At 40.8% G+C, this 57,671-nt stretch carries 54 protein-coding genes (1 of these 54 running past the window's edge); 20 read left to right on the forward strand and 34 right to left on the reverse strand.

Annotation, left to right across the window (positions count from 1 at the left end):
* Positions 1 to 184 precede the first annotated feature (184 nt).
* The gene (locus CWC02_RS06580; RefSeq protein WP_063528517.1) at positions 185 to 562 is read right to left on the reverse strand and encodes a VOC family protein; all 378 of its coding nucleotides are present in this window, start codon (positions 560 to 562) and stop codon (positions 185 to 187) included.
* Between the two features lie 162 nt (positions 563 to 724).
* Between CWC02_RS06580 and CWC02_RS06585 the strand changes: the two genes are divergently transcribed.
* Positions 725 to 2,746, forward strand: coding sequence for a S9 family peptidase (locus CWC02_RS06585; RefSeq protein ID WP_138617159.1), 2,022 nt, complete (start codon positions 725 to 727; stop codon positions 2,744 to 2,746).
* 755 nt (positions 2,747 to 3,501) lie between these two features.
* On the opposite strand, the gene CWC02_RS06590 is transcribed toward CWC02_RS06585, so the two are convergent.
* Entirely contained in the window at positions 3,502 to 5,103 is a 1,602-nt protein-coding gene (locus CWC02_RS06590) for an isocitrate lyase (protein WP_138617161.1), read from the reverse strand.
* A 230-nt stretch (positions 5,104 to 5,333) separates the two neighbouring features.
* Here CWC02_RS06590 and CWC02_RS06595 point away from each other — a divergent pair, with 230 nt between their 5' ends.
* A complete protein-coding gene (locus CWC02_RS06595) occupies positions 5,334 to 7,508 on the forward strand; it encodes a malate synthase G (RefSeq protein WP_502705398.1) in 2,175 nt (724 codons plus the stop codon).
* A 197-nt stretch (positions 7,509 to 7,705) separates the two neighbouring features.
* Here the strand turns inward: CWC02_RS06595 and CWC02_RS06600 are convergent, their stop codons facing one another.
* The 4 genes from CWC02_RS06600 to CWC02_RS06615 all read right to left on the reverse strand — a co-directional run bounded on the left by CWC02_RS06600 (position 7,706) and on the right by CWC02_RS06615 (position 12,247).
* The gene (locus tag CWC02_RS06600) at positions 7,706 to 8,431 is read right to left on the reverse strand and encodes a YebC/PmpR family DNA-binding transcriptional regulator (RefSeq protein ID WP_054553380.1); all 726 of its coding nucleotides are present in this window, start codon (positions 8,429 to 8,431) and stop codon (positions 7,706 to 7,708) included.
* Between the two features lie 132 nt (positions 8,432 to 8,563).
* Positions 8,564 to 9,181 carry an HAD family hydrolase gene (locus CWC02_RS06605; RefSeq protein ID WP_054553379.1) on the reverse strand — a complete coding sequence of 206 codons (618 nt, stop codon included), beginning with the start codon at positions 9,179 to 9,181 and terminating at the stop codon, positions 8,564 to 8,566.
* A 124-nt stretch (positions 9,182 to 9,305) separates the two neighbouring features.
* Positions 9,306 to 9,809, reverse strand: coding sequence for a DUF6702 family protein (locus CWC02_RS06610; RefSeq protein ID WP_054553378.1), 504 nt, complete (start codon positions 9,807 to 9,809; stop codon positions 9,306 to 9,308).
* On the reverse strand, positions 9,809 to 12,247 hold the full coding sequence (locus CWC02_RS06615; protein WP_054553377.1) for a M1 family metallopeptidase: 2,439 nt from the start codon (positions 12,245 to 12,247) through the stop codon (positions 9,809 to 9,811). The genes CWC02_RS06610 and CWC02_RS06615 overlap by 1 nt, the downstream gene beginning before the upstream one ends.
* Before the next feature lie 267 nt (positions 12,248 to 12,514).
* On the opposite strand from CWC02_RS06615, the gene CWC02_RS06620 reads away from it, so the two are divergent.
* The 5 genes from CWC02_RS06620 (at position 12,515) to CWC02_RS06640 (ending at position 18,747) form a co-directional block, all read left to right on the forward strand.
* Positions 12,515 to 12,748 carry a hypothetical protein gene (locus CWC02_RS06620; RefSeq protein ID WP_054553376.1) on the forward strand — a complete coding sequence of 78 codons (234 nt, stop codon included), beginning with the start codon at positions 12,515 to 12,517 and terminating at the stop codon, positions 12,746 to 12,748.
* Between the two features lie 138 nt (positions 12,749 to 12,886).
* Complete coding sequence (locus CWC02_RS06625) at positions 12,887 to 13,123, forward strand: hypothetical protein (RefSeq protein ID WP_062567824.1); 237 nt, start codon at positions 12,887 to 12,889, stop codon at positions 13,121 to 13,123.
* A 69-nt stretch (positions 13,124 to 13,192) separates the two neighbouring features.
* The gene (locus CWC02_RS06630) at positions 13,193 to 14,425 is read left to right on the forward strand and encodes an exonuclease SbcCD subunit D C-terminal domain-containing protein (protein ID WP_138617165.1); all 1,233 of its coding nucleotides are present in this window, start codon (positions 13,193 to 13,195) and stop codon (positions 14,423 to 14,425) included.
* Positions 14,422 to 18,075, forward strand: a complete 3,654-nt coding sequence (locus tag CWC02_RS06635) for an SbcC/MukB-like Walker B domain-containing protein (protein ID WP_138617167.1) — start codon at positions 14,422 to 14,424, stop codon at positions 18,073 to 18,075. The genes CWC02_RS06630 and CWC02_RS06635 overlap by 4 nt, the downstream gene beginning before the upstream one ends.
* A gap of 9 nt (positions 18,076 to 18,084) precedes the next feature.
* Entirely contained in the window at positions 18,085 to 18,747 is a 663-nt protein-coding gene (locus CWC02_RS06640; protein ID WP_138617169.1) for a class I SAM-dependent methyltransferase, read from the forward strand.
* A 337-nt stretch (positions 18,748 to 19,084) separates the two neighbouring features.
* Here the strand turns inward: CWC02_RS06640 and CWC02_RS06645 are convergent, their stop codons facing one another.
* The 6 genes from CWC02_RS06645 to CWC02_RS06670 form a co-directional block, all read right to left on the reverse strand.
* Positions 19,085 to 19,840, reverse strand: coding sequence for an NYN domain-containing protein (locus CWC02_RS06645; RefSeq protein ID WP_138617172.1), 756 nt, complete (start codon positions 19,838 to 19,840; stop codon positions 19,085 to 19,087).
* A gap of 268 nt (positions 19,841 to 20,108) precedes the next feature.
* A complete protein-coding gene (locus CWC02_RS06650; RefSeq protein ID WP_105173343.1) occupies positions 20,109 to 20,453 on the reverse strand; it encodes a hypothetical protein in 345 nt (114 codons plus the stop codon).
* 397 nt (positions 20,454 to 20,850) lie between these two features.
* The gene (gene ggt / locus CWC02_RS06655; RefSeq protein WP_138617174.1) at positions 20,851 to 22,548 is read right to left on the reverse strand and encodes a gamma-glutamyltransferase; all 1,698 of its coding nucleotides are present in this window, start codon (positions 22,546 to 22,548) and stop codon (positions 20,851 to 20,853) included.
* A gap of 137 nt (positions 22,549 to 22,685) precedes the next feature.
* Positions 22,686 to 23,498: a substrate-binding periplasmic protein gene (locus tag CWC02_RS06660; RefSeq protein ID WP_138617176.1), complete on the reverse strand. Its 813-nt coding sequence runs from the start codon at positions 23,496 to 23,498 to the stop codon at positions 22,686 to 22,688.
* A gap of 119 nt (positions 23,499 to 23,617) precedes the next feature.
* The gene (locus CWC02_RS06665) at positions 23,618 to 24,160 is read right to left on the reverse strand and encodes a DUF6942 family protein (protein ID WP_138617178.1); all 543 of its coding nucleotides are present in this window, start codon (positions 24,158 to 24,160) and stop codon (positions 23,618 to 23,620) included.
* Positions 24,157 to 24,606, reverse strand: a complete 450-nt coding sequence (locus CWC02_RS06670) for a YaiI/YqxD family protein (protein WP_054553368.1) — start codon at positions 24,604 to 24,606, stop codon at positions 24,157 to 24,159. Before CWC02_RS06670 ends, CWC02_RS06665 begins: the two co-directional genes overlap by 4 nt.
* A 104-nt stretch (positions 24,607 to 24,710) precedes the next feature.
* Between CWC02_RS06670 and CWC02_RS06675 the strand changes: the two genes are divergently transcribed.
* Positions 24,711 to 25,244, forward strand: a complete 534-nt coding sequence (locus tag CWC02_RS06675) for a lipocalin family protein (protein ID WP_055198908.1) — start codon at positions 24,711 to 24,713, stop codon at positions 25,242 to 25,244.
* Between the two features lie 205 nt (positions 25,245 to 25,449).
* Here CWC02_RS06675 and CWC02_RS06680 read toward each other — a convergent pair whose 3' ends face one another.
* Genes CWC02_RS06680 through CWC02_RS06690 form a run of 3 tightly spaced genes read right to left on the reverse strand, consistent with a single transcriptional unit; the run spans position 25,450 to position 27,724 of the window.
* Positions 25,450 to 25,785 (reverse strand): DUF3325 domain-containing protein, encoded by a 336-nt coding sequence (locus tag CWC02_RS06680; protein WP_138617180.1) that lies wholly within the window; start codon positions 25,783 to 25,785, stop codon positions 25,450 to 25,452.
* Positions 25,782 to 27,383, reverse strand: a complete 1,602-nt coding sequence (locus CWC02_RS06685; protein WP_138617182.1) for a PepSY-associated TM helix domain-containing protein — start codon at positions 27,381 to 27,383, stop codon at positions 25,782 to 25,784. Before CWC02_RS06685 ends, CWC02_RS06680 begins: the two co-directional genes overlap by 4 nt.
* Positions 27,380 to 27,724, reverse strand: coding sequence for a hypothetical protein (locus CWC02_RS06690; RefSeq protein ID WP_249364081.1), 345 nt, complete (start codon positions 27,722 to 27,724; stop codon positions 27,380 to 27,382). Before CWC02_RS06690 ends, CWC02_RS06685 begins: the two co-directional genes overlap by 4 nt.
* Positions 27,725 to 27,924: 200 nt before the next feature.
* Between CWC02_RS06690 and CWC02_RS06695 the strand changes: the two genes are divergently transcribed.
* The 4 genes from CWC02_RS06695 to CWC02_RS06710 are packed head-to-tail and all read left to right on the forward strand — an operon-like array spanning position 27,925 to position 30,328.
* A complete protein-coding gene (locus tag CWC02_RS06695; RefSeq protein WP_138617184.1) occupies positions 27,925 to 28,617 on the forward strand; it encodes an aspartate/glutamate racemase family protein in 693 nt (230 codons plus the stop codon).
* 9 nt (positions 28,618 to 28,626) lie between these two features.
* Entirely contained in the window at positions 28,627 to 28,989 is a 363-nt protein-coding gene (locus CWC02_RS06700) for a VOC family protein (RefSeq protein WP_138617186.1), read from the forward strand.
* A 19-nt stretch (positions 28,990 to 29,008) separates the two neighbouring features.
* Positions 29,009 to 29,590 carry a uracil-DNA glycosylase family protein gene (locus tag CWC02_RS06705; RefSeq protein ID WP_138617188.1) on the forward strand — a complete coding sequence of 194 codons (582 nt, stop codon included), beginning with the start codon at positions 29,009 to 29,011 and terminating at the stop codon, positions 29,588 to 29,590.
* A gap of 3 nt (positions 29,591 to 29,593) precedes the next feature.
* The gene (locus CWC02_RS06710; RefSeq protein WP_138617190.1) at positions 29,594 to 30,328 is read left to right on the forward strand and encodes a phytanoyl-CoA dioxygenase family protein; all 735 of its coding nucleotides are present in this window, start codon (positions 29,594 to 29,596) and stop codon (positions 30,326 to 30,328) included.
* A gap of 45 nt (positions 30,329 to 30,373) precedes the next feature.
* On the opposite strand, the gene CWC02_RS06715 is transcribed toward CWC02_RS06710, so the two are convergent.
* Positions 30,374 to 30,931, reverse strand: coding sequence for a short-chain dehydrogenase (locus CWC02_RS06715; RefSeq protein ID WP_138617192.1), 558 nt, complete (start codon positions 30,929 to 30,931; stop codon positions 30,374 to 30,376).
* A gap of 112 nt (positions 30,932 to 31,043) precedes the next feature.
* On the opposite strand from CWC02_RS06715, the gene arfB reads away from it, so the two are divergent.
* Together arfB and CWC02_RS06725 are read left to right on the forward strand one after the other, a co-directional pair.
* Positions 31,044 to 31,457, forward strand: a complete 414-nt coding sequence (gene arfB / locus CWC02_RS06720) for an alternative ribosome rescue aminoacyl-tRNA hydrolase ArfB (protein WP_138617194.1) — start codon at positions 31,044 to 31,046, stop codon at positions 31,455 to 31,457.
* A gap of 135 nt (positions 31,458 to 31,592) precedes the next feature.
* The gene (locus CWC02_RS06725) at positions 31,593 to 31,913 is read left to right on the forward strand and encodes a hypothetical protein (protein ID WP_138617196.1); all 321 of its coding nucleotides are present in this window, start codon (positions 31,593 to 31,595) and stop codon (positions 31,911 to 31,913) included.
* Between the two features lie 16 nt (positions 31,914 to 31,929).
* Here the strand turns inward: CWC02_RS06725 and CWC02_RS06730 are convergent, their stop codons facing one another.
* From CWC02_RS06730 to CWC02_RS06755, 6 genes are all read right to left on the reverse strand, one after another.
* On the reverse strand, positions 31,930 to 32,964 hold the full coding sequence (locus tag CWC02_RS06730) for a DUF2955 domain-containing protein (RefSeq protein WP_138617198.1): 1,035 nt from the start codon (positions 32,962 to 32,964) through the stop codon (positions 31,930 to 31,932).
* A 13-nt stretch (positions 32,965 to 32,977) separates the two neighbouring features.
* Entirely contained in the window at positions 32,978 to 34,039 is a 1,062-nt protein-coding gene (locus CWC02_RS06735) for an HlyD family secretion protein (protein WP_138617200.1), read from the reverse strand.
* 4 nt (positions 34,040 to 34,043) lie between these two features.
* Positions 34,044 to 34,520 (reverse strand): MarR family winged helix-turn-helix transcriptional regulator, encoded by a 477-nt coding sequence (locus tag CWC02_RS06740; RefSeq protein ID WP_054553355.1) that lies wholly within the window; start codon positions 34,518 to 34,520, stop codon positions 34,044 to 34,046.
* Positions 34,521 to 34,655: 135 nt separating this feature from the next.
* Positions 34,656 to 35,132, reverse strand: a complete 477-nt coding sequence (locus CWC02_RS06745; protein ID WP_082389267.1) for a TlpA disulfide reductase family protein — start codon at positions 35,130 to 35,132, stop codon at positions 34,656 to 34,658.
* A complete protein-coding gene (locus tag CWC02_RS06750; RefSeq protein ID WP_138617202.1) occupies positions 35,129 to 36,019 on the reverse strand; it encodes a spermidine synthase in 891 nt (296 codons plus the stop codon). Before CWC02_RS06750 ends, CWC02_RS06745 begins: the two co-directional genes overlap by 4 nt.
* Positions 36,004 to 36,630: a fused MFS/spermidine synthase gene (locus CWC02_RS06755; protein WP_138617204.1), complete on the reverse strand. Its 627-nt coding sequence runs from the start codon at positions 36,628 to 36,630 to the stop codon at positions 36,004 to 36,006. Before CWC02_RS06755 ends, CWC02_RS06750 begins: the two co-directional genes overlap by 16 nt.
* A 191-nt stretch (positions 36,631 to 36,821) precedes the next feature.
* Here CWC02_RS06755 and CWC02_RS06760 point away from each other — a divergent pair, with 191 nt between their 5' ends.
* The gene (locus CWC02_RS06760; RefSeq protein ID WP_138617206.1) at positions 36,822 to 37,280 is read left to right on the forward strand and encodes a GyrI-like domain-containing protein; all 459 of its coding nucleotides are present in this window, start codon (positions 36,822 to 36,824) and stop codon (positions 37,278 to 37,280) included.
* Between the two features lie 70 nt (positions 37,281 to 37,350).
* Here CWC02_RS06760 and CWC02_RS06765 read toward each other — a convergent pair whose 3' ends face one another.
* Complete coding sequence (locus CWC02_RS06765; protein WP_138617209.1) at positions 37,351 to 38,013, reverse strand: FMN-dependent NADH-azoreductase; 663 nt, start codon at positions 38,011 to 38,013, stop codon at positions 37,351 to 37,353.
* A gap of 120 nt (positions 38,014 to 38,133) precedes the next feature.
* Here CWC02_RS06765 and CWC02_RS06770 point away from each other — a divergent pair, with 120 nt between their 5' ends.
* Both CWC02_RS06770 and CWC02_RS06775 read left to right on the forward strand, forming a co-directional pair.
* A complete protein-coding gene (locus CWC02_RS06770) occupies positions 38,134 to 38,982 on the forward strand; it encodes a LysR family transcriptional regulator (protein WP_138617211.1) in 849 nt (282 codons plus the stop codon).
* Between the two features lie 312 nt (positions 38,983 to 39,294).
* The gene (locus tag CWC02_RS06775; protein ID WP_138617213.1) at positions 39,295 to 40,029 is read left to right on the forward strand and encodes a hypothetical protein; all 735 of its coding nucleotides are present in this window, start codon (positions 39,295 to 39,297) and stop codon (positions 40,027 to 40,029) included.
* An 89-nt stretch (positions 40,030 to 40,118) separates the two neighbouring features.
* Here CWC02_RS06775 and CWC02_RS06780 read toward each other — a convergent pair whose 3' ends face one another.
* The 4 genes from CWC02_RS06780 to CWC02_RS06795 all read right to left on the reverse strand — a co-directional run bounded on the left by CWC02_RS06780 (position 40,119) and on the right by CWC02_RS06795 (position 44,587).
* Positions 40,119 to 42,449, reverse strand: coding sequence for a S9 family peptidase (locus tag CWC02_RS06780; RefSeq protein ID WP_138617215.1), 2,331 nt, complete (start codon positions 42,447 to 42,449; stop codon positions 40,119 to 40,121).
* 94 nt (positions 42,450 to 42,543) lie between these two features.
* Positions 42,544 to 43,344 (reverse strand): DODA-type extradiol aromatic ring-opening family dioxygenase, encoded by an 801-nt coding sequence (locus CWC02_RS06785; RefSeq protein WP_138599766.1) that lies wholly within the window; start codon positions 43,342 to 43,344, stop codon positions 42,544 to 42,546.
* 112 nt (positions 43,345 to 43,456) lie between these two features.
* Positions 43,457 to 44,089 (reverse strand): thiopurine S-methyltransferase, encoded by a 633-nt coding sequence (tmpT, locus tag CWC02_RS06790; RefSeq protein WP_138617217.1) that lies wholly within the window; start codon positions 44,087 to 44,089, stop codon positions 43,457 to 43,459.
* A gap of 9 nt (positions 44,090 to 44,098) precedes the next feature.
* A complete protein-coding gene (locus CWC02_RS06795) occupies positions 44,099 to 44,587 on the reverse strand; it encodes a DUF2938 domain-containing protein (protein ID WP_138617219.1) in 489 nt (162 codons plus the stop codon).
* Positions 44,588 to 44,687: 100 nt separating this feature from the next.
* On the opposite strand from CWC02_RS06795, the gene CWC02_RS06800 reads away from it, so the two are divergent.
* A complete protein-coding gene (locus CWC02_RS06800) occupies positions 44,688 to 45,569 on the forward strand; it encodes a LysR family transcriptional regulator (RefSeq protein ID WP_138617221.1) in 882 nt (293 codons plus the stop codon).
* On the opposite strand, the gene CWC02_RS06805 is transcribed toward CWC02_RS06800, so the two are convergent.
* On the reverse strand, positions 45,564 to 46,139 hold the full coding sequence (locus CWC02_RS06805; RefSeq protein ID WP_138617223.1) for a DJ-1/PfpI family protein: 576 nt from the start codon (positions 46,137 to 46,139) through the stop codon (positions 45,564 to 45,566). The genes CWC02_RS06800 and CWC02_RS06805 overlap by 6 nt on opposite strands.
* A gap of 126 nt (positions 46,140 to 46,265) precedes the next feature.
* Here CWC02_RS06805 and CWC02_RS06810 point away from each other — a divergent pair, with 126 nt between their 5' ends.
* On the forward strand, positions 46,266 to 46,970 hold the full coding sequence (locus tag CWC02_RS06810; RefSeq protein WP_138617225.1) for a hypothetical protein: 705 nt from the start codon (positions 46,266 to 46,268) through the stop codon (positions 46,968 to 46,970).
* Between the two features lie 71 nt (positions 46,971 to 47,041).
* On the opposite strand, the gene CWC02_RS06815 is transcribed toward CWC02_RS06810, so the two are convergent.
* The 5 genes from CWC02_RS06815 to CWC02_RS06835 form a co-directional block, all read right to left on the reverse strand.
* On the reverse strand, positions 47,042 to 48,019 hold the full coding sequence (locus CWC02_RS06815) for a hypothetical protein (RefSeq protein WP_138617227.1): 978 nt from the start codon (positions 48,017 to 48,019) through the stop codon (positions 47,042 to 47,044).
* A 1-nt stretch (position 48,020) separates the two neighbouring features.
* Positions 48,021 to 49,487 (reverse strand): DNA recombination protein RmuC, encoded by a 1,467-nt coding sequence (locus CWC02_RS06820; RefSeq protein ID WP_138617229.1) that lies wholly within the window; start codon positions 49,485 to 49,487, stop codon positions 48,021 to 48,023.
* Positions 49,488 to 49,716: 229 nt separating this feature from the next.
* The gene (locus CWC02_RS06825) at positions 49,717 to 52,860 is read right to left on the reverse strand and encodes a DEAD/DEAH box helicase (RefSeq protein ID WP_054553339.1); all 3,144 of its coding nucleotides are present in this window, start codon (positions 52,858 to 52,860) and stop codon (positions 49,717 to 49,719) included.
* Positions 52,861 to 53,275: 415 nt separating this feature from the next.
* Entirely contained in the window at positions 53,276 to 54,238 is a 963-nt protein-coding gene (locus CWC02_RS06830; RefSeq protein WP_138617231.1) for a transcriptional regulator, read from the reverse strand.
* Positions 54,239 to 54,252: 14 nt separating this feature from the next.
* Entirely contained in the window at positions 54,253 to 55,491 is a 1,239-nt protein-coding gene (locus CWC02_RS06835) for an AAA family ATPase (protein ID WP_138599774.1), read from the reverse strand.
* Between the two features lie 769 nt (positions 55,492 to 56,260).
* Here CWC02_RS06835 and CWC02_RS06840 point away from each other — a divergent pair.
* Positions 56,261 to 57,475: a hypothetical protein gene (locus CWC02_RS06840; protein WP_054553336.1), complete on the forward strand. Its 1,215-nt coding sequence runs from the start codon at positions 56,261 to 56,263 to the stop codon at positions 57,473 to 57,475.
* Positions 57,476 to 57,534: 59 nt separating this feature from the next.
* On the opposite strand, the gene CWC02_RS06845 is transcribed toward CWC02_RS06840, so the two are convergent.
* Positions 57,535 to 57,671, reverse strand: partial view of a DNA replication terminus site-binding protein gene (locus CWC02_RS06845; protein ID WP_054553335.1) — the 3' end only. 739 nt of this gene lie beyond the right edge of the window; the window shows 137 of its 876 coding nt (coding positions 740–876); the start codon falls outside the window, past its right edge — the gene reads right to left on this strand; it ends in the stop codon at positions 57,535 to 57,537.

Below are 57,671 nucleotides of genomic sequence, written 5' to 3' on the forward strand. Positions count from 1 at the left end.
CAAACGTATTTTTATATTGAAAAATACTACAACTCAGTAAGAAGGCATGGCACCCTAGGGTATAAAAGTCCCGTGCAGTACGAACAAATTAATTAAACCCTGTGTCTACTTTATCGGGGTCAGATCATCAATCTGATAGCTGACGGCTGAAAGCTTACAGCTCACTTTCCCTCGCTCACTCCCCTCACCCATGCGTAAAACAAAACACATTAAGTTTGTTACCGTCTAAGTCTCTAAAGTATCCCGCATAAAAGCCGGGCATTTCGCGTGGGCCGGGGGCACCTTCATCTGTGCCACCTAGTTCTATGGCTTTTTTATAAAAGGCATCTACTTGGGCTGGGGTGTCGACTGCCAGAGCAATCATAGTGCCGTTACCTACTGTGGCTTTTTCATCGTTATAAGGTTTGGTAACCGCAAAACCGGGCTTATCTTGGCCTGTGCTCCATGCCACAAAGCGGTCAGTTTCTAAAAAGCGCTCGGCGTTTAGAGTGGCGAACAATTCATCGTAATACTTTACTGCTTTAGCTAGGTTGTTAGTGCCTAACATGATGTAACCTATCATTGTGTGCTCCTTACGTTTAAAAGTGTCTGTACTCAACATAAAAGGGAAATGACCATCTGTCTATTGATTTCTCCATTCATCGCAATGGACTATATTTCTGATGGTTGTTACTTTATAACAGGTTAACACGCCCTAATTTCTGCTCACTAACAAGGAAATAAAATGAAGTTTAAAACGTCTTTAGCACTGCTTGCAGCAGCCAGCTTTTACAGCCATGCAGGAGCTAGCAATACCTTTCAACTTGAAAATGTTTTTGATCTTGAATACGCCAACCAAATAGAAATGACAAAAAATGGCGATACAATTTACTTTGTGCGTAATCGCATGGATATCAAAAGCGACCGTAAAGTCAGTAATATTTGGTCAGTAAACCCAGATGGTAAAACCATGCTACCGCTAACATCTGGCGTGCATATGGATTACTCTCCGGTATTGTCACCAGATGAAACTCGTTTAGCGCTTATTTCTACCCGAGATGGTAGCAGCCAAATCTATGTAAAATGGTTAAAAACCGGTAACGTAGCAAAAATTAGTAACTTAACGCAAAGCCCTGGCGGATTAACTTGGACGCCAGATGGTAAACAATTAGTGTTTAGTCAGTTTGTGCCAGCAAAATCAGCAAGCCCAGTGTCTTTACCGGGCAAGCCAGAAGGCGCTAAGTGGGCAGAGCCAGCTAAATATATTGACGATACCTATTACCGTGCCGATGGCGGTGGCTACTCTGAAAAAGGTTATCGTCACTTTTTTATCATCAGTGCAACGGGCGGCAATGCACGTCAATTGAGTTCTGGTGATTTTGATCATGGTGGTGCTATTAGCTTTAACGAACAAGGCGATGCGTTTTATTTTTCGGCTAATCGCTATGAAGACAATGAATTACACCCAACTGAATCTGAAATCTATAAACTTAGCTTAGCGGATCGTTCAATTACCCAAATAACAGACCGTAAAGGCCCAGATTCACGCCCTAAAGTCTCGCCAAATGGTCGTTACCTTGCATACACAGGCTACGACGACAAAAAAACTAACTATGAAAATAACGACATTTATTTACTTGATTTAAAATCAGGTAAAACCTCAGTACTCACTGCTGATTTAGACCGTAGTGTCGAAAGCATTAAATGGGATGATAGCGGCAGAGGTCTTTATTTTAGCTACGATAGTGAAGGTAAAACTCATCTAGCTTACCAGCCGCGTAGTGGTAAACATAAGGTGATTACCTCAGAGATTGGGAGTGTCGCCTTTGGTCGCCCATATTCAGGTGGTGACTTTGATGTGAGCGAAGATGGTGAAGTTGCATTCACACTTGCAGATACCCAACGTCCAGCAGATGTAGCATTAATTAAGCGTGGTAAAACGGCGCGTTTAACACAATTAAACGAAGATGCGCTGGGCGACAAAGAGCTGGCTAAGGTTGAAGAAATTTGGGTTAAATCAAGCCACGATGGCTTGGCTATTCAAGGTTGGATTGCTTACCCGCCGGGCTTTGATAAAAACAAAAAGTATCCACTTGTTTTAGAGATCCACGGCGGTCCTGTTGCAAACTACGGCCCTCACTTTAGCCCTGAAGTACAATTATACGCAGCCAAAGGGAATGTTGTGCTGTATATGAACCCACGCGGCAGTGACTCATACGGTAAAGAATTCGCGCAAACAATTCATCATAACTACCCAAGTAATGACTTTGATGACTTAATGACAGGTGTTGATGCTGTCATCAATAAGGGCTTTATTGATGAGAGTAAGTTGTTTGTCACCGGCGGTTCAGGTGGCGGTGTTTTAACTGCATGGATTGTGGGTCATACAGACCGCTTTGCAGCCGCTGTTGTTGCTAAACCTGTTATCAATTGGATCAGCTTTGTACTAACTGCTGATTTCTACCCTTTCTTTGCTGACTATTGGTTCCCAGGTAAACCATGGGACAACATTGAGCATTATATGAAGCGCTCTCCAATTAGCTATGTGGGCAATGTAAAAACACCCACTATGCTGTTAACTGGTGAATCAGACTATCGCACGCCGATTTCTGAAACCGAGCAATTTTACCAAGCGTTAAAGCTTCAAGGCGTTGATACAGCGATGGTGCGTATTCCTAATGCCTCACATGGTATTACCGCGCGCCCATCAAACCTGATGACCAAAGTCGCCTATATTCAATGGTGGTTTGATAAACATAGTAAGTAGTTGCGGGTTGCGAGCAATGGTTTAGGCGCGGCTTTATGCCGCGCCATATATAAACCCGCTGCTACTTTCTAAATTTTGAATTTCAAGCTGAAAGCTGACAGCTCTCTTTTCTGTAAACCCCCTTTACAGTCAAAATGTGAGTAACTCCTTACATACATCTCTCAAATATCGGACATTAATCCAAAAGCAGTTAGTAAAAAATCGGTTTATAGCCAAAACCAGTAACTTGAGTTAGTAAAAAACCGGTTTGCGCCGCTAAAAACCTAGCTTCAGTTAGTAAAATTTTGGTTTGTAAGGGTGTTGAGTTGGTAAAAAATCGGTTTATGGCTTGAGTGAGTTAATAAAAAATCGGTTTGTAAATCACAAGATTCTACAAAACAACATTAAATTGCCATTTATATGAGCCAATTTTAACCATTCTATAGGCTGTAATAAGGCAATAGGCCCTAAATTAAGGCTTATACGGCGGAGGTAGTTAAATACTGATCTAAAATTCTAACGCTGGTAAATGCGTGATCTGTATTTTTATAAAGCTAGTAAATGGCTGATCCAAGACTTGGTTAAAGAGTGATCCGAACTACGAGATAAGAGGTGAGAGGTGCGAGGTTCGAGATGCGAGATACGGGTTGCGAGATGCGAGGTGAGAAATGCGAGTCTGATGGCTGACGGCTGAAAGCTGATAGCTAAAAAGCGAAAAAGGGCCCGAAGGCCCCTAACAACATTATTGAATAGCTATAAAGGAAATTACAACTTGGTTAGAACTGGTTCATGGTATTTGCTTCACCACCGGCTTTAAGCGCATTATCACCAGAAAAGTACTCTTTATGAGTATCACCAATGTTTGAACCTGCTAGGTCTTGGTGTTTCACTGATGCTTGCTCACGGCGGATTTCTTGACGTTGTACGTCGCGAACATACGCCAGCATTCCTAGGTCGCCGAAATAGCCTTCTGATAGAATATCAGTGCTTAGCGCCGCTGTATGGTAAGTTGGTAGCGTGATTAGGTGATGGAAGATACCCGCTTCACGTGCACCATCTTTTTGGAAGTTTTGTACAAGTACGTCTGCTGCCGCAGCAAGCTCTGTGTCATCCATTTCTGGCGCCATTAATGCCTTATTGTCATCGATGCTTGGGTAAGCTGATAAGTCTTTACCTTGCTCTTGCCACTCAGCATATACTTGCTCACGGAATTTAAGTGTCCAGTTGAACGACGGTGAGTTGTTGTATACCAGCTTAGCATTGGGTACTTGCTCTTTAACGCGGTTTACAAGCTCAGCGATTTGTTTAACGTTTGGCTTTTCTGTTTCAATCCACAGTAAGTCTGCCCCTGATTGTAAGCTAGTTACACAGTCTAGAACTACGCGGTCTTTCTCTGTGCCTTCACGGAACTGGTATAAACCATTATCTAAACGTGTTGGTTTGCAAAGCTGACCATTCAGCTTCATTGCAGTGTCGCCTTCGTTTAAGTCATCCACACTGTTTACTGGTGTTGTTTCAAGGAACGACGTGTATTGGCTAGCAAGGTCGCCAGGAGTTTTAGATACTGGCACTTTTTGAGTAAGGCTTGCACCTAATGAGTCAGTACGAGCAACGATAATACCGTTATCAATGCCAAGCTCTAAGAATGCGTAACGAACCGCGTTAATTTTTGCTAGGAAATCTTCATGCGGTACAGTTACTTTACCCGCTTGGTGACCACATTGTTTTGCGTCAGATACTTGGTTCTCGATTTGGATAGCACATGCACCCGCTTCAATCATCTTTTTAGCAAGTAGGTAAGTTGCTTCTTCGTTACCGAACCCCGCATCGATATCAGCAATAATTGGCACAACATGGCTTTCGAAGTTATCGATTTTATTTAGTACTGCTTGAACGTCACCGCCGTTTGCTTTCGCTTCGTCTAGGTCTTTGTAAAGGTGGTCAAGTTCACGTGCATCAGCTTGCTTTAAGAAAGTGTAGATTTCTTCGATAAGCGCTGGAACAGATGTTTTTTCATGCATACTTTGGTCAGGTAATGGACCAAACTCAGAGCGAAGTGCCGCTACCATCCAGCCACTTAGGTATACATAGCTGCGTTTAGTTGTTTTGTTATGACGTTTAATTGCCATCATCATTTGCTGTGCAGTAAAACCATGCCAACAACCTAATGATTGTGTGTATTGGCTGTGGTCAGCATCATAAGCTGCCATGTCTGCACGCATAATGTCTGCAGTGTATTGAGCAATGTCTAGACCCGTACGAAAACGGTTTTGTAAGCGCATACGGCTAGCGTATTCTGGGTTGATTGACTGCCACGTTTTGCCTTGTGTTTGACATAAGGTAGCTAAGTTATCGGTTTCGCGTTGATATGTTGTCATAATAAAAATCCTTCGAACGGGTTATCTATTTTTTGTTAGTGAGAGTGGCTACTTGGCGTTTGCTTCGTAGCGCTTAATTCAACATTAGGCGGATTTTTGGGATTTAGTAAATTTATAGTTGTTATTGCCACTATATTTTTAGTGAATGACAAATAACCTGCTTATTAGCCTTTTTTACGATATGGTTGAGCCATGAATGATCAATTTAAGCTCGTTTAAAGGACATTATTATGACCACTCTCTCACTTAACGGTTTAAGCGTTGATCAACAACTTGCACAGTTTGTTGAACAGCAACTTTTACCAGGAACAGGCATTAGCACAGACACTTTTTGGCAAGGTTTTGCTGATATCGTCAACGAACTAACACCTATCAATCGTGCGCTTTTAGAAAAACGCGAACAACTACAAGCAAAGATTGATGACTACCATAAGCAGCAACCGGTATGGGATGCAGCTAACTATCAAGCATTTCTTGAAGACATTGGCTACCTTGTTCCTGAGCCAGCTAGTTTCAGCATAGAAACAGAGCAAGTAGAGCCTGAAATCGCAAACACAGCTGGGCCACAGCTTGTTGTGCCAGTGAGTAATGCACGCTTTGCCTTAAACGCCGCAAATGCGCGCTGGGGCTCACTGTATGATGCGCTATACGGCACAGATGTATTAAGTGAAGACGACGGCGCTGAGAAAGGCTCTACATACAACCCTGTGCGTGGCTTTAAAGTCATGGCTTATGCCCGCCAGTTCCTTGATAAAGCACTGCCTTTAGCAAACGGCTCACACATCGAAAGCACCAGCTATGCAGTGGTTAATAATGAGCTTTTAATCACATTACGTGATAGTAGTCAGGTTCGCCTAGCAAACCCTGTACAACTTATTGGTTACCAAGGTGAAGCGCAAAATCCAAGCGCTATCTTATTGAAAAATAATGGCTTACATATTGAGCTGCAAATAGACCATCATCACCCAATAGGCCAAGCAGATAAAGCAGGCCTTAAAGATGTACTACTAGAAGCAGCCCTTACAACGATTATGGACTGTGAAGATTCCGTTGCTGCCGTTGATGCCGAAGACAAAGTAAACGTCTATCAAAACTGGCTTGGTTTAATGCAAGGAAACCTTGTAGAAGCATTTAACAAAGAAGGTAAAACTATTGAGCGTCGTTTAGCACAAGATCGCCAATATCAAGGTGTCAATGGCGAAACAATCACACTAAAAGGTCGTAGCATGATGTTTGTGCGTAATGTTGGCCACTTAATGACTAATCCAGCTATCCAAGATAGTGAAGGCAATGACGTGTTTGAAGGCATTATGGATGCCATTATCACTAGCACCGCTGCACTTCATGACTTAAAAGCTACAGGTAGCCTTAAAAATTCAACGGCTAAGAGTATTAATATTGTTAAGCCAAAAATGCATGGTCCAGAAGAAGTTGCCTTCACTAATACCCTGTTTACCCGCGTTGAGCAGCTGTTAGGCTTGCCTGCAAACACCATTAAAATGGGTATTATGGATGAAGAGCGTCGTACTTCAGCTAACTTAAAAGCCTGTATTTTCGAAGCTAAAAAGCGTGTTGTATTCATCAATACCGGCTTCTTAGACCGCACTGGTGACGAAATTCATACTTCAATGCAAGCAGGTGTAGTACTGCCAAAAGGCGCTATTAAGCTTGAACCTTGGATCAGCGCATACGAAGATCGCAACGTAGATATTGGTCTTGCAACAGGCCTTAGTGGTAAAGCACAAATTGGTAAAGGTATGTGGCCAATGCCAGATAAAATGGCGTTAATGATGGAACAAAAAAGTGGTCATCCGAAAAGTGGGGCAAATACCGCGTGGGTGCCCTCACCTACCGCTGCAACCCTACATGCAATGCATTATCACGATATTGATGTATTTGCCTGCCAAAAAGCGCTTATGGACCGCAAAGAAGCAAGCCTTACTAGCTTACTCACTCCACCGCTTATGAAAGATGCCAGCAGCTTAAGCAAAGAAGATATTCAAGCCGAACTTGATAACAACGCTCAGGGTATTTTAGGTTATGTTGTGCGTTGGATTGACCAAGGTATTGGTTGCTCAAAAGTACCAGACATCAACCATGTCGGTTTAATGGAAGACCGTGCCACACTGCGTATTTCAAGCCAGCACATGGCCAACTGGCTGTATCATGGCGTTTGTTCTGAAGAGCAAATTAGAAAAACCATGGCACGTATGGCGAAAGTTGTTGATGGTCAAAATGAAGGTGATCCGGCCTACAATAATATGGCTGATTCAGCCGAAACTTTAGCACAAAGTGTTGCTTATCAAGCAGCTTTAGCCCTTGTATTAGAGGGAGTTAAACAACCTAGTGGCTATACTGAACCATTATTGCATGCGTTCCGTATAAAGTATAAATCGTTAAATTAGCCACTACACAACTCCCCTTCGAGTTTCATGTGTCGTTCATAGCAGCCCAAGGGCTGCTTTTTTTTGACTAATATCAATTGAACTCATAACGACAGTGAATAGCCACCATTCACGGTATAATGAAAATCTATTAAAAAAGGGGCATTTGTTACCAAATGCCCCTTTTTACGTACTAATACGTACTAATTTTTTAAAAATTAGTTTTTGACAATCGCATTGTGATAAACGTTTTGCACGTCATCACAGTCATCAAGCATAGAAATAAACTTTTCAAAGTTTGCGATATCATCTGGATCAGTGATGTCAGTATGAACTTGTGGAACAAACGTAATTTCGTCTACTTCAAAGTTAATACCTTCAAATGCTTCTTCAAGGGCTGTTTTTGCTTTGTAGTACTCTGTATGTGGAGCGAAAACTGACACTTTGCCATCTTCTACTTCTACATCCGTTACGTCTACATCAGCCATCATTAGCGCTTCAAGTACAACTTCGTCGTCATCACCTTCAAAGCCTAAAACAGCTAAGTGATCGAACATATGCGCTACACAGCCCGGTGTACCAATTTTAGAATCTGTTTTAGTGAACGGTAAACGTACATCTTTAATAGTACGGTTAGGGTTATCAGTTAAACAGTCCACAATAACCATACAGTTACCCGGGCCATAGCCTTCGTAACGTGCTGGAGAGTAGTCTTCCCCTGCTCCACCGGCTGCTTTTTTAATCGCATTGTCGATTACGTGTGCTGGAACTTGGTCTTTTTTTGCACGCTCAATAATACGTTTTAGCGCTTGGTTTACTTCTGGATCTGGTTCGCCATTTTTAGCAACAACGTAGATTTCTTTACCGTACTTAGAATTTACTTTAGTTTTTGCATTGGCTGTTTTAGCCATGGCGTTTTTGCGGACTTCAAATGCTCTGCCCATCTTATGCCTCTATGAATACATTTGATAATTGCCGATATTTTAGCAACTCATGACCGCTTGGGCTAGTACTAGGGCATTTTGAAAAATAAAAAACTAACAATAAATCTCAGGAAAAATAAAAAACAAAGCTATTTAACATAACACTTTATTTTCTTGGAATGAGTCAACCAAAGTAGGTAGTTCTGAAAAATGATGCATTACATAATCGGCCTGATTTGCATACTCAGGAATTTCATCTGGCGCGTACAAGCAAGCACGCATGTTGGCATTGTGAGCTGCTTGTATATCAAATAAATAATCGCCGACATAAAGTAACTCAGACTGATCAAGCTCCCATAATGTCGCAATCGCATTTAAAGCACTTGGATCAGGCTTAGCAGGCGCATCAGAGCGAGTCAACACGGTTTCTATGGGTAAGGGGTTATTCTTTAATTTAATGGCAGCTGCACGGTCGTAGTTGCGAGTCACAATCGCCATCGGGATGTTATTTTCTTTCAGCCTCGTAATTGCCTCAGCAACGCCTGGCAATAAATGCGCATGCTGCGCATCAATAAGTTCATGCTGATGAACAATATTCATCGCTTCTTCACGCATGTAAGGCGAAGGTAACGAAGCAATGTAAGCAAGTAAGTCATTATCAAGCGGACAGCCTACCTGTGCTTTGATCAGTGAAAAATCCAACTCCGATGAAACCAAAGTACCATCTAAGTCAAAAATTACGCCACGGATATTGTTGTCATGGATAGTCATATAAATCCCTGTATATGAGAAGTGGGAAAATGTTGATGCCCATTAATAAGATAGTTTACGAAATGGGTTTATTAAAGGATCAAAGGATTAAAAAAGTAACTTTTTTAATCCTTTAGGACTGCTATTACTCTGGATTGACCGGTTCAAATCTAGCTTCAAGCCAAGTATCATCTTGGCTAAAGGTCAGCGTTTTTACCTTACCTTTACCCTCAATATTTACCATATTCACTTGTGTTGGCCATAGGTCGCGAAGTGCTCCGTTGCTCATTCGAATACCATGAATTCCCTCAGGGATCATGACTTCTTGATAAACCCAAAAGAATTTACCATCAACTTGCGCACCCACATCTTTAAGCTCAAGCGGCTTGCCATCTAAAGTTTGTAGAGCAATATGTGACTCAACATAATCTGCAAAACGCTTCTGATCTTCTTTATTTGATAAAATATCAGCATTGCCGTCAAACAAATATTCAACGGCGTGCTCTGTATCATGTAAATAAAAACGATGCATCAGCTCAATATTGTTGGTGCGTTTGTTAAATAACACGGTAGTCACAGACGCTTTTAACTGGTGCGCCATGGTTGGCGCACTCAGTAATAAAGCAAAAATAATGGCTATAAAGCGCATTATTGTTGCTCCTGGGCATCATTTTCGTCGTCTTTTTTCAGCTCAGTTTTAATATCTTGCATGATATCGCGGCTGACTTTCGCTTTACTCTTCTCACGTTTGTACACTTCAATACGTGATGGAATAATACGACGAGGGTAGTTATTGTTTTCTACATCAACATCCGCTGTTTCCCAGCGAGGGTCCACTGTAACAGACACTAGGTTTTTACCTTTTTCTGTAACAATTAGCTTTTGTACATGCTTGTGGTTACGACGCCAGATTTCAGCCGGAATGTACTGCTCTTCTTTCGTACCATCTTCATAAGTAAGCTCTAATAAGATAGGCATGACTAAACCACCTAAGTTTGAGAACTCAAGTACGTAGTAGTTTTTATCTTCTTTGATTGCACGCTCAAACGTTTTACGCTCCCAAGGCTCTAATCCTTTAAGGAATTTGTTATACGCGTTACGCTCTTTGTTAGTTACTGTGAAACGGTCGTTTTCGTCGTAGAAGTCAGTTACATCTGGGTTTTCTTCAACCCACAGTTTTTTACCTTCTTCTTTATTACGTTTTACGAATAACGGCATTGGCTTGTCAGCTTCGATATCACGTAAACGATTAAAGTCGATATCAGGATTTTTGGTATCTAAACGAAGTTGGTAAACCTTGTCTAGCGAGATATCAACGTGATCTGTGGTGTAGAACCAACCACGCCAGAACCAATCAAGGTCAACACCTGACGCTTCTTCCATAGTGCGGAAGAAATCAGCAGGAGTAGGGCGCTTGTATTTCCAACGCTGTGCATATTCTTTGAATGCAAAGTCGAATAGCTCACGGCCAAGGATCACTTCACGTAAAATGTTAAGTGCAGCAGCAGGCTTAGTATAAGCATTAGGGCCTAAACGTAATACGCTGTCTGACTGTGTCATAACAGGCACTTGGTTTTCAGACTTCATGTACTCAACGATGTCGCGAGGCTCAACACCCCAAGGAATAGTGTGGTCCCATTCGCGACCAGCAACACCATCTAAGAAGCTGTTAAGGCCTTCATCCATCCACGTCCATTGACGTTCATCAGAATTGACGATCATAGGAAAGTAAATGTGGCCAATTTCATGGATAACCACACCGATCAAGAAGCGTTTTTCTGCTTGCGAGTAGGTACGAGTTCCATCTTCTTGTAGATCTGTACGCGGGCCATTGAAGGTGATCATAGGGTATTCCATACCGCCTACAGGGCCATTTACAGATTGAGCAACTGGGTAAGGGTAGTCAAACGAGAAGCGTGAATACACTTCCATTGTATGAACTACTGACTCAGTAGAGTACTTCTTCCAAAGGTCACCACCTTCTTTAGGGTAAAAAGACATCGCCATTACTAACGGCTGATCTTTACCGCCTTGATGGTAGCCTTTTGCATCCCACATAAACTTACGTGAAGAAGCCCACGCAAAGTCACGTACATTTTCAGCTTTAAAATGCCATGTTTTCGTTTTGTTTGTGCCTTCTTTTTCGTTTTCTAACGCTTCTTCTTCAGTCACGATGAAAACAGGGCGCTTAGCATCTTCAGCTTGTTCAAGACGCTTACGCTGTGTGCTAGTCAGAACGCTGCTTGGGTTATCAAGTTGACCCGTTGCCGATACGATATGGTCAGCAGGTACTGTAATTTCTACATCGTAATCACCAAACTCAAGTGTGAACTCACCGCTGCCTAAGAAAGCTTTGTTAGTCCACGCTTCATAATCAGTGTATGCAGCAAGACGAGGGAACCATTGCGCTAATAAGAAGATATCGTTACCATCTTCTTCAAAGTGTTCATAACCTGAACGTGCACCAACGGCGTCTTCTTCAACAATGTTAAAGGCGAAGTCCATGCTGAACTCAACGTCTTTTCCCGGTTTAAGCGGCTCGTTTAAGTCGATACGCATTAAGGTATCTACTACAGTAACTTTAAGCTCTTTTCCGTCTTCGTCTTTAACATTGGCGATTTGATAACCCAGCTCGTTGTCGGCCATAAATTGCTGACGACGTAACTGACCTAAGCTCAATTTAGTTGATTTTGGCTGAGGATCACCTTGCAATGTTTTACCATTGAAAGTAGATGTCATTTCAGCAATTGAGTCAGATTTAAAGATATTTTGGTCTAGCTGTAACCAAAGATACTTTAAGGTGTGCGGCGAGTTATTTTTGTATTCGATAGTTTGGCTTGCTGTTAAGCGACGTTTCTTTTCATCTAGCTTTACATCGATGTCGTAGTTTACTTGCTGTTGCCAGTAATTTTCAGCAGGCTCACCGGCCGCACTACGGTATACGTTTGGAGTTGGAAGTGCTTCATCTAGCTGACGGAACTTGTCAACGAATGAGCCTTTAGTTTGCTCAACAGATGACGCCATAACAGCTGAAGATACTGCTAAAGGCAATACCAAAGCACTCAATTTAAGAACTGCTTTTTTCATTGTTTATCCTGTAATTAGTTTGCAACCGTAACATCGCAAACTAAAAACAAAGTTGCAACATTATCACGATAAATTGCGGTATTTTTCCGGTAGTATTCATCGGTTATTACTAATCAAGATTAATTGTTGCTTTTTTTAATTAATATCTTGTAAAGGGGGTTTACAAAAACTGATTAATTTTAATTCAGCACTAATTCATTCCAAAGCATTACAGTTAAAGAGAAGGTAATCGACTTAAATTCTAGTTAATGATGAAAGGGTGATTAGATGAAGTTTTATATTGTAAAAAAAGACTCTCGTTTAGCAGCCATTCCTGCGCAAGAATCAATCTTAAACGAGTACCAAGAACGTGGTTTTAAGTTTGTTGAGGTCATCAATGCATGTGATGAATCAGACGCCCTATCACGAACAAAACCAGAGATTAAAAGAGCTAACAAATGGCTAATTTGGTCATCTTCTTTGGTTATTTTGACCCTATCCATAATTATTTTTTGCAATTAAGTAATTTTTGTAGCATTTACTATTGAAATTTACTGCCATTTATATTTAAAATCGCCCACTTTTTTGATTTTGGGGTCTACGAAGCATGCATTTTAACCCCCAAAATGTTTGGTAATCAGCATAGAATTCGGTGAGCGTATGGATTTCTATATCCTAAAAAAACAACAAGAACTAATTGCAATTCCAGCGGACGAACAAAATTGTAAACAGTACCTAGATTCAGGGTATTTTTATATCGACAAAGTAGCGGCATGTAATGAAACAAATGCCCTTAAGATTTTACAAGCTAAGCAAACTAAAGCGCTTAAAGTACCTCTGATCATGGCATTGTTAGCTTTGCCAATGGTGGTTTTTGCTTGGTATAGCTTAAGTTAACAAACCAGGCTGGGCATCTTGGCTCAGCTTAGGTATATTGACGCTCTTAATAAATAATAAGAGCGTTTAATGAAAGTCCTTCATACATCTGATTGGCATTTAGGCCAACAATTCTACGAGCACTCCCGATTCGATGAGCATCAAGCATTTCTAGCTTGGTTAACCGATACGCTTGTGTCAGAACAGATCGACTTACTACTGGTTGCGGGTGACATTTATCATACGGCGACACCTCCTGCCAGCGCAGAAAACCAACTCTACCAATTTATTAAAACCACTAAGCAGCATTGCCCTGACTTACACATAGTGATTATTGCTGGTAACCATGATTCAGCAAATCGCATTATGGCGGCAAAACCTTTATTGGCTCAGTTTGATACCCATGTTGTTGGCCGCTTTGATAGTAATGCTCCTCATGAAGTAGTACTGCCAATCAGCACAAAAAACGGCGATGCGAATGTTGTTGCTATGCCGTTTTTACGAAGTAGTGATTTAAGCAGTTATAACCGTCAACAAGAGCAACCGTTAAGTTACAACCAAGCCGTTGCCTTTGCTTACAAAGATGCATTACAAGCGGCAAGCGAATTACCAAGCGCGCCATTAATTGCCATGGGCCACCTGCATGCAAAAGGCGGAGACATCTCATCTGATTCTGAGCGTAACTTAGTGATTGGTGGTGAAGATGCGATATCGGCAAGCATATTTACTGATCAGCCTGATTATGTTGCACTAGGGCATCTTCATAAGGCTCAAACCGTCGCGAAGAAAGAGACCATTCGCTACAGTGGCACGCCAATGCCGATGTCATTTTCTGAAAGGCGTTACCAACATCAAGTTGTAATAGTCGAGCTTACTGACTCAGGTACTTCTGTAAACCCCCTTTACATTCCTAGCTTCTGTAAAGTCATGTTACTACCAGAAAAAGACTGTGTGCCACTGAACGAACTCTGTGAGCTTATAAAGCAGCTCGATTTAACAGATGAAGATTTAGCGCCATATCTGCGGGTTAAATTGAGCGCCCATGACACTGACACCACTTTCAGAGAACAAATAGAACAAGCCCTTGAAGGTAAGCAGGTTAAGTTTTGTGGCATTGAAAGAGTACGTCAGCAAAGCAACCAGCAAGACGATGAACAAACCCTATTTGAAGATGTCTCGCAAATTGAAGCGCTAAATCCACATTCACTTTTAGAGCAAGCATTTGCAAACAATAAAGATATGGCAGGGCAGGCGGTGCCAAAAGAATTAGAAAGCTTACTAAGCCAAGTGATCGATGAATTGAATGCAGAGGACCTACTATGAAAATTTTAGCGATTCGTGTTCACCAACTAGCCTCTATCTTAGACGCCGAAGTCGACTTTAGCGCTTCGCCTTTAAAAGAAGCAGGGTTGTTTGCCATCACCGGTGATACCGGCGCCGGTAAAAGCACATTACTCGATGCCATTTGCTTAGCACTTTATAACAAAACAGCAAGGTTACGCGGCGATACAGGCAATAAAATTGACTTTAACGGCGACAATATCAAACTCAATGACTCGCGAAACTTATTACGCCGCGGGGCAGGGCAGGGCTATGCCGAAGTCGACTTTATTGGCCAAGATAAACAACAGTACCGAGCAAGGTTAAGCTTTAGCCGAGCGCGTAATAAAGCCAATGGCAAGTTACAACCTGCACAACATAGCCTGCACTCTTTACCTGATGAAACCCTAATCGCCGATCGAAGCGCGGCAGGTAAAGAAATCGAGCGTATTATTGGTTTGAGCTTTGAGCAATTCTCAAGAGCAGTACTTCTTGCGCAACATGAATTTGCGGCATTTTTAAAAGCAACCGGGGATGAGCGTGCGCAACTACTTGAATGCTTAACAGGCACCGATAAATTTAGCCGTATTGGTCAGCGAATTTTTGAACGCCATCGTGAGCAGCTGCAAGCATTAGAGCAGTTAAAGTTAAGTTTAAGTAACTATCAGGTTTTAAGCCCTGAACAGGTCGAAACGAAACAAGCAGAACAAAAAGCGCTTGAAGCTAAACTTGCTGAGTTGCAAAAGCAAATAAAACAATTTGAACAGTACCAAGGGTGGTACAAGCAAGCATCTCAGCAGCAACAACAGCTAAACCGGGCAGAGCAAGCAAAGCAAGAGTTACAGCAGAAAATGCACGCGCTTGCTGAAAAAGCCACTGAAGCGAAACAAGCTCAGCAATGCTTAGAAATAAAAGATAACCGTGAACGCGTCACTTCGATTACTGCTCAACATGGGCAACTTATTAAAAACCGTGATCAGCTTTTAAACGTTGATCATAAAACACTGCTCAAAGACGCTGAGCAAACGCTTGAAAAGCAAACCGCGCAACTAAACCAAGCAAAGCAAGCACAAAAAGACGCACAACCTATTATTAGCCAGGCCCGTGAGTTAGATAAGCAGCTTGCCGTATTAAACCAGCAAGCAGCGGCGCAAAAAGTACAAGCAGAAAAAGCAAAGCACCATCATCAAGAGCTGACTAATACACTAAACAGCCATAAAGCAGAGCAGCAAAAACAGCTCGATCAACAAGCGCAAATAAATAGCTATTTAGAAACACATGCACAATGGCAACCATTAGCAAAAGACTGGTCATTCTTTAAAAGTGAGTTAAGCCGCTTTAGCCAGCAACTGCACACAATTAGCCAATCACAGCAAAACGTAAAAGCTCTTCAACCTAAAATTGATGAGCAGCAAGCAGCTGCGCAGCAGTGTAAAACTCAATATCAAGCCCTTGAGCAAGAAATTAAGCGCCTAAATGAGCAAGATACCGCCTTTAAATCGAGTTTAAACACCCAATCAATGGCAGATATCGACGCTAGGCTTGATGCGATTAAACACCTGATTGAAAAGCGCCAAGTATGGCAAACTAATCATCAGCAGTTAAAAAATTGGCAAACCCAGCTAAACACTTTAAGCCAAACGGAGCAGCAACTACAAACAGCATTAAAAGATGCGCAGCAAGGGGCAGAGCAAGCACAGCAGCAGGTTTCGTTTTGTGAGCAAAACTTACAGCAAGTGCAGTTAAGAGCCAGTGAAGGGGTTAGCCAGTTACGCGCCACTTTAAAGGCAGGGGAACCGTGTGCAGTATGTGGCTCAAAAGAGCACCCTTTTATGCATGAAGAAATGGTTAACGAGCAATTTAGTCAACTTATTAACGACTTTACCAACCAACTAACTAACGCCAAACAGCACTTAAAAGCTCAGCAAGCATTACAGCAAGCTAAAAGTAATGAGCTGGCGGCATGCAGCCAACAGATAAGCTCGTTAAGCGGGCAAATCTCGGAACTGAGCGCTCAACAACAGAACCTCAAAGAAACCATGGCGGCTAATCGTACTGAGCTAAATGATTTAACCGAAGATCAGTTAAACGAGCGTCAACAACAGCTCAGCTTGCAAAAACAGCAATACTACAAAACCCTTGAACAGCAACAACAGCTGCAAAACACGCTTGCGGCTAAGCAAGCTGAGTATAATCAGCAAGGGCAAGCGCTACATGGCAAAGAGCAGCAATTAAACGAATTACAGCAACAGCTGAATAATCAGCAAACACGTTTAAACGAGCTCAATGATGAGCATCAGCAGCTTTACACGACACTGAATCAACAGTTCGCCAGTGCACCTTGGTGGCAGGCACTCAATACACAAAGCATCTCTTTAGAGAACATTGCAGAGCACGTTGAGGCTTATCAAGCTTCGCAGCTAACAGCGGATGAACTTAAAACTAGCTTAAAAGCCATTGAGCAGCACCTTGCACATGTAACGCCGCAGCTTAACGAAGCACATACCTCCTTATCTCAGTGCAACGAGCAACTAAGCCAAACTGAAAACGAACTCACGCAGATACAATCAAAGCGCGAGGGCTTATTTAGTAACGCGGCGATATCGGTAGATGAGTTTATAGCAGAGCTTGAAAAGGCGATAGATTCAGCGCAGCAGGCACTGCAACTTGCCCAGACAAACCATAGTAATGCGGTGAAGGCGCGTGACGAACAAGCCATTCAAATCGCCAATATTGACGAGCGTGAAAAAGAGCTCACCGCAGAGCAAGCGGCGCTTAATGAGCGATTTAGCCTTTGGTTTAATGATTTTAAAGCGCAGCACCCAAGTTTGGATGAGCAAGCAGTTAGTCAGCTATTAACGATAAGTCCCGCTGAAATTAAACAAACTCTGGCAGATTACCACACCGCCGAGAGCAGCTTAAAAGACGCTGAGGCTCTTTTAAAACAGCGACAGCAGGCGCTGGCTCAGCACCAAAAAGACAAGCCAGCTCTCGGTGAAGATGAGCTGCAATTACAGCTTAATCAAGCCACAGAGCAACAAGTACAAGAAAATAACGCATTATTGCAAGTTGCGACTGAGCTTAAAACCCATCAACAAAATAGCGAAGCGCTGGCTGATAAACAAAAGCAATTGGTTGAGCAGCAAAAAAGCTATGAGCACTGGCATTTACTCAATAAGGTCTTAGGGGATGCCAGCGGCAAAACCATGCGTAATTTAGCGCAAACGCAAACCTTAAAAATACTGCTGCACTACGCGAATAGTCACTTACAGACACTAAATAAACGCTACAAATTAACAGCCATAGGGCAAACGCTCGATATCGCAATTATCGATAAAGACATGGCCGATGAGCAGCGCTCTGTTAATACATTATCGGGCGGTGAGTCATTTTTGGTATCGTTAGCACTGGCGCTAGGGCTTGCCTCGTTGTCGTCGAATAAAGTGCAAATAAACTCTTTGTTTATCGATGAAGGGTTTGGTACGTTGGACAGTGAAACGTTAAGCATCGCGATGGATGCTCTTGATTCACTACAAGCACAAGGCCGCAAAGTAGGGGTTATTTCGCACGTATCAGAAATGACCGAACGCGTTGCCACGCAAGTGCATGTGGCGAAAAAACCAGGTGGTTATTCGACCATCTCAGTTATTTAAAGGATTAGCATGCCAACTTTTAACCACGAAGAAGCAAATCATTACGACGAACGCATTTTGCGCCTAGTTCCAGGTTATGAGCTATTACATCAAGCAACCGCGGCACAACTTGCAGCCACGCTGAGCGATGAAGCGTGCATTTTAGTGATTGGTGCCGGAACAGGTAAAGAAATCATTGAATTAGCGGCGCTAAAACCAAGCTGGCAATTTATTGCTCAAGACATTTCACAAGACATGCTCGATATTGCCGAGCAACAGTTTGGCCAGCATAACATTAGCGATCGCGTAACAGTACACTGCGGTGATATCAACGACATCGACACTCAATGTGACGCCGCACTGTGTTTACTGGTAATGCACTTTGTTGAAGATAACGGTGATAAAAAAGCGCTATTAAAAGCGATTCACAGCAAACTTAAAAAATCGAGCAACTTATACATTGCCGATTTAATGCGCCCAGAAACCGCTTTTGAGCGCGAATCTCAACTACAGCTCTGTACGCAGTTAGGTTTAACCGAAGTCGGCGTAGAACGCATGCGCCACAACCTAGAGCACGAGTTTTACCCATTAGACCGAATTCGTTTTTCAGAGTTAATGAATGAAACCCGCTTCAGCACCCCTAAACAGTACTTTAAAGTGCTTGGTTTTGCTGGGTATGTGGTTGGGAGTTAGCTACGTTCTAGAGCTGTCAACTCGTAGGTTGGGTAGAGCGGAGCGAAACCCAACAAACTTAGGTAAAGTTAGCGAGTTACAAGAGGAAAGAGTAAGGCGCTTTAAGCTGTAAGTCGTTGATGCCTACTCGCTGCTGAGATGGATTAGTTACCGTAGGCGTGAAATTTATTTCGCGCGATGGTTCTAACTTTACTCTTTGAACTTGGTAACTTCACTTAATAGTTGAGCTTATTCTTGCTTTGAATATCAGCTTTGTGCCTTGAGTCAACAACATATCTGAACTTTAGGTCGTCGGCTGTAATAGTTGAATTTCAATAAATTCCTATTAGCTAAAACCTCAAGCCTGGACGCAACTTTGCTGCCCCCCTTGCCTTGACTTGTTAAGTTGCTTTGCTTTCTTTTTATCTCGAATCCATAAAACAGAGCCATTAGTTTTCTTCATTTCGAAGAGGTCTATAGCTTGAAACAAATCGCTTAACTTCTTATATCCATAATTTCGTTGATCAAAAGAAGCATGATTAGAAATGTGGGTACCAATTGGTCCCAGCATAGCCCAACCGTCGTCTTCTTCTACAGCCTCAATTGCCTGTCTAAGTAAATTGATTAGCTTGGTGTCACTTTTTATGTTCTTCCCTTGCTTTTGGATAAGCAACTCTTTGCCTGTGTCTTCGTCTAAGTATAAGAAGCGAGAGCAACTATTAACGAAAGCTAATGGTGCTTTACGTTCACCAAATCCAATCACGAACTTGCCATCTGCTAATGAACGAGTTACCAGCGGAGTAAAGTCACAATCAGATGATACTAGACAAATAATATCAATATCTTTTGTGTATAAAACATCCATGACGTCAATGACTAATGCCATATCAGTAGCATTCTTGCCCTTAGTAAGGTCAAACTGTTGAATGGGTTGGATTGCGAACTCGTGGAGTACATCCTCCCACGGTTTCAGATTCTGATTTTTCCAGTTTCCATACGCCTTTCGAATATTAACTACACCATAACGAGCCAACTCGGAAAGTACCTTTTCTATCTTCTGGGCAGGCGCATTATCAGCATCAATGAATACTGCAATTTTTTCTTTATCCTTCATGGTGCCTCCTTGCAACTTAACAGCGTATTACCGAGAATTCCCGTTAACACTCAATGTGTCAATTTCCAAAATTATCAATATACGGTTATTAATAATCTAATTTTTAATAACTTACACATAGCCAAAAGGAATTACAATTGTTTAGGCTACTCTATACCCGTAAATTTACTTACTCAAGAATGGGTAGGTGCTGCGCAATAATTGCGAAGCAGCGCCGTGTTTTTTGTCCGAGTGACCGAAGGTAACGAATTCAAACGTTTGTTATAAGTCACTTAATCCTGATCAGATTTCCATCATCAAACCCGACAGTAACAACAGGAACATGATTAAGAATGTTATCAGCGTTGTCAGCAATAATTTCAGAAATGGACTTTGAAACTAAATCTAATAAAGTTTCCCAACCAAGTTCGCTTGTACCGGGTAGCTCAAGATACCTATATTCTGGTACATAATCTTCACTACATGCCCAATCATCATCTTCTGGATCGTATTCAAAAGAACCGATCAAATATGCTTGATAAACACTTCCAGCTTGAAACAATCCTATGTTTATTGCCTTAACCTCGGGACGATCACTTATCTGCTTAATCCATGCTTCAATTTCAGACTTCACTGCGATTCCTATGTGACTTTAGTAGCGCGCATCGCAAATCTTTCTTCCGATATCACGCTCACATATTTAATAAACTTATTTTTAACAAATAACGTAATGCATTGCTAACTATAAATTTTTTATCAGTACTAAAGATATTCAGAAAAACGGCTTAACGCTGATTTTGATCTTATTTGCAGGGTAGGTGGTTGGGAGTTACCGAACCATGAACCATCGCGCGAAATAAATTTCACGCCTACGCGATGTAAAACCGCAGCCACATCAAAGCTCATTAGCTGATGGTTTTGAATCTGAGAGCTGACGGCTGATAGCTGATAGCTCTTTTAACTCGCTAACTTTACTCTTGAAACTCGCTTGCTTGTTGGGTTTCGCTCCGCTCTACCCAACCTACAATAGCCTAATACCCCGCGGCCTGTCCGTCTTTACGGGTTTCAGATGCGCCGTAATAAACGCCGGTTTTTGGGTCTTTCAATATTGCTTGATAACCACCGTATGGGCCAACCGCGTCTTGTAAGGTGTGGCCTTTTTTCATTAACTCACGGCGGGTTTCCATCGAAAAACCTGACTCTAAGCTAACAAAACCACCGTCTTCCATGATCTCGCCGGTTGGCTGCGATGAACCTGTGTGCAGAATACGTGGTGCATCACCGGCTTCCTGTAGGTTCATGCCAAAATCAATCATGTTGATAAGTATTTGAGCATGCATTTGTGGCTGTGTTGCGCCGCCCATTACGCCATAACTCATATATGGCTTGCCATCTTTGGTGACAAACGCTGGAATGATTGTATGAAATGGTCGTTTGCCTGGCTCATATTGGTTCATGTGGCCTTTTTTAAGGGCGAACATTTCGCCACGGTTTTGCAATACAAAGCCTAATTTTGCAGGTGTCATACCTGAGCCCATGCCACGGTAATTACTTTGAATAAGCGAAACCATGTTGCCGTCTTTGTCGGCGGTCGTCATATAAATGGTATCGCCTTCTACTGGGCCTGCGTGGTCACGTTTTGCAGCTTTATTAGGGTCTATCAGTTTGCGTCTTTGGTCAGCATATTGCTGCGAAATAAGTGTTTGTACGGGAATGGTGTTAAATGCTGGATCGGCGTAATACTTTGCACGATCTGCAAACGCGAGTTTTTTCGCTTCAACAAAGGTGTGTACGTATTCAGGGCTATCAAAGCCCATAGCTTTGATATCGTAACCTTCAAGAATATTCAGAATTTGCTGTGCGGCAATTCCTTGGCCATTTGGTGGCAATTCCCAAAGCGTATACCCTCTATAATCGGCGCTCACAGGCTTAACCCATTCACTATGGTGGGCAGCTAAATCGTCATACGATAAGTAGCCGCCGTTTTCTTTCATGTAGCGACCAATTTCTTTAGCAATATCGCCTTTGTAAAAAGCATCGCGGCCGCCTTTGGCAATTTTACGATAGGTGTTTGCAAGGGCAGGGTTCTTAAAGATCTCTCCTTTTTCTGGCATTGCCCCATCAGGCATATATACATCTTTAAAGCCTGGGTATTTACCACGCGCAGCCACACTTTTTTGCATGTAATAGGCAATCAGTTCAGACACAGGGAAGCCATTTTCAGCGTAGTCGATAGCAGGCTGCAGTAAGGCTTTCATTGGTGTTTTGCCAAACTTTTTATGTAACTCAAACCAACCATCTACAGCACCAGGTACCGAGACAGGCAATGGCCCATAAGCAGGAATGTAGTCACCTTGTGCTTTTAAAGTTTCAAAAGACAAGCTTTGTGGTGAACGACCAGAGGCATTTAAACCGTAAAGTTGCTTGCTTTTGTTATCCCAAATAATGGCAAATAAATCGCCACCAATTCCACATCCTGTTGGTTCAACTAGGCCTAGCACTGCATTTGCCGCAATAGCCGCATCAATAGCATTACCGCCGTCTTTTAAAACTTGTAAGCCTACTTGCGTAGCTAACGGCTGTGATGTAGCAACCATCCCTGATTGTGCGATGACTTCAGAACGACTAGCAAAGTTATGGCCTGTGATACGATCGTAAGCTTGAGCAGCGCCTGCTGTGCCTAAGCATACAGCTAGCACTAAGCTTTTAAATAGTGGAGTTGGTTTCATAATTTTTTGCCCTTTTTATTTATCACTATAAAAAGCAATTAAAGATCAGGCAATGGCTTTGCGTTCGAGCGCGAAAAATCACGATTGACTTCAAAAATAAGAAAAATAGCGGCTAATTTACCTAAAATCACTCCAATTTAATAAATGGCAGAGCCATTTAAGCACTGCTCTGATACTTTGGATGCTTCGCCGTGAGAGTGCCTATCCTCTTCGACAAACTGATCAACAAAAGGGTCAATCAGGTTTTCTTGCTTCATGGTATCGAGGGCGTGTTGCAGCTTAGTAACTACCTCCGGCGATGTGTTTTTGTTAAGTGCTAAATAATTACCCACTAAAGCAGGGTGCTTTAACTCAAATACCGGTGTGACTTGGTCTGGGCTCATACCTACATTCATCAACTGTGATGAAAGAGTGAGAGAGGAGCCAATCAGTAAATCATGCTTACCTTGCTTAAACATTTTTAGCTCTTCAAACTTTTTTGAGTAAGTTAAAAATTGCTGGCCTTCAGTCAGGTTAAAATCAGCAAGAACGGTTTGATATACATCACCACGAGATACGCCAATGGTGTAGTTTTGCAACGACTGTGTACTCGTTACTTTAATGTCGTTTCGATCATTTAAGCGATAGAAACATGAATGCCCAGATACCAAAGGGCCAACCCAGTAAAATTGAGTTTCTCGCTTTGCGGTACGTGAAGTAGAATAAATTCCTGCATTCGGTTGGGCAAGGGTTAGTGACATTGCGCGCTTCCAAGGCAATACACTAAACGTACAGCTCAACTTGGCTCTTTCGCACAAAGATTCCATGATTTTGGTGTTAATACCAGTGAGCTGATTGTGCTCCACAAAATTATAGGGTGGGAACACTTCAGTATATAAAGTCAATTGTTCAGCACTTGCCATAACAGAGCTAGCTGTAAACAAACTCACTATTGGTAAATGCTTAAACATCGGTTTAGCTCCATTTTTCACACTTTAACAATTCGATCAGAGTTTTCATCTAAACTCCTATTAAGCTCTACAGTATTTAAAGCTTAGTTTGCTAACTCAATAACGCAATAAACCAGAAACTAAGAAAAAATATCTGCAACTAGCTGGCTAAGTCGTGCAATTTTAATGTTGCTCAACTGGCGGTAATCAAAATAGGGGCAAACAATCACTTTATCTGATTTACTAATAGCAAATTCATCATCAAGCCAAGTTAATTGGCAATGCAAAAGCCCGTCATTTATAAGCTGCTTAGCATGGGTTCGCCCTGCAATTATATGTAATTGCTCTGGTTTGCCTAATATCGGTGGGCTAAACAGTAATGCAGTTTGGCTATGTGCTTGCAGTAGTTGTTCATCGCGAAAGCTCTGCCAATCAGCTGCTTTTTTAGCGAAATCATAATATTCACTTGGTAGTGCAAAAAGTACTTTGCCATACACATTAAAAACTTTGCGCCAACCATTGCCACATGCTTGGTTTATTTCGTTTATTTGGCCGGGTTGTATTGCATGCAAATGCTTAAGCTGTTGCCAAGCAGGCATCGGCGGGCGCTTTTCTAAATAAACAGCGACTTTAAAGGCTTCATCACCAAAACCTTGCAGTGGCGCACTATTATCGATACTCATGACTTTTTAGCGAGGATTCTGTCTAAGTTATTTGCAAAGTTTTGGCGGTCTGTTTGGCTTAAAGGCGGTGGGCCACCGGCCATTTCAACGCCACTTGAGCGCATAGTTTCCATAAAATCACGAACGTTTAAACGTGAGCGAATATTTTCGGTCGTATATAATTCACCGCGCGGATTAAGCGCTTGGGCACCTTTTTCGATAACTTCAGCAGCCAAAGGAATATCACCGGTGATCACCAAATCATTCGGCTCAATACGTTTAACGATTTCGTTATCGGCAATATCAAACCCCGAAGATACCTGCAAACGGCTAATAAACTTTGAGGGTGGCACTCGCATCGCATGGTTCGCCACTAATGTGGTAAAGGTCTGCGTGCGCTCTGCGGCACGAAACAATATTTCTTTAATAACGACGGGGCAGGCGTCTGCATCAACCCAAATCTTCATGCTGTTCTCAATCTTTAATTTTAGACATTAATAGTTTACCGTAATTGAACTAAATTAGTGCTATTAACGTATTAATTTGTTTAATTTTTAAAGGGAGTAAAAACGTGCAAACATCATTAAAGTTAATCGGGGTTTTATGTATCACAGCCATTTTATCTGCGTGTACAGGCGTGCCAGACAACATCAAACCTGTCGATAATTTTGAGTTAAACAAATACACAGGAACCTGGTACGAAATTGCACGTTTAGATCATTCATTTGAACGCGGCCTTGAGGGCATTACCGCCGAATACTCAATTAACCCTGATGGCAGTGTAAAAGTTATCAATAAAGGTTACAGCGCAGAAGATAAAGAATGGCAGCAAGCTGAAGGTAAAGCAAAGTTTGCAGAGCAACAAGACATAGGTCACTTAGAAGTCTCATTTTTTGGACCATTCTATAGCTCATATGTAGTGTTTGAATTAGATAAGCAAGACTACCAATACGCTTATATTACTGGCTATAACAAAGAGTATTTATGGTTTTTGTCGCGCACTCCTAACGTTACAGAACAGCAAATGCAGGACTTTATAAACACAGCAAAAGAATATGGTTTTAAAACAGACGAACTTATTTATGTTGACCATGAGAGCTTGTAAAGGGCCTTTACAACTGTCTTTAAACTATCACGAATGTGCAACACAACTGTAATGGATGTTAGGCAAACTTAGCGTCGTTAAATTGAAGCAACATGTGATCCCCCAATTTAATCCCCTGCTTGGGTAGGCATTGCCTACCCATTTTTTTATTATTTAATTAAGCATTATTGCAAATTGATCTCAGATCAGTTTTTTACTAACTAAACTAAAAAATCATCACCGAAAAGCCACTCAACAGCAAAACAGACATAGTTAATACGCTGACATGCTTCACCCATGAAACAGTAAAACTGTATAAAATCATGAGTATAAGTACACTTAAAGCCATATAACCGCAAAACAGCAATGCGCCGTACCCAGCATCTGACAGCACACAAAGTACCAAACTTAGTAAAATACTGATCCAGCCACTGGCTAAAAAGCTATTTCGTTGTTTTTCGGTTAATTTCTTTTTAAATACATCACGAAAATGATTGAATTTTGCCAGCGCAAAACAATTAAACCCTAAAAAGCAGAGACTAAATTGCAGTAACTCCATCATCCTTGTTGCTCCTTTAACACCCTATTTTTACTTGGTTTTGCCTTGTTAATAACAGCTTTGTGACTAGCTATTTTTTTGCTTTGTAGTAAAAACAACACGCCAGCACAAATAAACGCACTATCAACACCGAATAAGGCCCATTGATTAGTTAGTAAATACGTGATCCAATTACCATCTGTTGTCAGTGCATTTACCACGGGCACGAGAAAGCAAGCTATTGCATTGAGCCATGCATTATAGCGCCAGTGGCGTTTTTCTATACTGCTCACAGCCGAAAGCGCCACCGCAAGCCAAGTTAAGAAAAACACGAGTATTTCTTTATCGGCACGCCCAGCTAACTCTAAAGGCAATAAACGATTAGCAATGAAGAACGCTGAAGTTGCTAGCGGTAAGCCCATTAAAGTTATTAAATTAAGACTTTCAACAAGCTTTAAACCAAAGCTTGGTTTTTGCTCTGCTTTGAGCCTCTCGCGTAAGCGTTTTGCCCACATAATGCAGCCTGTAGCGATCATGGCACAGCCAGCTACGCCACAGAAAAAATATAACCAACGCAGTAAAGGCTCCGCTAAGCGACCACTATGTAATGCCGTCATTGAGTCATAAAACTGCGCCGAAGCGCTCCAATCTTCGCCAGAACTCGCTTCAAGCTCGCCCGTTACACCATTGAATAAGTAGCGTGGTCCGTTATCTACAACCTCTTTGCCGGTTGCCAAATAAACCACGATTTGTGAGGTCGCTGTATTGGCATTTCTTACAAACACATAGCTAATGTCGGCATTCGGTGACTTAGTATAAATCTGATCTAACACATCTTTGATTGCCACCATAGGGCGCTGCTCTTCACTGGGCTTTGCACGTTTATTAATAGGCAATGCCTCATCAAACATTTGCCTTAAGCCATTTTCATATACAGTCTCGGCAGGGTAGGGGAACAGCATAAAAATCAGTGTAATAATACCCGTGTAGGTGATCATGATATGAAATGGTAATGCCAGCACTGACGAAACATTGTGTGCATCGAGCCAGCTTCGGCTGCCTTTGTTTGCTCTAAAGCTAAACATATCTTTAAAAATACGTTTGTGGATCACGATGCCTGTTATAAGCGCTACCAACATAAATAATGAGGCTAAACAAACAATTATCCGTGCAGTAAATACATCTATGTAATGTAAATCAAAGTGTAAGCGATAGAAAAAGTTACCCCCCTTAGTTTCACGAGGTTCGGGTAATTGCTCTAAGGTATTAGGATCTAGATGTGTATAGTTGAAAGGTGCTCGGCGCTGGCCTGGCTGTTTAGGCTCAGCAAACCCATAGCTTAAAACAGGGTTACGTGGCTCAGGTAAGTTTATCCGCCAAGATAATGAATTAGGTGCCTGTTGCTGTAATTGCGCAAACACATAATTAATTTGCTCGGCTTGAGACTGAACCCGTTGTGCTTGATGCTGCACATTGTGTGTTTCGGGTTTAGCCCAAATAGTGATTTCATCTTTAAAAAAGCTGATGGTGCCAGCAAAAAAGATTAAGAACAGTAACCAGCATACCAGCAAGCCAACCCAGGTATGAAGCCAAGTCATTGAGCGGAAAAAGCTCTCTTTCATAACCAATCCTTAATCAATGAAAGGGCCAGCAATTGCCCACCAGTTGTTAGTAAAATAGTGATCCAAACAGTCTTTAAAGACTTAACTGCAAACACCCAAATAAACACACAACAGTAAAAAAATACCGATAGAGTCGTGGTTAACAGCACGCTGTCGAGTTTATTAAGTGGTAATAACACAGCTAGTAATGAAATAAGCACACTGGTAAAGGCGTAACCACCAATGATGGCTACAACGAAACGCAAAAACACAGCAACACGATAAGATAGGCTCACAGAGCGCTTTTTAGCTGTATTTTTAGGGCGATTGGTAGTCACTGCATCTAATGATTGAGAATGCATGATAATCCCTTAAAAAATAACACGAGAAGAAAACCCCGTATTATATCGCCGACAAACAGAAAAGATAGTAGTTATCATTTGCATGCACGTATTAAATAGTGAAACTGAACCAACTAAGTCGATCTGTTAGTAAAATAATGATCTGCTAGCTTTGTTCTGTGCAATATCATATGGTGTTAAGTAAATAAAAGGGAGCTGCAATGAAAACAATAGGCTTAATCGGTGGCATGAGTTGGGAGTCTACACAAAGTTACTACCAGCTTTTAAATCAAGGCATTAAAAACAAACTTGGGGGGCTGCATAGTGCCAAGATAGTACTCGTTAGCCTCGATTTTGCCGAAATAGCTATGCTTCAACAGCAACAAGATTGGCCACAGATGGCCGAGATACTCATTAAGGCCGCTAAGCAAGTTGAAGCCGCGGGCGCGGATTATTTATTAATTTGTACCAACACGATGCATAAACTAGCTGAGCAAGTACAAGCTGCTGTTACAATTCCTTTATTACACATTGCAGATGCAGTTGGAGAAAACCTGATCCAGCATAGCTTTAAAAAAGTGGCTTTGTTGGGCACCCAATTCACTATGGAACAAGACTTTTACAAGCAACGCCTAGCAGATAAATTCGCCATAGACGTGTTAATCCCTGATGCACAGGGGCGTGAAACAGTGCATCGTGTGATTTATGATGAACTATGTAAAGGCGTTATCAAGGAAGAATCTAAAGCTGAGTATCTAGCAATTATTGATAATCTAACTCAGCAAGGTGCTGAAGCCATTATTCTTGGTTGCACCGAAATAACCTTATTAGTTCAACAAGCAGATACATCGATTCCATTACTTGATAGTACTGCTCTTCACTGCGCGATGGCGCTTGAGAGTAGTTTAAATTAGGAGCTCACCATGTCGAACCACCATAGCCTAAATTATGTTGAATTTGCTGCTAAAGATTTAGCCGCAACAAAAGCATTTTTTCATCAGGTTTTTAAATGGCAATTTACCGACTATGGCCCTGAATACACGGCCTTTAGCGCTGAATCTGCGGGGCTTGATGGCGGGTTTTATCAAGCCCCATTAGCTAGCTTAACCAATAATGGCGGCGCTCTACTGGTGCTTTATTCAAATAATATTAAAGAGACGCAAGCGCAGGTAGAAAAACATGGTGGAACAATTATTAAGCCCTTGTTTGATTTTCCTGGAGGCTGTCGGTTTCATTTCATAGAGCCAAGTGGTAACGAGTTAGCAGTTTGGTCAAAACAAGCATAGATCATATTTTTACTAACTCATGAGTACTCAATCATTATTAGAACAAGTTAGTAAATGCGTGATCTGCGAACCTCATTTACCACTCGGAGCGCGGCCCGTTATTCAGTTTAATCCACAGGCTCGTATTTTAATTGCCGGTCAAGCGCCGGGGATTAAAGTGCATGAAAGTGGCAAACCTTTTAATGATGCAAGCGGGCAAAGGCTTCGCTCTTGGCTTGGTGTTACGAGTGATGATTTTTACGATGACCACAATTTTGCTATCTTGCCGATGGGCTTTTGTTACCCGGGCAAAGGAAAATCAGGTGATTTACCGCCAAGAAAAGAGTGCGCGATTGCATGGCGTGAAAAGCTCTTAGCGCAACTAAATAATATTGAGCTCACCATTATCTTAGGTAAATACGCGCAGGCATATCATTTACCCCACACTAAGCAGCTGCCCTTAACTGAGTTAGTAAAATCGTGGCGTGAATATTGGCCAAATTACTTGCCACTTCCTCACCCAAGCCCTCGCAATAATATCTGGCTAAAGAAAAATCCGTGGTTTGAGCAACAAGTATTGCCTGAGCTTAATAGTAAAATGCGTGCAATTTTAGCAAGGTAGAAAATGAAAAATAACTTTTTTGCTGAAAACGGCTACTACCATGTAAAGGGGCTTTACACAGAGAGTGAGCTTAGTAAAGTAAGGCCAATTATCGATAAATTTCATCAACATTGGTTGCAAGAAAACCAATCTTTTTATCAATCTAGAGGTATTAATAGCTCAGGTTTGACTGGCGCTGCATGTTTAAGTGCTGAGGAAAAGTTTACTCTTTTTAAGTTTGTCAGCGCCAACACACTATTGAAACAGGTTAAAGGTATTGTTGCTGGTCCTCAGTTTATGAATACTCAACTATTCTTTAACCCATACAATCCCAAACAAGCTAACTATTGGCATCGAGATATGCAGTATCACTTAGAGCTTGATGCGCAAAAAGTAGCTCTTAACGGCCCTGAAGTACTACATTGCCGCGTTGCTTTTGAAGATGAACCAGGAATAGAACTAATACCGGGTAGTCATAAAAACTGGGATTCAGATGAAGAGTTAACAGTTAGATTAGAACAGCAGGGCGCTCGAAATAGTGACTCACTCGTTCGTGGTAAAAGTGTGGCACTCAAAAAAGGTGACTTACTCATATTTTCGGCAAACATGATCCATCGGGGCTTGTACGGCATGAATCGTTTCGCCCTTGATATTTTATACTTTGAACGTCATCCAAGCCTTAGCGAGTTTGTACAAACTGGATTTTTACCAACTGAAGAACAAAAGCTGCATCTAAAAAACGCTGTGGTATTCGAGTAAGCATAAAAAAAGCGGCTACCTAGCCGCTTTCTTTTCGTTTTGCAGTTACTGCAACATTGCGAACAATTCTTTTAACTGCGGCATATACTGCTTAACTAAGTTAACGTTACTTTCGCTAACATCTGCTGTTGCAGTACTTGCTTTAATACCTTCTAAAGCACCAGCCATTGAGCGAGTACCCGCATCAGATGATGATGCTGTAAGGCTTTGTAAACCACTCATTGCTTGGTTTACACGCTGCTTGTTCTCTTCAGACATACCCGCTTTAAGATTTTCTAAATACGCCATTGATACTTCTGAGCCAACCGTGACTAACTGCTCTGGTGTGAAACCATATTGTTTGGTAAGGGCTGCAAACTCAGTATAAAGCTCATGCTCTTTGATGTGACCTAATGCAGACATCACTGCCGAACTATCAACACCATCAGAACTACCTAGCATACCACCAAGGTTTACAGTATCTAACTCAGATTGGCTTTGTGACCAATTAACGACTGCAGGAAGGGCTTTAATGTAACGCTGTAGCTGATTTTCAGAAATATCTTCTGCGAAGCTAGAAAAACTCATCGCAAGTAGACTCATAGAAATAAGTAGTGCTTTCATCGTGATCTCCTTTCTTTCAAAATGGTTAGCAACCGGCGCAAATAGTCGAGCTATTATGTTTAGCCAATTACAAATGTTACAATACCTTTTTTACCATAGCTAACTGAACCTGATGTTAATTATTTCTAATACCGTCACAATTGATGAATGGGAACTCGACTTTAGTGCGATCCGCTCGCAAGGCGCGGGCGGGCAGAATGTCAACAAAGTGGCCACAGCTATTCACCTTCGCTTTGATATTAAACGCTCAAAGTTACCTGACTTTTACAAACAACGTTTACTTAATTTGAATGATTCTCGAATTACCAAAGAGGGCGTTATTGTTATTAAGTCGCAAAGTCATCGCACGCAAGAGATGAACAAAGAGGATGCGCTTAATCGTTTGAAAGAATTAATCCTTAATGCCACTCAAGTACAAAAGGCGCGAAGAGCGACAAAACCAAGCAAAAGCTCTCAGAGAAAACGCATGGACTCTAAAACGAAAAGAGGACAAACAAAAGTATTAAGAAAAAATGTAAAATTCTAACTTTAACATCAGAAGATCGTGTCAAAAATAAGCAGAACTGTAAAGAAGTGTAACTTGTTAACAAAGTTAATTGATGGTTAATCCTGCCGCGTCTATAATAGTCATACAATCTCACCATTAATGAAGGAGCCGCGTATGGGCCAGAAATCACGCATTGTTGCTGCAGCAATGATAACGCTGTCAGCTTTGCCTATGTCGAGTTTTGCTGTAGATTCATGGCAAGCTGGTAACGCGTATCCGCAAGGTAGTGAAACCTGTTACAACGAAATTCTTTATAAAGCCAGATGGTGGGCAACTCCAGGTGAAGAACCAGGTAGTTCACAATGGGGCGCTTGGGTTGCAGATGTCGCCTCAAAAACCTGCGTACAGAGTGTCGTAAAAAAACAAGATGATTTATTAAAGTCTTTACCGACCATTTTCGAATCAAATAACAATAAAAAAGGGAGTTCTGATTAACTCCCTTTTTTAATCTTTACTCAAACGTGTGATGCCTTGTCATTTCAAAGCGATTTAAGAGGTGATGCATTATATACACCGCACACAAGCTCAATAGTATTGCCACAGATACCGACGAAAAACGATACAGCGCGCTGTAAACCAGATCTTGCCCCGGCCCTAATGACTGGCCAAACAAAATACCAAATGTGGTGATAATACCAAAACCAACACCCGGAATACCGCCACCAATTATGTGATAACGACTAAAGATAAAGGTCAAAATCCACAGAATTAACGCAGGAAATATTAAAATATCGGTATGGTTATACAAAAATAACTGTGCCACTAACGCTAAGTTACAACCAATTAAGGTGCCTATAGCACGTTGCCATGCCGCCATACCTGCCGCTTTCCAGCACAACGAAAACAATATCAGTACCGAGGCCGCTTGAGCAGAGATTGAATCTTGTAAATCAAAGACCTGAAAAACAACGAATGACAAGGTAGCTACAGTTGAGCAAAGTAATACTTCATGACGCACACTTTCTTTTGCTTTTTCTGGCATTACCCGACCTTGGCGTGGTGCTACATCAGGAAATAAACCATGCATTAGCATCGAGAACACCACTGTGACCACAACGGCAACAGCGTTACTAATGATCAACGGATAAATACTCACTCCACTGCCAGTGTAGGTCGAAAAGTGCAATTGAATAGACAAACTCACCACCGTTGTGGCGCCAAATAAAAAATTAGCGCCACGGCTCATTTGATAAAACAAAAAAGCAAATGCGATAAAGCACATCATTGTCATAACAACAGGCAGGTGTGAAAACAAACCTTGTACAACCAATACGAACAGCGCACTGAACACCGCGCCTGCATAAAACTGACGAATAATATGCATGTTAAGCACAGGCACTAAGCCGAGCAATAGCATAGGGTAAACAGTAAAAAAGATGCCATTAGGCCAGTTCATCAATTTTGCCAGTGTAAACCCTAGTGCTGAGCCCGTAGCAATGCGTAGCGCTTGGCGTAAGCCGTTACCATCGAGTTGCAATACTGACATAACTCACCCAGCCTTAGTAAATGAAGTGCAGAACACTAATGAAGCGAATTTGCATACTTGCAAACCAGCTACCGATGTTAGAGTCAGGCAGAAGTTGTACAGTTGCACGCGCACCACTTGGAAATTTAGCCAGCATCTGGTGCTCATCTAGTTGAATATGGATACGTTGGCGCTGTGCATCTCGGACCCAACGGTTGCTGCTTTCAGTCGCACTGAGTAAACCGTTCGCGTTAAGCTGACCATCACTCACACCGGCTTCAAAACTAATAATTTTGCCTGTAAACACTTTGCCCGGTAGCGCATCAAAGCTGACTTTTGCAGTACTACCAATTTGCACGTGAACTAAAGACTTTTCACGAAAATCAGCCACTAAATCAGCTTTATTAGCAACTATCGCCATTAACGGTTGGCCCTTATTAGCATAAGTACCCGGTGTTACCTGTAAGTTTGCTGTTTTACCGTCGGTATCGGCTGTCACTGTGGTGTACGACAGGTTTAGTTTCGCTTGTTCAAGCTGGTTTTGAGCATGACGAAGCGCTAAATTGTCATCCCCTATTTTACCGCGCGCTAATTTAGCCTCGCTAAGCTGGGCTTCAATTGCAGCTACATTCGCTTTGCTTGATTGATAGTTCGCATTAATTGTTTCGTACTCTTGCTCTGAAATAGAGCGCTTTTTCAATAGCGACTCACCGCGTTCAAACAGTAATGTTTGCTCATGCAGCTTAGCTTGAGCAGCTGCAAGCTGTGCTTCTATTGCCTTCACACTGCTATCTAAACGTTGGTTTTGTAGTTTTGCATCATCATATGCAAGTTCAGCTTGTTGCACGGCAAGCTCAAAAGGCTCGTCGTTAATCTTAAACAAAGCTTGCTGTTTTTCGACAGCTTGATTATTGGTGACAAGTACGTCAGTCACGCGACCACTTACCTGCGGGGTCACTTGTACAACCGGATGATACACACGGGCCTGCGGTGTGACAGGCATATACAAATCGGCAATCACAAAATATAAAAATAAAACAATAAAACCCGCTAAAGAGATTTTTACGTAACGGGCAAATTTTTGATCTGGTGTCATAACGTTACTTATCTCCTGAATAATGGCGGATACACTGACGAGCATTCTGTTCCATCTGAATTAAACCATGCGCCATGGTATCGAGTTGCTCAGTGGTTAAGTCGGCATAAAGATGCTGTTTCACATCGGCAATAATCACCTGCAATGTGTCTAACAATTGTAGACCTTGCTCAGTGAAGTACAGACGTTTACTGCGTTTATCTTCAGCGTCAGCTTTGCGAGCAATAATCTCTTGTTGCTCAAGCTGCTTAATCGTACGAGTTAGTGAAGGCATTTCAATGCCTAAGCTATTTGCTAACTCTTGTTGTGTACAACCTTGGTTTAGATGAAACAGGTGCATCATCGCGGTCCAGCGAGATTGAGTAAGCCCCAAAGGCTCAACCGCCAAAGTGACAGCATCGCGACATAAACGATGCACACGGCCCATACTGCCGCATAATGTTAAATCAAGAGTTTCGTGAAAAGGGGGAGTGGAAGACATGATGCGCTCCATTTACTTAGCATGCTAAGTATTTTAGTGTAGTTAGCATGCTAAGTAAATATTAGTGCAATTAATAAAATAGATAGCTTTGTTCGATAAAAGCGAACAACTGCAAAAGTTATCTGCTAGATAACACTATTTAGCGATTAACTCTTTGATATGACTTTCATAGAGGTCTAATTTATCAGCAACAAAACCTGTGTGTTGGAACCGTACTATGCCTTCTTTATCGATTAAAAAGCTGCTCGGCATCCCTTTGAGTTGATATTGCTTGCCAATAACAGCGTCTGGGTCGTAAATAATATTAAAGTTCACTGCAAACTCAGTTAAAAAAGCATCGGCATCACTACGCTCAACATCAATGTTTACAGCAATCACTTTAAGCCCTTGCTGTTGATACTTGCTCTGCATGGCTATAAACCAAGGAAACGACCGTCGACACGGGCTGCACCAAGACGCCCAGAAATCGAGTAACACGACTTGCCCTTTGTATTGATTCAGTAGTTTAGACAATTGCTGCTGGCTGGCAGCTAAAGGAGGGCTCGAAAGACGCTCTGCCTTAGCAGCAGAGCTCGTAATGAAAAGAAATGCAATTAAGGCGTATTTGATCATTGATAATTTAACAAGTTCGCTGGTGAATATTGGTCAGTGAGCACCTTGGTATCCGCTGGCCAATCTTGATTACCCTTAGTATAAAACAAATGCTCGCTGAGTAACTGCAAATCAACGTCGTAAGGGCTTAACTTACTTGCTAGCTTGTTGGCGCGCTCAGTTAACTGTTGCTGGCTAGGCATAGTCTCGAAGCCAGCTAAAATAATACGATTAGAGTTTTCATCGGTCACAACATTCACAAAGTCACCAAACACATCGAAGTAAGTTGCCGACTCATGCTGGTATAACTTGCTTGATGAAAAGGTATTTGCAGCGACAATTCCGCCATCAGCTAAAACACTTTTTACTTCTGCAAAAAATTCCTTAGTGAGTAGATGTTCAGGGATATAATCGCCATTAAAGGCATCAAGAATAATCCAATCGTACTTTTGTTTTTTAAGTGCGGCGCGCTTAATGAAAATACGCCCATCTTGCACCTTAGACGTTACGTTATCGGTTTCTATAAAGTTAAAATAATCGCGGGCAACTTTTATCACCGCAGGATCAATTTCGACATTTTCGATATGAGCACTCGGGTAAAGCTCATGAATGGTATTAGAGAGTGAACCTCCCCCTAAACCTATGATCAGTACATTTTGAGGGTTATCAATAAATAGTAAGCTTGCGAACGTCATTTTGGTGTAATTAAACACCAGCTTTTTAGGCTTACTCTCATACATACAGCTTTGCGTACTTTTACGGGTTTTTTCGTTGAATTTTAAACACAGTAAATCGCCAGTCTTCTCCACTAAAATATTGCGATAAAGCGAGCGCTCTTTATGTATTACTTCGGCTAAGCTGCTAAAAGGTAATGTCATGAGTAAACAAACCATTAAGACTCTAAACATACAGTACGCTCCTTCGTTTTTATTTGACTAACTGCAATAGCAAGCAAACCAAGCGCGCCTAATACCGCTGCAAAGGTTTTAATGATGTCGTTAACATCAAACGCTAGCACCATATAAAAAGAGGTAATAATCGTGCCAAGGGCGCTTCCTAGGGTGCTCACAAAATACAAACCACCGGCAACCTGGCCACTTTTTTCATGATCGGTAACCAATAATCGCACTGAGTAAGGTGAGATCATGCCGAGTATTGTTGTAGGAATAAAAAACAACGCCGTTGATGCCAATAACGAGCCGTAACGACTGTCTTCAATATGGGTGAAAATAAAGGTCATAATTGGCTCAGCAAACAATACAATTGGCACCACCATAATGCTTGCTACAAAGAAAATGAGTCCATATTTAGTTAACGAAGGATTGCGAGTAGAGAGCTTGCCGCCAAGTAAATAGCCGATAGATAAGCTCAACATAAAGACGGTGATAATACTGCCCCATATATGCACACTACTACCAAAATATGGCGCTAAAATTCGCCCGCCTAACAGCTCAATTCCCATAATACAAAAGCCACTACTAAAGGCTAAAAAGTAGATAAGCGCATTGATTTTATTCATTAAACACCCGCTGATTTTGTTGTTATTTTACCCATCTTAACCTGATGCAGATAAGGATGCCATGACTGTTTTTTAAGCTGTAAAGTCCGTTGACAAAATATAGTCTTTTTAAAATAAATAATTAAAAAGGTTAGGTTAAAGTACACATGCTCTGGTATTTTACCGGGAACAAACTAACAAGGATAAATGCAATGGATCAGCAAGTAACGAAAATCAATATAGACAACCCTACGATCTTATTTGGCCTCAAAGTTCGCACCTGTAATATGAATGAAATGAGTGGTGAAGGTGCCAAAATCGCTGGCTTATGGCAGCAGTTTTATACAGACATAGCGCCCAAATTAACCCCATCGAGCCAAGTTTATGGCGTGTACACTCATTATGAATCTGATGTCACAGGGGAGTTTGATGTGTTTGCGTGTACTGATCTGCAAGTCACGTCATCAGAGATAGAACAAACGACACTCGCCACAGGTAACTACCTTCGCTTTAGCTGCAAAGGGGCAATGCCACAAACCGTTATCGATGTTTGGGGTCAAGTTTGGCAGTACTTTAGTAATGAACAGTGCCCGCACATTCGAGCATATAAAACTGACTATGAGTTTTATAAAAACAGTGACGAAGTTGAGGTATTCATTTCGGTTGAATAACGGCAAACCCTATTTTAAGTGTAAAGCCCCATTACAGATAAAGCCGCTTGTTGCGGCTTTGTTGTGCTTATTAATTGGCGTATCTCAGCGCTAATTGCTCTGCTTTAGCATAGGCATTTGTCAACGAGCGTTGGTGTCTTTGGTCGTTAAATTCTTGATACTCACAGGCTATATCATCAATGTGCTCAGCACCTAAATACTTACTCAAGGTTTTAATGTGCGGCACTAAATGGCTCATACTCTCGCGTATACCACCTGCCTCAAAGCCAAACTCACCCGTTGAGGTTATAACCAGCAAACGTTTACCAGTTAACAAGGGTTGCAAAGGGAAATCTCCCCGCTGCAAGTCAAAATCAAACGTTTTATTGATCCTAACGATTTGATCAAACCATGCTTTTAATTGTGCAGGCATGCCATAGTTATACATAGGCGTTGATATCACGATGGTATCAGCCTTAACCAACTCATTTATCAATTCATCTGATTCGGCCAGTACTTCTTTTTGCTCTAGCGTTAACTTATTGGCAGGCGTAAACACAGCACCAATCCAAGATTGATTAATAAATGAAGGTGGATTCATTCCAACGTCACGATAAATATACTCAGCTATAGCATTATTTTGCTGTAAGTGATTTACAAATTTCTTAGCAATATTTTTAGAGATTGAGTCGTGGTTAGGGTTTGCATTTTTAGCCGAACGTACACTAGCATCAATGTGTAATAGAGTGCTCATAAGTAAATACCTCATTAGTTAATGTGTTGGTATCATCAATAAATGAAGGCTATTTAACAAACGAGTTATTATTCACTATAAGTAAGTTATACTCATCTATAAATTTAGGTGGGTTCAACTATGCATATATCATTACAAGCTTTAAAAGCCTTTGAATCAGCTGCGCGATTAGGTAGCTTTAAAGCAGCCGCCGCTGAGCTTGCGATTACGCCTACAGCGGTATCGCACCACATTGCAAATCTAGAAAGCCGCTTGAATACAGATTTATTTCATCGCGAAGTGAGAAAGATTACCTTAACTCCATCAGGCGAGTACCTGAGTCAAAACACAACTAGCGGCTTTAAACTTATTTTTACGGCAATTGAACAATTGAGCCAAGCAAATAATCAAGTACGCATCACCACAACATCGTCTCTAGCAGCCCTAAGGTTAATACCCGCTTTAGATGAGCTAAATAGCGAAAAACCACATTTACAGCTCGATATATCAACCAGTGAAACTTTAGATAAGCAACTGCATACCTTGCCTGTTCGGCTAGGAAATAGTGAGGAAGTAAACAAAGCAGATATCATCAAATATGAGCGCTTTGATATGTTTGCGGCAAACGCGCAACAAAGTGCCCCTTGGCTTGATAAACAGGTTACTTTATACACCAGCCAATGGAAAAATAATGCCCTACCAGCCCCACCATTAACGCAGTGGCTAAAAGTAAATAACCTAAGTGATTCATGTTTCAAGGTAAAAACATTCGATCAAGAGCTGTTTGGTATAAATCAGGTGCTCGCCAATAAAGGTGTAGTGTTTTGCTCAAAAACCTTAGTACAACCTTACCTAGATGCAGGGTTACTAACATCGTTTAATAACCAAGAAGTTGAATCAAAACTGTGTTACTACATTCCCGAAAAATCTCGCTTCGAAACATCAGCACATAACGCTGTGATTGAATGGCTTGAGCGGTTACTAACTTAAAAATGTAAAAGTAAACATCATTTAAATTATAAAGTTTTTAATGAACCATAAAAAGCAGCTAGAAACAGAGTTAGTTAATTGGTTTAACGCCTATTTGTAGCTTTGTTTTTCGTCATTACTGAGCCATATCAAAATGATTAAAAACGAATAAATGCACTCTTATTACTCTTTTTAAAGTTCATTCCCCCTAATAAGTGCTACGTTTAAATAGTAATAAATACATAACCCCTTTAACTCGCGTTTTAGTGCATAGTTGTATACTGCTTATTGAGCTAAAACCTATTTTCAAAATGGAACGATAAGAGCCATATTATGTATGAATCACTCTTAAAATGGGGCTTAGATAGCCTTGCTAAATTTGCTGGGGCAAAAGGGCAATATGAGTTAACCATACTGGTAGAAGCTATAAAAACAAAGAATACAATGATTATCGAACGATATAAGCAGTCGTGGGTATTAAATGAGAAGTTGTCTGATTTAATTATTGACGTGGAAGTTGATTTAGACTCCTTCGTCCAAAACTCAAAAGAAACTGACGGCTCTTGGAAGTCTGCTCGTCAGTTTCTTGGTTCACTGAAGTCTGAGTTTCACCCTAAATATTACCGTAAGTTATTAAAATTAAGAGCTGGGTTTGAAGGAACAAATGACATTCTTTCTGCTTATACGTTTATATTTCTAGATATTTTTAATCTTGAGTACTTAGTTGCTTACAGTAAAGATAAGCAAAAATATTCTAGAGGTGAAATATGTCGGTGTTATCGAAGACTATGGACAATGTATGGGGAAATCATTTCTTCGATAATCAGAATCAGCTCTGGAGATTTAAGATTTTGGGTAACTGATATTCCTTATATTCGACATGCTGATAATTGGGCTAAATTTGATCTTGAACAATTTAAGCACATCTATCCTCGAGTCAGTTGGTGCAACAAGCGATTTTATATTTCCTTAGAATCAAAAAAAGGGCTAGATAAATTTTGGTATGAACTTGCAGAACATCATAACAATAATAGAGAGTTAGCTAAGAAGAAACAGAATTCTGATTAAAATGCTTATTTTCTGTAACGGGGGTTTACAGTTTGCATAAAAAAACCGCAGCTTAACCTCTAAGCTGCGGTATTTTTTATAGAGCATATTTACTTGTTAAGTAAATGCTTTTCGAAGAAGTTAGCCATCATAGTGTGATAGTGCAGGGTGGTGCCTTTACCTTCTCGTAGGCTGTGAGAACGGTTCGGGTAAGAGAAAAACTCGAACTGTTTATTGTGCTTAACTAATTCGTTAATTAAGCGCTCTGAACCTTGGTAGTGTACGTTATCATCTCCGGTACCGTGGATCAGTAGCAACTTACCTTGCAGGTCTTTTGCAAAGCTGATCGGAGACGTGTTGTCGTAACTTTCAGGATCAGTATTAGGGTTACCTGCATAGCGCTCTTGGTAGATAGTATCGTACAAGCGAATATCTGGCACTGGGGCAGAGGCAATACCCACTTTATATCTATCACCGTGGCGGAATAACAAATTAAGCGTTGAACTACCGCCACCTGAGTGACCCCAAACACCAACACGGTCGGTATCAATGACATCCCAACGTTTTGCCATTGCGTCAAGGGCGTCAACTTGGTCTCGTACGGTAATAGAGCCTATTTTTTTGTAGATAGACTTACGCCAATCTCTGCCTTTTGGTGCGCGCGTGCCGCGGTTATCAACTGAGGCAACAATAAAGCCTTGCTGAGTTAAATACGACTTGTATAAGTAACTGTCACCTTCCCAGCGGTCTTGTACTGTTGAGCCCCATGGCTCACCATAAACATAGAAAACAATTGGGTATTTTTTGCTTTTATCCATATTCGCTGGGAACATGATGTAGCCATCAAGCTCAACACCATCGCGCGCATTAACCGTAAAGAACTCGTGAGTCGGTAACTGCTCAGTCGCTAATTTCTCTTTTAATGCTTTGTTCTCAACTAAGGTTTTCACATTACTGTGATCGCTTACTTTGATGATCTCTTTCATTGGTGGGGTGCCAAATTTAGAGAAGGTATGCATTGCCCAAGAGGTATCTTTAGACATGTAATAGCTGTTTGAACCATCAAATGACGCAGGCGTTACGCGCACCGGTTTAGCGCTGCCATCAAGCGAGGTACGGAATAAATATCGCTGGCCAGGATCATCCGGTGATGCAGTAAAATACATAACGTTTTTATCTTCGTTGAGCGCTAACATATCTATGATGTCGTACTCGCCCGGTGTTAAATCGACTATCGTTTTACCATCGCGAGATACACGGTACAAATGGCGCCAGCCATCACGCTCACTGTGCCAAATAAAGAACTTACCGTCTTTTGACCAGTTTGCTTTATAAAACCATTCAATAAAGGCATCGTCTTTATCTTCAAGAATTTTAGTCAGCTGCTGTTTTTGCCAGTCGAATAACCAAACCTTGTTGTGGCTTTGCGGACGGTTAAGATCTTGGATCATCAAAGATTCACCAGTGCCTGCCCAGCTAATACGTGGAATATAACGATCGCGATTATCACCACCTAGTTCAGCCCAACGGGTTTTCTTGTCATTAAGACTAACCACACCCACTTTAACCGCTGAGTTCATCTCGCCGGCTTTTGGATACGGAAACTCTTTAAGGGTAGGGTAGAGATCATCGGTGTTATTGATCATGGTGAAGTATTTCACGCCACTGGTATCAAGCTGCCAATAGGCAATTGATTTGTTGTCTGGACTCCAGCGGAAACCATCACGAATAGTAAATTCTTCTTCGTATACCCAGTCAAAATTACCATTAACAATGGTGTCGTTACCATCAGTGGTTAAGGCAGTCACAGCCTTGCTACCCACTTTTTCCATGTAGATATTGTTATCACGCACGTAAGCTACTTTTGAGCTATCAGGTGAGAACTTAGCAAACATCAGCTTTTTCGCTTCGATGTTTTCGCCACCTAACTGATATAGCGAATCAGTTTCGAGGTTTAAAAGCCAAAAATCACCACGGCTACGTGAGCGCCACACTTGCTCGCCATTGGTAAAAACCATCAGCCATTTACCATCTTTAGACCATTGGTAGCTTTCAACGGTGAGTGGCTCTTTATCACCTTTGGGAATTAATTTTTCGTAGCTAACAAGTACCTTACGTCCCGTTCCATCGGCGTTATAAAACACAATATCATTGCCTTTAACGCCGTGCTCATCGTCTTCAGCTTTGTCGTCTTGGTTGTTTTTATCGCTTTCGCGCTCTTCAAGTACCGTATAACCAGTACCATCATCGAGCCACGTAAAATAGGTGCTACGCTCAGCTTTAAAGTCTTTGTCTTTATAAATTTGTTCAAGCGAGAGCGGATTAGCCGTTGCGTTCACTGTTGCTGATTGGGTGCTCGCTTGCTCTGTCGTTGAGCATGCCTGCAAACCTAAACCCGCAACCACAGCAAACGCAAGGGTTGATGTTTTTATTAAGTTCATTTTGTTGTTCCTAGGTTTTAACTTACCTAGCGTACCAAAATAAGCTTATAAAATCTGAGCCTTTATCGTGTTATCTGGGGGGTTGAACTTAAACTTAATCGTCCCACAAGAACATACTGGCTTGCTTATTGGCAATACGTAGTTCGTAGATATCACTACAAGGGCGTATCGCCGCACCATAGCAAACATGTAACGGCAATAAGTGCTCTTCACGAGGATGGCTAAAACGCGCCGCAGGGGCCATTTGCCATTCTAATAACTTAGCTTGTCGCTGCTGTTCACTCAGCTCAGTATTGCCACAGACATCGACTAACCATTGCTCAAAAGCCATATTTTGCGCTTTAATTTCAGCTGTTTCAGGGGTGAAAAATGCGCGCATATTATGAAAAGTAAAGCCAGAACCAATGATCAATAAATTATCGTAATCAAGCTGTTGTAAAGCCTCACCTATCGCTAGGTGTAAGTTTGGCTCAAGGCTTGGATGTAACGACAATTGCACACAAGGTATATCTGCTTCTGGATACATAATCTTCAAAGGCACATACATACCGTGATCAAAGCCACGAGATGGGTTTAATGTGCTATCGATATTAGCCTTTGCCAATGCTTGATGTACTTTTTCGGCAAGGGCTGGTTCGCCAGGGCTTGGGTACTCAATACTGTAAGCAGGGTCTGGAAAACCATAGTAATCATAAATTAGCTCAGGAGCAGCGCTCGAAGTGATGCTAATTGGGTTCGCTTCCCAGTGCGCACTCACCATCAAAATAGCTGACGGCTTTTGAATTTTTGCAGCAATAGACTGTAAACAAGTAACCATATCGGCATGACTTGGATCGCCTAGTAATGGCATAGGACCGCCGCCATGTGAAACAAATAAAACGCGTGGCTTTTGCATAAATGTGCTCCTTAAATACAGTAATCACTATAGTGCACGCACAGAGGTACAATAACCAGCCACAAAAATGCACAACTAGGGTGTGAATTTACACACCACCAGTTTGTAGGTACTAACTTAAATGCCAAGCTACGTTCATAGCCGGGACTTGCCCTTTTAAGCCACCTTCGAGAGGTTCTTTGCACAGTAATGTTAGTTGATAAAAAGCATCGTAGTGCTGATGTAGTTCATCGGCGACCACACTAAACGGCGGACCCGAAAACTCACTTTGCTGATACTCAAAGACCACCACTAATTGTTTAGCTCTATTGGTTAATTCAAGTAAATGCTGGGTATAGCGAATGCGCATGGGCTTTGGCAGCGCAACTAAGGCAGCACGGTCATAAACCGCGTTGATAGTGCCAAGTTCATTCGCGGTAAGTGCAAAAATATCACCTACCCAAACGGTTAGATTTACGCCTTGGTAACGTAATAGTTCGCCGTGTTGGCTAATTTCGGGTTCTAGCTTTAACTCATCAAATAACTGCTTAATGGCTATCTCACTAAGTTCTGCCCCAACAACACGCATACCTTGCGCTAGCAAATAATGAATGTCGTGAGTTTTTCCGCAAAGTGGTACAAAAACAGTATCGCCTTGCTGCAAATTTAAGTTAGTAAAAAACTGATCTAGATAACGGTTAACGTCTCCTTCATGAAAACCAATTTCGTTATTTTCCCAACGTTGATGCCAATGCTTTGCGTCCATTACATACTCCTAAATAAATTGAATGAATTGAGCTGATAAATATATTCCGACACCAAAAAGTAGGTGAGTTACAGTACTTTTTAAGCGGGCTTGAAGTGGGTTTGCTGTTTTCGTAGCCATTATCCCCATCCCTAAAGCGGGCTGCATAACAAAAAATGGCATAGATACACTAGCTAATCCAAATATACATGCAGCAATTAAGGTGGGCTGTTCAAGCCAAGCAAGACCGACCAGTAATATAAATAGAAACGAAAATAAAACACCAATAAAGTAGTGTAAACACCAGCCAAACACGCACTCAAACTGCTTAACTGGACTAGTTGCTATATTCAGGTGCTTAAACTTTCCATCTAATAAACCCAAGCCCCAACGGCCAACTAAACAAAAGTTTAATGACGGTATCTTAAACACTTTAGCCAGCAGAAAAGCATAAAGATCAATGAACAAAGTCGCCGCTATGCCTACAAAAGTTATCACATAAATATCATTAACACTCATAATTAGATGCTCTTAAATGATTTAATAAAAGACATGATATCTAATTGCAAAAATGCTAAAAATAGCAAGATAAACAAACTATGATTGCATAAATGAGAACATGATTGACGATATTGCTCTATTCATACAGATTGTAAAACAGGGCGGCCTAAGTAATGCGGCTGAGAGCTTGTCGTTACCTACCGCGACAGTGTCGAGACGCTTACAACGACTTGAGCAACGCCTAGGCGAGCAACTTTTAACTCGCTCAGCAAGGCAATGCACGTTAACGCAAGCTGGGGAGGTATACTTTCAAAGTTATGTTGAATTGATTGAGCAATTTGAACAAACTCACCGCCAGCTTAATGATCAAAAAGCAAAGTTGTCAGGAAAGCTTAAAGTTTTAGCACCTCTGAATATTAGTCATGGCTTCTTAAAGCCGATGTGGCTCGCATTTACTAAACAGTACCCTGATATTCAACTTGAGTTACTGCTTAATAATCAACTTGAAGATCTCAGTAAAAGCCAAGCTGATATAGCAATAAGAGTCGGGCCGCAGGCTGATTCTATGCTCCATCAAAAAAAGTTAGGCCGTGTTGATACCTTATTTGTAAGCACAAAAGCATACCTTGATTCGGCACCTGCCATAGAAGAGCCAACTGATTTAAAACAGCATAGGTTAATTGGTACCACGTTGAGAAATAAATGGCAGCTAACCAATACACAAACGAATGCAACTTATACTCACATGTGCCGATTTGCTACTACGTTTAACGATACCGGATTTGTAAAATACTTAGTTTGTGATGAGCAAGGTATCGCTTTATTACCTCGGTTTGAGGTTATAGATGAATTAAAATCTCAACAGTTAGTTCAAGTACTGCCACACTGGCGAGGGGAAAACCGCGACATTTATGCTATCTGGCCAAGCGCACGTTTACTGAGTAAAAAGGCTGCCTGTCTAAAACAGTTTATAACCGACTATATTGCTGAACAATTATAACGTCTGCCATTGATATTCCATCTGTTTAGCAGTTAGTAGTGCGTGTTCGTAACTAATAAACTCAGCGACTAATGCTAGGCTCATATCAATGCCTGCAGAAATCCCCCCAGAGCTGATCAACTTACCGTCGGTGACCCAACGAGTTTCTGCAATCACGTTGAGATCAGAAAACATAGCAGCCAGCTCAGGTTGATCTTGCCAATGAGTCGTGACATTTTTACCGCTTAAAAGCCCAGTTTTAGCAAGCAAAAACGCCCCCGTACAAACACTCGCAACACGCTTGGTGTTAGTGACTGTGTGTTTTAACCAAGTAATAACCTCTACTTTTTCGAGCTCTCGTGTATGGTCACCCCCAACCACAACAAGCAGATCAAGCAAAGGGCAGTCAGCAAAGCTGTAATGGGGGTTTACACTATAACCGCCGCGGGCAAGAACAGGCCTATCATTTTCGGCAATTAAACTCACTTGCCAATCATTATTCGCTAGGCGCTTAGCCGTACTAAACACCTCAAACGGACCTGAGAAATCGAGCACTTCGGCATCATCATAGATGTAAATTCCAATATTCATACAATTGTTCCTATTATGTGGATTTATTTCTCAAGTAAAAAAACGTACTATGCCATTTTTGCAGTTCGTTAATGACATATTATTAAATTGCGCACTGTATACAAACAAAACTTCAAGGCATTGTTAATGCATTTTTTATTATTATTGAGCGTGCTGCTGGTTGGTTGTAAAACAACACAGCAAAGCGTTGCTGAAATTAGTGAAGTATCGCCGGGCACTATTTATTTTCACGGCAAAACATCAAAGCAAAATGTTGAAAAATTTGAACAATTATTAGTAAATAGCGATCAACAAATCAACACCTTAATAATTAATAGCCAAGGTGGTGATGTGATGGCAGGTCTCCATTTCGGAGGCTTAGTTCATGAATATCAACTCAATGTTGTAGTGCGTGAGCTTTGTGCATCGTCTTGCGCCAATTATGTTGTTACTGCAAGTCCACATGTCCTCGTTGAAGCACAAGCCGTTATTGGCTGGCATGGCGGCTCATTACAGCCATTATACGTGCCCATGGAGCAGCCGCCCGAGGTCGCTAGTTATATAGCTAAATGGCAAACTGCAGAGCGACAATTTTTCGATATCATCAATGTTGAACAAGCGGTTACTATCATAGGGATGATGCCAGGTATTACCGAGAAACGTGATGCTGCTATTTATAGTTACGATACCCAAACCCTAAAACGTTTAGGCCTACATATCGAGTTTGCAGGTGCGCAAACAGGAATGTCAGCAAGTGGCGAAAAAATAGCGCAGGTATTTGAACTTGAAGAGTCTGTACTTAACCACTTTTTAACGCTTAACGATATCGTGTCAGCTGAACTTATTAATTAATACCGATCCGCAATAATATTTAATTAAGTGAATTGGTATAACAAAAAAGCCAACATGGCGTTGGCTTTTTGTTAGTGATGTTGCTTAAGCCAAGAGTGGATTTGTTTAGCACTTCTTGGTGACACTATTTCAGCACGGCGTTTTAATTCTTTATGCCATGCCAGATCATTTAAAACCGCATCACTTAATGGCGCATTTCTATCTGTGTTTTTTAGCACATAATAAGCGTCCGCAACATCCGCAAGGTTAACACTATTGCTTGTAGCAAAGCGCTTAGACATTGACGCTAACGGCTTATTCAACGAACTATAAGCCGATAAAGGGATCAAGCTATCCGCAGGGTATGATGATGCAATACCATCGTTTTTCATCGCTGGCCAAACAGTGTATGTGGTACCTGGTTTTTGCTGTTCAAGTAATGTAATAACTGAATTAAAAGGCGAAGCTTGAGTACTTATAACCACTGGCTGCTTAAAGGTGTGAAATGCACCAAAAAGTAAGATTGCACGGCGCTGCTTAGCGACAACATGCTGATTTATTGCCTCTAAATAGCCAGTTTCACGGCTACGCTCTAGCTTTTGCCAATCCTCTTTAGAGAGGGTTTGCCAGTTCATTGCAGGCTCAGCAAGGACAAGACGAACTTTATGTAAACGGGTACTATTAAGCTGTTTTAACTTTAAAACTAATTGCTCATAAACATCATATTGCCATGCCATAAAATACAAGGTGTCGCGCCAAATGTGCCTTACGTCATCAATGCTTATATTCTGTTTGCTTAACAAATATTGATCAGCTAAATCTTGATACCGCGCATTGCCAAATTCAACGACAAGATCATCAAGCTGCTGCCAGTTATTAGGCTCATCTAAGTATTTAATAAGCCTAGTAACAACATGCTCGCTGCCATGAACATCACCAATCGCAACAAGTTTCTTAGCGTGCAACGCTTTATTAAGTTGGCTGTCGTAATCATAATTTGCAGCTTTGACACTACTTGCAAAACATACAGATGCGAGAATAACAAACCCGATACGCTTTAAAACCTGCATATTAATCTAACTCTAATTGGGCTTTTTCAACAGTTTCCGCGGGTAACTCTTTTTGAACAGAAACCCCCAACTCTTTGAACTCAGAGGCCTGCTTAATCAAGTTTCCTTTACCACGATACAACTGAGAAAACGCTTTATCATAGCTTTCTTTGGCGCGGTCTAATTGCTTACCAACCCCTTCCATACTGGTTAAGAAACCATTGAGTTTGTTGTAAAAACGCTCTGCACGAGCGGCAAGCTCTTTTGAGTATTTAGTTTGCTCTTCAAAACGCCACAGTTGTTTTACGATATTCAAGCTAGTCAATAAGGTCGTTGGCGTAGCAACTAAAATGTTTTTTTCGATTGCTTGCTGATAAATATCACTCTGGTACTTAAGTGCTTCAACAAAAGCCGACTCTATTGGTACAAACATGATCACCACTTCTGGTGAGTTAATACCGGGTAGTCTGCCGTAGGCTTTGCTTGCTAACTCGTTTATACGTGATTGCACCGCCATAACATGCTCTTTTAGCGCTTGCTGCGCCTCAAGCTCTGTATCGGCATTGACATAGCGTGTATACGCGTTTAAAGAGGTTTTAGCATCGATAACTAAATGACGTTGCTGAGGCAAATACACCACAACATCTGGTCGTAAACGGCCATCTTCGGTGTTAAACGATACTTCTCGCTGATAATCTACTCCAGCACGCAGCCCAGCGCTGTCTAGTACATTCTCAAGCATTAACTCACCCCAATTACCTTGGGTTTTCTTTTGCCCTTGTAATGCAGTGCTCAGCCTATCAGCTTGTTCGGTGATGGCTTGGCTTTTAGCTTGCAAATGCAATAACTCAGTTTTTAGTGCTGCACGCTGCTTTAGATCTTCGACGTGGATCAATTCCATCTTATCGCGAAAGCCTTTTAGCTCCCCCTGAACAGGTTTTAATAGTTGCTCAATACTTTCTTGATTTAAGGTTTTAAAACGTTGCGATTTTTCTTCAAGGATTTGATTAGCGAGATTTTCAAACTCTTTTTTGAGTTGCTCTTTGCTTTCTTTGATATGGCTAAGCTGCTCTTTAAAATGCAGTTCTTTTTGCTCAACTGTGCTTCGTAAGGTACTTAAATCAACATCGCGCTGATTAAGTGCAGCTTTTGTATCAGCAAGCTCAGCTTCGACCTTGCGCCAAAACTGACTATATTGTTGTGCTTGTTTTTCTTGTTCTACAAAGCGGGTTTTAAAGTGTTGAGACTCATCACGTTGTTCTGCGTAATCTTGCTGTAACTGCGAAAGTGTAAGCTGGCTTTGTTCAAGTTGCAGCTGCTTTTGTTCTAAATGATTTTGCAAGATTTGCTGGCTATTTTGAAGTTCGGTTAACTGATTTTTTAAGCGACTATTTTGTAGGGCAAAAATAACACCACTTGCAACAGCACCTACAGCAGCACCAAGCACACCACTTTGCCAATTAATCTGTGCAATTAGCTCTGTAATCATAATGAAAACTCAATAACTTAAAGACACATCATCATAACGAATTAGTGCTCAGCAGAGTAGGGGGTTTAGGCATAAAAAAAGCCAGCTCAAGGTGAGCTGGCTCTAACATTACTAAAATTTAGTAACCAAATGGGAAATCAACATAATGCTTATGTAAACTGCAATTTAACAACAAGCATAATAATAGACGCCCCAAAATTTGATTAGTTCAAAAAAACTTTAAAAAAATTTAATTTTTTATCAGTGCAAGCATTTGCTCTTCATCAAACTGAGTAAAACTCATTGATTTCTCGGTAAATAATGCATCAACAAGGGCTTGTTTATGCTGCTGCATTTTAAATACTTTTTGTTCGATTGAGTTAGCCATAATCAATTTATAAACAAACACAGGGTTAGTTTGGCCAATACGATAGGCACGATCTGTCGCCTGTTTTTCAACGGCAGGGTTCCACCAAGGATCAAAATGAATCACTGTATCGGCTTGAGTTAGGTTTAATCCGGTGCCGCCGGCTTTAAGGCTGATTAAGAATACGGATGTATCACCTTGAGTAAACTCTTCAATTACACGGTCGCGATGTCGCGTTTGCCCTGTAAGCATACTAAAGCGGATGCCAAGTTCATTTAATCGCTCAGCTATCACATCAAGTGCCATGGTGAATTGACTAAATATAATCACCTTACGTCCTTCGCTAAGCATAATAGGCAAATGCTTTGATAACCACTCAAGCTTAGCACTGCCAGCCTGTGAACTAGGATCGATCAATTTTGGATGACAGCAGATTTGTCTTAGCTTTAATAATGCATCTAAAAAGGCAAGCTTACTTTTTTGCACACCTTGCTGCGCAAATAGGTCAACTAATTTCTGTTCTAAAGATTCAGTGATACCTGAGTAAATTTCCTTTTGTTTGCTTTCAAATTCAAACTCTTTAACTAGCTCAGTTTTCTCTGGTAGTTCCTGCGTTACTTGTGCTTTAGTACGTCGCAAAATAAATGGCATGATCAACGATTTAAGTTCATCTGCACGGGCAACGTCGTTATCACGCTCAATAGGCGTTTGAAAATAGCTTTTGAAGTGTGTTTGCGAACCAAGTAAAGAAGGCATTGCAAAGTCGAGCAAAGATTTAAGCTCAAATAAGTTATTTTCAATAGGCGTGCCGCTTAAGCAGAGCTTAAAGTCAGCATTAAGGCGCTTAACTAACCGCGAAACCTGCGCGGCATCGTTTTTGATATATTGCGCTTCATCAAGAATGATGTTTTCAAAATACAGCGGCGAATAAAAGGCAATGTCCCGCTTTAATAGTGGGTAAGTTGTTAAGATACAATCTGCTTGCGACAACTGTTGTAATTGGTCGCTGCGCGCAGCACCAAAGACAGTCGTAATTTTTAAGTTGCTGGCAAATTTATTAATTTCACTTTGCCAGTTACCAACCAAGCTGGTTGGGCAAACAATTAACGTGGGGCCTGCTTGTGGTGATTGCTTGGCATTAGCTAAAAAGGCAATAACTTGTAGGGTTTTACCTAGCCCCATGTCATCAGCCAAAATACCACCAAGCTGGTGACGTTTTAGAAAGTTGAGCCAATCAATACCGTGTTGTTGATACTCTCGTAATTGCACACCAGAGTTTAAGCCTTGAATATCGGACTTTTTAATAAGCTGTTGTGAGCTATTCAGTTCAGATAAATAAGCATCGAGTGCATCGTCAACAATATTAACCTTAATTGCTTTTTGCTCGATAAGCTTAGGCAAAAACGACAAAGGCATTAAGATTTCGTCACGGGTTTTAATATGCTCAAAACGTTCACGATAATCATTAAGCTGCATCATCGCGGCCTTTTCAACCACAGCAAAGCGTTTTCCTACAGTAAAGTAATAAAAGCGCTCACTTTGTCGATTAAGCGATTGATAGGTATTGTTATCAGTGACAAACAACTGTTGAGTTTTGACACCAGAGATCACGATTTTACTAACTATCTGATGACCTTTACCTCGCTCAACTTGCAGTGAAAGTTGTTTTAGAACTTTGCCTACGTCTAACTCATCATTAATTTTCCAACCGCGTTTTAATAAGTTTGGAATTATTTCAAACTTTAACCAGTGCTCATGAATAACTGATTGTTTATTAAAGATAAAATCTGTTTGTAAAGCCCCTTTACATAATTCAAAGCCAAGGTTAGTTAATTCATTTACAACGGTGTTTTCTAATGACTGGTTTAATATATCAGCTGGCGCCTGGCTTAAATCATACAAAGAGTTTTGATAATTAAACTGCAATCCTAAGCGGATTGTGCCCTCGTCATTATTAATACTGATGACAGGGAATACAGTTCGAGCTAGGCTTTTTTTGCTTTCCTTAAATGCATGAGGGATCACACCTTCACCAAAATTATCATTGAGCTGTTGATAAACGCGATCAAAGTTCTCTGTGTGAATAGCAGGCATATTGGCTAGTAACGCTATTTCATCAGCCGTTAACGGAGTACGAATTCGGCCCACTTTTAGCTTTTCAGGGTCAAGGTAAGTAGGGGGGGTTGTTTTTAACAATAACCAATTATCTTGACCAGCAAGCGTCATGCTCAATGACGTTAAGTCTTTGTTTTGTTTCCAATCAAACTCTAGTGCTTGCATGCTATCAGCTTTAATTGCTTGGCGAGAGCGACCTAAAAACAAACGCTGAGTAGCAATTAATTGCTGCAGTGCTGCAAAACCCCATTGGCCTTTTAGCTCTAATTTACCAAGGGCATTTTGAGAACGGATCCAGCTATATAAACGAAAATCCGATTCTAATAAATCAGTGGGAGTTACAAAACTATTTAACTGCTGCTCGGTTAGGTTACGACCAAGTGTATAGTTATGCTCAGGATCGTAATTAGCAATTTTAGGGGTAAGGGTTACTACAGACTTCTCTACATCAAGGACGAATAATAGAACCTGTTTGGCATTGTCACTAGCAACTTGCTTAAGCGTTTTTAGCTCACTAAACCAATCATTAATGATGTAATCTTCGCCATAGTCACCTGAATGTTCAATTTTCAGCTTTAGGAGCACAGCCGCAATATGACGGCATTTGGTTTTAGAGCCACAAGTACAATGCGAATCGACCGAAAAGCCACTTGGTAATTTGCTGATCTCAATATGCTGAGTGAAGGTATTTCCTTCGTTACCAAACATAGATGCATCAATAACACTAAAATCACTGTTATGTTCTAACCAATTGATTTGGCCGTTCTGGTGATACTCTTTTGCTTTACTTAACACATGTGGCTTAAACAGCTGTTTAATGAAGCGCTCAGACAGAGGAAACTGAGTTTCTTGCTCTTGTTTGATTTCTTCAAAGATAGCTAATAAGTCATTTTTGGATAAGTTAGCAGACATAACGCTTTTGACAGTAAAAACAAAAAATAATTCTGCCAGTATATGATCTATCGGCCCAGAGCTAAAGCACTATTGGGCAATATTGGACTGGTTGGAGCTGATTAGTTAGTAAAAAAGTGCTTTAAAATAAAATCAAAGTTGAAAAGTGACATACTGAGCATTTAACAAACAACAATCGCACAAGATATAAACAGGTTAATAACAAGGAAGGGGCTTTACAGATCGATTTTTTACTAAGCAAACAAATTTACAGGGTAACAGAACTGTAAAGGGGCGATTAGTTGGTAAAAAACTGATCTGAGAGTGTAAGAATGACCAAATTAGCCAACCTAAGATCACTATTTTACTAACGAAAGGGGAGGGGAGATCACGCTTTTACTAACTGTAAAAGCGTGAGAGATCATTATTTTACTAACTAATTAAAGCTATTTAACAATTTAGTTAGCTGCTCTAAGCGTTTGTCTGTCATCACTTTATTATCGATTTTGACAGATAAATCACCGCTTTTAATATTACGCTGTACACTAACAAACTCACTGTCGATAAGTGCTTCACGACGGCTAGGCGCTGCTGGTTCAGCAGTTAATAGCTTGGTAATTGCAAGAGCACGTTTATCATCGCTGCTGATTTGCGCTAATTCGCTATCACTACTAACGTCATTTACAAGCTTGGTAAACAACTGCTCATCTCGTTCTTTGGCACTAATAAGCTTTTTAGCTACTTCACGGCCAACATGATTTGCTGTTGGGTAAAGGCTTAAAACCTCTGAAGGTAGGTTCTCATACGCTTTGATAGCATCAGCAATAGCTGTGTGTGATACCCCCTCAATTGCCGCAATCTCACGATAAGAGCCTTTTTTACCTTCAGCAATAAGCTCATCACGGGTTTGTTGATACGCTTGACCAAGCTCCCATAGGCTCGGGGCAATGTATTGATCAGATGATACAGCAAGTATTTTAGCATCTTGATCTGTAAAGTCTTCCGAGCTTAAAACTAAGTAATCAGAATTGCTTAAAATACATGCTTTACGACGACGAGAGCCTGCTAATACAAGCATTTCGTCACCTTTATCCCAACATAGGGCAGGGTGCTGATTACGACCGTCTTCGGCAATTGCAGGTAGGATATCGGCAACTGACTTTTCATTTAATAATGATTGCACACGGCGGTTTTTACCATAAACTTTTGTTTTAGCTTCAATTTCTGAACTTGGGATAACCTTACACACCAAAGTAATTTGACGAGTAGGATCACTTGGAGCAGGCATACTGATAACATCACCAGCAGAAGCCTGTTCTAGCAAAGCATCTAAACTACTGCTTTCGATAGACGTTGAAAAAGGGTCTAAGCTGGTATCATTTTTACGTTTTTTAGCCATTTTTATTAATTACCTTACTTAGCTGAATTTAGCGTTGATTGAGTTGACTGCCAATTAGATCGGATCAACATTTCTAGTTCATCAACCACATCTTTGATATTTTCTTGCGCACGAAGCAGTGACTCACGACTAGCTAAGCTGTCTGACGTTTTTTGATCAAAAATAGTATTAAAAGAAGATGAGCTGGCGGTAATTGCTGAACTATGATTGATTGGGTAACTCATTACTTGACGACCAAATGCACTACGAACATCTTTAACGATATCGCGCTGTGAATGGTTACCCTTAACATAATTAGTCACTAAGAATTGCATGAAATCCCAACCTTGGTGGCCAAGCGCAGCAACTGTATGGTAAATCTCGCCTAATCGTTTTAAGTATTTATTGTTTGCATCAAAGTCTACAGCTTCAGGATGAACTGGAATAAGCATCGAGGTAGAAGCCATTAATGCATTATAAAACATAAAGTTAAGAGAAGGCGCTGTATCAATTAGAATAATATCAAATTGATCTTTTACCGGTTCAATAACTTTTTCGAGCAATTTATGATAGTGACGAGTTTTATCATAACTAGAGCTATCTTTTAATAAAGTTGCTGTTTCATGCTCAAAATAAAAGTCATCCATACCAGAAGGCAAAATACGAATATTAGGTATATGGGTAGGTAAGAAAGAGTTTGATACTAATTCATCCCAGGTTTCGTTTTCATCGAGTTCAATACAGTCACGCATTAAATCGCCCACAGTAATTGGGTCTGGCTCACTTGGTGGGAAAAAGCTTGATGAAGAACCTTGTGGATCAAGGTCAATGATACCAATTCTGTATCGTTTAATGTTGGTAGTAGCAAGTGCAGCGGCTATGTTCACCATGCTGGTTGTTTTACCACAACCACCTTTTAATGAGTTAATAACGATAACTTGTAATTTATCATCAACTGTACGGTGATCTGGCTTTATATCCATGATATCAGCCATAGCAAAAATATTTACTAAGGTATATGCGTAGTGACCATTAGCACCACGTTTGATATTTAGTTCATCAAAGTCACCATTATCATGACGTCGTTTCAAGGTGCGATTATTACAGCCTAATAAGTCAGCGGCTGCTTTTTGCGTGTAAGTACGAAGTTCTTTTTCTTCAGACTTTAAATGGGCACGATAATGTTGAATACGTCCTTCTAGCGATTTTTCAGCAACTTCTGCTGTCGCTTTTAGTAACCTGTAAGTGGCTAGCGCATTATTATTGATAGACATACTTTCTTCCTCAAAGTTATGCTTTAAGTATAATGTCCATTCAAATTGCTGTAAACAAGTATTTAAGACGACATACCTTTTATTTATAAGACATTTAATAAAATTTTGTAACTTTACTGATGCTAAGTATAAATAAGTAAGTTTAATATCGGTTAAGTATATAGGTATATAAGGGTAAGATGCTAAAATAGTGAAATATATTACTGATTTTATTGAATATTTACTAAAAAGCAAGATCGTGTTTTTACTTGGTAAAGATCAGATCTTTAATGACTCGCAGATCAGCATATTACTAAGCAAAAAATGAGCTTTCGACTTATGCACAGCTTAGTCACTGCTTTACACACAAAAATGCTTGTGTAGATCAAACTTTTACTAACTAAATTATAAAGTTATACACTGAGAGGATAACTAAAATGCTCAATAAGTTGGTATGGATCTGATCTATAGTTGGTACAGATCAGATCTATGCTAACTAAAGAGCTGTTTATCCACATGCTGTTTTAAAAAAGCAATTTTTGTCGTGTTAATTTGCTTTAAAAAGGTGATTAACAGGACATAAATTGAACTGAGTTAGTAAAATTGCGACCTATCAACTATAACTTAGTAAAAATCTGATCTGAAAATCAGCAATTACGAAACAGTTAGTATAAAACTGATCCGAAGAAATAAATTATGATCGGATCAAGTTTATACTAACTTAAACATTTAACTTTTGAAGTTTTATGTGTTGTTATTAACTGTCGAAGAAAAATTGGAAATAAGAACAATGAGCCGAAAGGTCAACATCTCGGTAGATAACTTACCCGATACATTACGCGGGCAGATCCACGGGGTGGAAAGTGCAATAGATAATGAAAGTCTTGCACTATTTACAGACAACAAAGATGTGCGTGTTTCAATTGAAAATGCTGCACATGGTTTGAGAGCTTACTCAAATACATTTAATCATTATGATTTATGGGGACGTTTTGTCCGTTCTGGTCATAAGAAGCTTCCGGTTGAAGAAGCACCAAAGAAAACCATCGTCACAAGAAGAATCTCTGAAAAAGTAGACGGCATTCTTTATGATGGCGAAATCAAAATTACACCTGCGGTAGTAAGCACAAGAAAAGATGGTGAAGATGTTGAATATCTTGTTTGGCCATCTGATCGAGAAGAAAAAGTCGAACGTGCCTTAATTCGTTTAGCCTCTAAAGGTAAAATTGTAAAAATCAATTTTAAGTCTGGCATTCAATACGCAGTTGTTTTTTCAATGAATGAATTAGCGCAAGAACTGAAAGCGGTTGGCCAGTCAATGCCTTATCCGCAAATCAAAGAATCATTAGAAGCATTACAAGGTTCTAAACTTTCTTTCAAATATTCAGCAACAGATACGCGTAACTCTGATATTGATGACTCATTTTACGAATCGAACATGAACTTTTTATCGTCACTTCATTTTAGTGGAAAAAAAGGTCAAGGTGGTAACGTAAAATGTGTGGCTTGTTTGAATGCCTTCGTTCATAACATGATCGATAACCTTGAATACAAAGGTTACTACTTTAATAGTGCTCAAGAATTAAAACGTGGTTTATCTCGTTGGATGATGCTTCGTTTATATCATTTATGGCGTTATGCGGCACCGGGTAAGACCTACCATTTCCGACTATTATCGATTATGGAAAAATATGGCTCTATTTATTCAACAGACGAAATTACCGAGAATAAATTAAAAGCTTTGCGTCGTGATATGACTACGACAATGAAAGACTTAATTGAGAAAGGTGCAATCTCTGAATATAACATTACCAATGTCAAAGATGACAAAACGGGTAATATTATTGATTACACATATGAAATGCATCCATCTGATCAATTTTGTGATGAGATTCTTACGCTTAATAAGCATAATAAACGAATCGAAATTCAAGGTGGGAAACGCATTGTTGAGAATGCGGTATTAATCGATGAAGATAAAATTGAAGAAATAGTCGAAGACTAATTTCTTTTATACTTACTTACTATATACAAAAGGCCACATATGTGGCCTTTTTAACATAATCAATCTGTCACTTGTTCTAAGTAAAGTCTATCAACTAAGAAATCATATTCTCTTTTTCGAGGGTGGCTTTCAGGTTTTTGATAATCAGTTAATGTACCAAGTTTTACATCTGGTTCTGGGTTTATCAAAATAAAAG

It is taken from the genome of Pseudoalteromonas sp. S2721 (assembly GCF_005887425.1).
In the GTDB taxonomy this organism is placed as follows: domain Bacteria; phylum Pseudomonadota; class Gammaproteobacteria; order Enterobacterales; family Alteromonadaceae; genus Pseudoalteromonas; species Pseudoalteromonas simplex.

What these genes read in the sequence shown, in the direction of transcription:
- CWC02_RS06580 (WP_063528517.1), bottom strand. Translation starts at nt 562, where the DNA reads ATGATAGGTTACATCATGTTAGGCACTAACAACCTAGCTAAAGCAGTA.
- CWC02_RS06585 (WP_138617159.1), top strand. Translation starts at nt 725, where the DNA reads ATGAAGTTTAAAACGTCTTTAGCACTGCTTGCAGCAGCCAGCTTTTAC.
- CWC02_RS06590 (WP_138617161.1), bottom strand. Translation starts at nt 5,103, where the DNA reads ATGACAACATATCAACGCGAAACCGATAACTTAGCTACCTTATGTCAA.
- CWC02_RS06595 (WP_502705398.1), top strand. Translation starts at nt 5,334, where the DNA reads ATGACCACTCTCTCACTTAACGGTTTAAGCGTTGATCAACAACTTGCA.
- CWC02_RS06600 (WP_054553380.1), bottom strand. Translation starts at nt 8,431, where the DNA reads ATGGGCAGAGCATTTGAAGTCCGCAAAAACGCCATGGCTAAAACAGCC.
- CWC02_RS06605 (WP_054553379.1), bottom strand. Translation starts at nt 9,181, where the DNA reads ATGACTATCCATGACAACAATATCCGTGGCGTAATTTTTGACTTAGAT.
- CWC02_RS06610 (WP_054553378.1), bottom strand. Translation starts at nt 9,809, where the DNA reads ATGCGCTTTATAGCCATTATTTTTGCTTTATTACTGAGTGCGCCAACC.
- CWC02_RS06615 (WP_054553377.1), bottom strand. Translation starts at nt 12,247, where the DNA reads ATGAAAAAAGCAGTTCTTAAATTGAGTGCTTTGGTATTGCCTTTAGCA.
- CWC02_RS06620 (WP_054553376.1), top strand. Translation starts at nt 12,515, where the DNA reads ATGAAGTTTTATATTGTAAAAAAAGACTCTCGTTTAGCAGCCATTCCT.
- CWC02_RS06625 (WP_062567824.1), top strand. Translation starts at nt 12,887, where the DNA reads ATGGATTTCTATATCCTAAAAAAACAACAAGAACTAATTGCAATTCCA.
- CWC02_RS06630 (WP_138617165.1), top strand. Translation starts at nt 13,193, where the DNA reads ATGAAAGTCCTTCATACATCTGATTGGCATTTAGGCCAACAATTCTAC.
- CWC02_RS06635 (WP_138617167.1), top strand. Translation starts at nt 14,422, where the DNA reads ATGAAAATTTTAGCGATTCGTGTTCACCAACTAGCCTCTATCTTAGAC.
- CWC02_RS06640 (WP_138617169.1), top strand. Translation starts at nt 18,085, where the DNA reads ATGCCAACTTTTAACCACGAAGAAGCAAATCATTACGACGAACGCATT.
- CWC02_RS06645 (WP_138617172.1), bottom strand. Translation starts at nt 19,840, where the DNA reads ATGAAGGATAAAGAAAAAATTGCAGTATTCATTGATGCTGATAATGCG.
- ggt (WP_138617174.1), bottom strand. Translation starts at nt 22,548, where the DNA reads ATGAAACCAACTCCACTATTTAAAAGCTTAGTGCTAGCTGTATGCTTA.
- CWC02_RS06660 (WP_138617176.1), bottom strand. Translation starts at nt 23,498, where the DNA reads ATGTTTAAGCATTTACCAATAGTGAGTTTGTTTACAGCTAGCTCTGTT.
- CWC02_RS06665 (WP_138617178.1), bottom strand. Translation starts at nt 24,160, where the DNA reads ATGAGTATCGATAATAGTGCGCCACTGCAAGGTTTTGGTGATGAAGCC.
- CWC02_RS06670 (WP_054553368.1), bottom strand. Translation starts at nt 24,606, where the DNA reads ATGAAGATTTGGGTTGATGCAGACGCCTGCCCCGTCGTTATTAAAGAA.
- CWC02_RS06680 (WP_138617180.1), bottom strand. Translation starts at nt 25,785, where the DNA reads ATGATGGAGTTACTGCAATTTAGTCTCTGCTTTTTAGGGTTTAATTGT.
- CWC02_RS06685 (WP_138617182.1), bottom strand. Translation starts at nt 27,383, where the DNA reads ATGAAAGAGAGCTTTTTCCGCTCAATGACTTGGCTTCATACCTGGGTT.
- CWC02_RS06690 (WP_249364081.1), bottom strand. Translation starts at nt 27,724, where the DNA reads ATGCATTCTCAATCATTAGATGCAGTGACTACCAATCGCCCTAAAAAT.
- CWC02_RS06695 (WP_138617184.1), top strand. Translation starts at nt 27,925, where the DNA reads ATGAAAACAATAGGCTTAATCGGTGGCATGAGTTGGGAGTCTACACAA.
- CWC02_RS06700 (WP_138617186.1), top strand. Translation starts at nt 28,627, where the DNA reads ATGTCGAACCACCATAGCCTAAATTATGTTGAATTTGCTGCTAAAGAT.
- CWC02_RS06705 (WP_138617188.1), top strand. Translation starts at nt 29,009, where the DNA reads ATGAGTACTCAATCATTATTAGAACAAGTTAGTAAATGCGTGATCTGC.
- CWC02_RS06710 (WP_138617190.1), top strand. Translation starts at nt 29,594, where the DNA reads ATGAAAAATAACTTTTTTGCTGAAAACGGCTACTACCATGTAAAGGGG.
- CWC02_RS06715 (WP_138617192.1), bottom strand. Translation starts at nt 30,931, where the DNA reads ATGAAAGCACTACTTATTTCTATGAGTCTACTTGCGATGAGTTTTTCT.
- arfB (WP_138617194.1), top strand. Translation starts at nt 31,044, where the DNA reads ATGTTAATTATTTCTAATACCGTCACAATTGATGAATGGGAACTCGAC.
- CWC02_RS06725 (WP_138617196.1), top strand. Translation starts at nt 31,593, where the DNA reads ATGGGCCAGAAATCACGCATTGTTGCTGCAGCAATGATAACGCTGTCA.
- CWC02_RS06730 (WP_138617198.1), bottom strand. Translation starts at nt 32,964, where the DNA reads ATGTCAGTATTGCAACTCGATGGTAACGGCTTACGCCAAGCGCTACGC.
- CWC02_RS06735 (WP_138617200.1), bottom strand. Translation starts at nt 34,039, where the DNA reads ATGACACCAGATCAAAAATTTGCCCGTTACGTAAAAATCTCTTTAGCG.
- CWC02_RS06740 (WP_054553355.1), bottom strand. Translation starts at nt 34,520, where the DNA reads ATGTCTTCCACTCCCCCTTTTCACGAAACTCTTGATTTAACATTATGC.
- CWC02_RS06745 (WP_082389267.1), bottom strand. Translation starts at nt 35,132, where the DNA reads ATGATCAAATACGCCTTAATTGCATTTCTTTTCATTACGAGCTCTGCT.
- CWC02_RS06750 (WP_138617202.1), bottom strand. Translation starts at nt 36,019, where the DNA reads ATGTTTAGAGTCTTAATGGTTTGTTTACTCATGACATTACCTTTTAGC.
- CWC02_RS06755 (WP_138617204.1), bottom strand. Translation starts at nt 36,630, where the DNA reads ATGAATAAAATCAATGCGCTTATCTACTTTTTAGCCTTTAGTAGTGGC.
- CWC02_RS06760 (WP_138617206.1), top strand. Translation starts at nt 36,822, where the DNA reads ATGGATCAGCAAGTAACGAAAATCAATATAGACAACCCTACGATCTTA.
- CWC02_RS06765 (WP_138617209.1), bottom strand. Translation starts at nt 38,013, where the DNA reads ATGAGCACTCTATTACACATTGATGCTAGTGTACGTTCGGCTAAAAAT.
- CWC02_RS06770 (WP_138617211.1), top strand. Translation starts at nt 38,134, where the DNA reads ATGCATATATCATTACAAGCTTTAAAAGCCTTTGAATCAGCTGCGCGA.
- CWC02_RS06775 (WP_138617213.1), top strand. Translation starts at nt 39,295, where the DNA reads ATGTATGAATCACTCTTAAAATGGGGCTTAGATAGCCTTGCTAAATTT.
- CWC02_RS06780 (WP_138617215.1), bottom strand. Translation starts at nt 42,449, where the DNA reads ATGAACTTAATAAAAACATCAACCCTTGCGTTTGCTGTGGTTGCGGGT.
- CWC02_RS06785 (WP_138599766.1), bottom strand. Translation starts at nt 43,344, where the DNA reads ATGCAAAAGCCACGCGTTTTATTTGTTTCACATGGCGGCGGTCCTATG.
- tmpT (WP_138617217.1), bottom strand. Translation starts at nt 44,089, where the DNA reads ATGGACGCAAAGCATTGGCATCAACGTTGGGAAAATAACGAAATTGGT.
- CWC02_RS06795 (WP_138617219.1), bottom strand. Translation starts at nt 44,587, where the DNA reads ATGAGTGTTAATGATATTTATGTGATAACTTTTGTAGGCATAGCGGCG.
- CWC02_RS06800 (WP_138617221.1), top strand. Translation starts at nt 44,688, where the DNA reads ATGATTGACGATATTGCTCTATTCATACAGATTGTAAAACAGGGCGGC.
- CWC02_RS06805 (WP_138617223.1), bottom strand. Translation starts at nt 46,139, where the DNA reads ATGAATATTGGAATTTACATCTATGATGATGCCGAAGTGCTCGATTTC.
- CWC02_RS06810 (WP_138617225.1), top strand. Translation starts at nt 46,266, where the DNA reads ATGCATTTTTTATTATTATTGAGCGTGCTGCTGGTTGGTTGTAAAACA.
- CWC02_RS06815 (WP_138617227.1), bottom strand. Translation starts at nt 48,019, where the DNA reads ATGCAGGTTTTAAAGCGTATCGGGTTTGTTATTCTCGCATCTGTATGT.
- CWC02_RS06820 (WP_138617229.1), bottom strand. Translation starts at nt 49,487, where the DNA reads ATGATTACAGAGCTAATTGCACAGATTAATTGGCAAAGTGGTGTGCTT.
- CWC02_RS06825 (WP_054553339.1), bottom strand. Translation starts at nt 52,860, where the DNA reads ATGTCTGCTAACTTATCCAAAAATGACTTATTAGCTATCTTTGAAGAA.
- CWC02_RS06830 (WP_138617231.1), bottom strand. Translation starts at nt 54,238, where the DNA reads ATGGCTAAAAAACGTAAAAATGATACCAGCTTAGACCCTTTTTCAACG.
- CWC02_RS06835 (WP_138599774.1), bottom strand. Translation starts at nt 55,491, where the DNA reads ATGTCTATCAATAATAATGCGCTAGCCACTTACAGGTTACTAAAAGCG.
- CWC02_RS06840 (WP_054553336.1), top strand. Translation starts at nt 56,261, where the DNA reads ATGAGCCGAAAGGTCAACATCTCGGTAGATAACTTACCCGATACATTA.